This window comes from Flavobacterium sp. UGB4466, assembly GCF_903469665.1.
In the GTDB taxonomy this organism is placed as follows: Bacteria; Bacteroidota; Bacteroidia; order Flavobacteriales; family Flavobacteriaceae; genus Flavobacterium; species Flavobacterium lipolyticum.
On sequence record NZ_CAGKLC010000024.1, the window covers coordinates 1 to 57,671 of the forward strand.

Below are 57,671 nucleotides of genomic sequence, written 5' to 3' on the forward strand. Positions count from 1 at the left end.
AATTTATTTTATAATGATTTTTTTACAAAAACTTTAAATGATGGATTATTTTTAGCTTGTTTGTAAAAAAATACTTCTTTTTTTATGGTTTTTATATTTTTTCTAAATTCGTTCGTACTGTTATTTAATGTATTTGTTTCATTTTTGGATAAGTACGATGAGAATTTTACTTCTAAAATAGAGCTCAGTGTTTCAATTAGAGCGAATTAAAACTTAAATGTACCTTTTAGTATTTATAAAAATCTACGGTATTTTGCAGGAAAAATTACGGTTATTTGCATGAAAAATCTGATCACTTGCGTTAGGTGACCTCTAAAACTAACGAAGAAAATTGTTGTTGTTGGTATTGATTTGGGATGGAATGAAGTAAAGAAAGCTTTCTCTTTTGATTGAAAATAAAAAGATTAATCTCGCTGTAAAAAAGTTTTGAAGCTAAACTTTTAGGGGGTATTTTTAGGTTTTTTCTGTTTTATGAAATTGTGGTGAGAGCAAGATTAACCTTATGCTGTAATAAATGCAGAAATTTTAGAATAGTACAAAGCAGTGATTAAATTTCTTTAAGATTGTCTTTATAAGTACGGCCAATTGGCAACTCTCTGCCATCTTTGAGCTGTACCATGCGTGAATTGAATGATTTTACGTGGTTTTTTAAAACCAAATAAGACTTATGTATTCTGATAAAACCCAGGTGACGGTGCATTTCCTCAAACTTTGCCATGCGTTCTAATACCATATGGTTTTTGTAACGGGATACAATTCTAAGGTATTCGCCAAATCCTTCTATCCAAAAAATATCATCCAGCTTGACTTTGTTTATAATATAATCTGATTTAAACATAATATAGTCCTCAGCAATATCTTTAGACTTTATAAAATGGTGGTATTCTTTGGCTTTGGTAATGGCTTTTTCAAAACGTTCAAAGCTTATGGGTTTTATAAGATAATCTACCACATCAAGTTCAAATGCTTTGGCTGCATGTTGTTCTTCAGCGGTTATGAAAATGCAGAGTGGCTTGTTGGGTGTATTTTGCAGTAACTCTATGCCGTTGATGCCGGGCATATTAATGTCAAGGATAAGCAAGTCAACTTCATTTTGCTGTAAAAAAATGATGGCTTCCTGTGGATTGCTAAAGGTAGCGAGCAGGTTAACACCAGCAGTATTGGCACAGTAGTTTCTTATTAGCTCCAGCGCAAGGTATTCATCATCTACGCCTACAGCCTGCAATTGTTTCATAATTTAATTTTGAGAGTAGAAAAGTACGTCTTATTTAATAATTCGTCAAACAATTGATAATTTTCTGCATATTTCATGGTGAGGATTTTTTTCAGTGCAACGAGCCCCATTCCGTTATATCCATTATGGTTATTAAACTGAATCTTGTCCGGCACAGAATTTTCTATCCTGAATACGAAGGTATCCTCAACCTTATCAAAGTTCACCTTAATATAGGCTTCCTTATCTGCTCCAATACCGGAATGTTTAAGTGCATTTTCAAAAAGTGTAAAATAGATAGAAGGGGGAATCTCTACCTGTTCCTGTACTTCACTATCATTTAGTTCAAATAGTATGTTCAGGGTATTATTGTACTTGAGCTGGTACAAACCTGCGAGAGCCTTCATCATTTCGAACTCTTTGTGTATCGCAATCGTTTTTTTATCGGTTTCGTATATAACATATTGCAACAGCTGGCTTAGTTGTAGTATTGCTTCGGTGGTATTACCATGCTGGTTGTAACTGCCTGCGTAAATGTTGTTAAGGGTGTTGAGTAAAAAGTGGGGGTTTATTTTTGACTTCATGAGGTTGAGGTCGGTCTCATTTTTTTTCACCTCAAGGTCGAGATAGTCATATTCGATTAAGAACTTATGCCTTGATATTCCTAAAAAAGAAGCAACTAAAATTACGATGCTTTGTGAACTGTACACACTGATCAAAAACAATGGTTGGTCTTGTACTGCATCGCCCTCCTGAGAAAATTCAGGTTCAACAAGCAGTCTTAGCAGCGTTGTAGATATAAATAATATCAGTGCATATAACAGGTATTCAGGATACTTATTGGTTTGGTAATAGGCGGGAACTAAATAGGCATAACAAACAAAATATAATACCGTATTAATAGCCATAATAAAAAGTATTCTATACAATGCAAAAGGCATTTCGATAAAATAGAGCGTCGAAATTACCAGAAAGGTGGTGTATATCACAAAGAACAGGACGTGTTGAAATCGGATAAGGTTTGTCCATTGTTTTTTCATGAGACTGCCTATAATCTTTTGTTCAAACAGTAATCTGAAAGCCACAAGGAGGATAATGATGTTTATTAGTAAAACCATACTTTTTTGTGTTAAAAATTATTTACCCTTTAAAATTATATCATTAAAAATACAAATATCATTATTTTAAAACAGGCACTTTGCGTTGTTTGTTTATTAAATGAGTCGTTCGTTGAAAATTACTTTTTTGAAAAAATCAATCGTATACTTTTACCTCAGACAAATAAATTAACGATTTATCAAAATGTATAGAAAATATATATCAATCCTGTTTTTTTTAATGATTTTTTCTACGAAAGCAGTAGCGCAACAAGATAATTTTAACATGTGGCTGCAATATACAATGTCCGCAAAATTAAGCGAAAAGTACAGCTTTACGGCGCTTTCTCAATATCGGGCATACGATTTAGTAATGGATTCACGTCTTTTTTTAGTTTCGACCTACCTGGAAAGAAAGTTAGATCACGATCTTTATCCGGCTGTGGGGTATATGTTTTTGGTACTTCAGCCTTATACCAGCGATACGGATAAAAAGCTGCGTTATGAAAACAGGCCGTTTCAACAGTTAACGATCAAAAATAAAATTGGCCGCACCACATTATTACACCGTTATCGTGTCGAAGAACGTTTCTTAACCAACCCGGATGATTTTGTGGTGAGATTGCGTTATCTCCTATCGTTAAAAATTCCATTGGGTAAAGAAGAAGGGAAGAATCTATTATATGGTATTCTGAAAAATGAAATCAGGATGAATGTAGTAAAGAAGGACCAATTTGACAGTAACAGGATTACTGCCGGATTAGGGATTAACTTAGGCAAACAATCAGCCATAGAACTTTCATTTGTCAATCAGGTAAGTCCCGACGATACGAGTAATTATGTGTTGGCGGGTTTTAGAAACTCATTTGACTGGTCGGCCAAAACAGAAAATAATTAAACTTAAAATATACAGTTATGCTTACAATTTTAGGATTCTCAATGATCATTGTATTTATGTATCTGATCATGACCAAACGTTTGTTTCCGTTAACAGCGCTTATACTTATCCCTATACTTTTTGCCATTTTTGGTGGCTTTACAGCCGATCTTGGTTCTATAATCATGGAAGGTGTAAAAAATATTGCTCCCACCGGCATCATGCTCATTTTTGGTATACTGTTTTTCAGTATCATGATTGATGCAGGATTATTTGATCCGTTGGTAAACCTGATATTAAAGTTTGTAAAAGGCGATCCGGTTAAAATCGCTTTAGGAACTGCCTTTTTAACGGTATTGGTTTCGCTTGATGGCGATGGGGCCACTACCTATATGATCGTTGTAGCGGCAATGTTACCATTGTATAAAAAACTGGGTATGAATCCGCTTGTACTCTCGTGTATTATAATGCTTGGTGGCGGGGTAATGAACATACTGCCTTGGGGCGGACCTACGGCACGTGCGATGACTACCCTTAAAATGGATGCATCAGAACTGTTTATGCCTATGATACCGGTCATGGCAGGTGGTGTACTATGGGTAATATTTGCAGCATTCTGGCTTGGTCTCCGCGAAAAAAGAAGGATTGCCCGTGAAGGAGATATGAACAAGCATCTTATAAACGAGGAAGAAACTGTAATAGAGCGCGAGCTCAAAAGACCTGGTCTGATATGGTTTAATCTGCTGCTTACCATACTGCTGTTGGCTTCAATGATGTTTGATGTATTGCCGCTGGCCGTTTCCTTTATGATTGCATTTTGTATTGCACTGATCATCAATTATCCAAAAGTTGATGAACAGCAAAAAGTACTAAAATTACATGCAGGTAATGCCCTTTCAGTAGCATCGATGATATTTGCAGCAGGTATTTTTACCGGCATACTTTCCGGTACGGGAATGATGGATGCTATGGCAGCTTCGATGATTTCGGTGGTACCGGATACCTGGGGGAATGCTTTTCCTGTGCTAACAGCGGTAAGCAGTGCACCGTTGACCTTCTTTTTGAGTAACGATGCTTACTATTTTGGTATACTCCCTCTGATTACCGAAACGGGCTTACATTTGGGCGCTACAAAATTAGAAATAGGAGCGGCATCGCTCATAGGTCAAGGAGTTCATTTGTTAAGTCCGCTGGTACCTTCTACTTATCTTTTAGTAGGATTGGCCGGAGTTGAGTTTTCTGATCACGTAAAATTTACTATAAAATGGGCTTTGGGTTCATCACTCGCCATGCTCATAGCAGCATTGCTTATCGGGTTAATAACTTTTTAAAACTACCTTTGTAGAGCAACTTAATGAGTAAGGTTTAAAAAGATGAATACCACACCACAACATCCGGAGAGCAGCGGAATACCACAAAAGTATTTGAAAAATTTAGCAGCTTATGTTACTATAGCATTGCTGTTAGGAATTGCTGTAGGACACTATTATCCTGAAAAGGGTATTCAATTGGATTTTTTAGGCAGTGGATTTTTATATCTTATTGAACCGCTGATACAACCCATAATATTTTTAACCATTATTATAGGGGTAAGCAGTATTGGCAATCTTAAAAAAGTGGGTCGTGTAGGGCTTAAGGCGTTCGTTTATTTTGAAATAATAACGACTATTGCCATGATCATGGGGATAATGGCAGCGTTGTTTATAGAGCCCGGCAAGATCGAAAAAAGACTTATAGACGTAACTCTGCCCAAACATTTTACAGCTACCGAATCACTGGATAGCGGCTGGTTTAATTTTATTGTGCTTAACCGCCCCCTGGTATTGCTGCTGTTGGCTGTTGTAACAGGTGTTTTGCTTAGTCTTTCGCCAGGCAGAGCAAAGTATGTAGGGATCTTGCAGAAAATTATGACCTTTTTGTATAGGGTACTCCTGTATTTGTTTTTACTTATTCCGGTTGCAGCTTTTGGCGGAATGGCTTATGCAGTATCGCGATTTGGTATACATAGTCTTTTGCCTTTGGGAAAACTGCTGGCTACGACTTACATCACAATGGCATCTTTTGTATTTATAGTATTGGGGCTTTTGCTGCGTTATTACAACATCAGCCTTTGGAAGTTTCTGAACTATATTAAAGAAGAACTGCTTATTGTTTTTAGTACATCATCATCCAGAACAGTGTTTCCTTTGATTGTTGCAAAGCTGGAACAGGCGGGGTGTGGTAAAGCTGTCGTAGGTCTTTCAATACCACTTGGTTATTCTTTTAACCTTGCAGGTGCATCTATATTTTTGCCTATATGTACGTTGTTTGTTGCTCAGTTGTTTAACATTCCGCTTACGTTTCGCGATATCATCACTATAGGGTTGGTTATCATGGTGACCTCAAAAGTAGCATCGGGAATACCGGGATCTGGTTTTGTAGCACTAACCATAACGTTTACAACACTTAATAAATTTCCGTTAGAAGGCTTGGCACTGCTTTTCAGTATTGATAAGTTTATGAACGAAGCCCGAACGATAACTAATTTTATAGGCAATGGGGCGGCTGTTATACTCCTTTCGAAATATGAAAATGACTTTGAACCCAATCCAGAAATAGACCTTTCCATAACAAAATAAACAAGCCATTAAGGCACCATACTTTAAAACAATACCATATGACTGATTTGATTACTACTTTTAATAGCCTTTGGCAAGATATTATTGCGCATCCAGGTACATCACTGGCAATTATTGGAAACCTTATTCTCATTGAGAGTCTACTCTCTGTAGATAATGCAGCCGTACTGGCTACGATGGTAATGGATTTGCCGGAAAACCAACGTGAGCGTGCGCTTAAATACGGTATTTGGGGCGCTTATATTTTTAGGGGTATTGCAATGGTATTTGCTTCGGCACTTATTGCTATTTGGTGGCTTAAACCTATTGGCGGACTTTATTTGCTCTATCTCGTATATTCTTGGTACAAAGACAAGCAGAAAGAAGGCAGTGAAGATGAAAAAGTAAATAAGGAGGGGAACTGGTTGTATCGTCTTACAGTGAATACGATAGGTCATTTTTGGGCTACAGTTTGCCTTGTGGAGCTTATGGATATGGCTTTTTCAATAGATAATGTATTTGCAGCGGTAGCCTTTACACCAAATATCATATTGGTATGTATTGGAGTATTTATAGGGATACTGGCGATGCGTTTTATAGCACAGAGGTTTGTGAATCTTTTAGAAAAATATAAGTTTTTAGAAACTGCAGCTTTTGTAGTAATTGCCGTTTTAGGAATCAAGCTGGCCTTATCTTTATATGAACATTTTTATCCTGAAACAGCATTCAGTAAATTCTTAGGCAGCCATGCCGCAGATATTGGGATCTCGGCGCTTACCGTTGCCATATTTTTTGTGCCCATACTTACCAGTACTTTTTTTGATTTTCCAAAGAAAACTAAATCTGTTGTGAGATAAAAATTATTATTAATCTAAGAATTAAGATAATAAGTGCCATGAGGTAGTGTTGTATCATGCTTAGCCTCAACTAGACAAGATAGAGATCATGACTGCTAAACCCTACTCCTACAAAATGACCTTTCAATGGTCTGCTAGCCGGGAATAGCACAAACCTTGCCTTGAAATTTAAAAAGAGATCTATCAAGTGTATCATTACGCCGCAAAGGGTAACTTTGCGGCTTTGATAATGGCTAAAATTAAAGAGACTGCATAATCTTCTTCAATTGCAGACAAAGTTGGACCAATAGTACACCCTCAGGTCCATAATTAGGCAAAAACTATCTTTATTGAATTATCACCCAAAACCTAAGTATTCAACTAAAAGCAAAGTATTTTGATTTTATAATTTCATAAGTATTTCATTTCGAAATAATCAAATGCAGATTTGTATATAACCTTAAGTGAACAACCCAATATTGCGAATGTCACAATATTAACAAATTATTAAATGACAAAATTCAAAAATTAACAATTGAGGTTTATCATACATTTGTAAGGGTCTTCTTTAACAGTTGAAATTTTTATTATGAGTTCTAATTTAATTATAAGGTTACGTGCTGGTGATGATTCATGCTTTAAAGAAATATATGATTTATACCATTTTAAAGTATTTTGTTTTGTTAAAAAATACACCTCACAATTAGCAGATTCAGAAGATGTAACACAAAATGTTTTTATTCATCTTTGGAAATATCGTACCAAATTAGATCCCCAGGTAAGTCTTGAAGCTATTCTGTTTAAGAGCTCTAAGCAGGAAATCTCCAGATGGTATAAGAAACAAAACCGAATATTTTCTGTTGAAGATGATGCGCTGATTCGGGAATTGGATAGTAAAACACAGTCTGAAGAAGAAGTGAGTTTACAGATGGAAAGAATTGAATATCTATTGGATAAAATTCCTGCTAAAAGAAGAAAAATATTCAGCCTGCACAAGTTTGAAGACCGCAGTTACAAGGAGATAGCCGAAGAAATGGAGATGTCTCCGGGGGCTGTTGCCAACCAAATTTCTAAAACCTTACAATTTCTTAAGAAAAACTCGGTCCATAATCATGAACTCTACTGGTTTGCTTTATTCTTTGTATATCAGACAGAATTAGTATTGTAGATACATTCAAAATGTATAAAACCCGTTGAGTGTAATTGATAAAAAAAATACTTACCCTATAGTGCCGATGCATCGGGATACACCTATAAAAGAATATTAAAAAACATATTTCTTACACATAGTAACCTTTTGTGTATTTACAATAATTGAAATGCCTTTTCTGAAAGCGTTAAATCGATGCTTCTATGTGTCTAAAAATAATTTGCACCCAGTGGGTTATGAAAACCTTTTTAAGGTATTTGCGGATTGATTTTGTTCTAAACTCTTGTTGTTAAATCTTTATTCAGATTAAGAAAACGTTAATAGTAATACTGCTCCGTGATATTTGCCGAAGTGAGAATCTAATGTAGTTGAATTGATAGCTGTACGTAAATTTCAAATATTAAATGTTAACTCGAATGAAATCCAAAAGAATGAAAGAAGAATGGAATGTGATCCCCAACCGTGGTATACTTCCTGACAATATTGAGGCAAGAATGTGGAACAATATACGCAGGGTTACGATTGATAAATATAAAAAACTTTATAACTGGATGGCTGTGGCCTGTGCTGTATTTGTAATTTCAATTGGAAGCTATCAATTTTTGAACTTACCTAAAAAAGCGGATATTGAAATTACTTCAACAATTACATTTAAAAACGATATTCGACTTATAAGTTTGCCTGACGGAACAAGAGTATGGCTGAATGAAAACTCTCAACTGGAATACCCGGAACATTTTTCAGATAACGAAAGAAATGTGAGCTTAAAAGGAGAAGCTTTTTTTGAGGTAAAACGGGATCCTTCAAGACCATTTGTAATTACTTCAGGAGTTATAAAAACAACCGTTTTAGGAACTTCATTCAACATTAAAGCCTATAATGAAAAACAGCCTGAGGTAAATGTCAGAACCGGGAAAGTAAAAGTTGAAGGTGAAACGAATACCGTATTGTTGCTCAGAGGAGATAAAGCAGTTTATACTACGGTATCTTCTACCGTAAAAAAAGAAAAGACCGACATTCTGGAACCTGAATGGAAAAAAGCATTACTGTATGTTGACGGATTGACTCTGGAGCAGGTTTTAAGTAAATTAAAAGAAGAAAATGATTTTAAGGTAAATTATTTAGAAGAGGATTTAAAAAACCTCACCATTCAGGGTACGCTCGACAGCAGGCAGGGGATTTACGAAATGTTGCAGACTGTTGCATTTGCCTTAGAAATAAAAATCAGGTCTGCCGGTAATAATACCTACTTGATCAGCAGGTAAAAAAATATATACCATTTTAATGCGATTTTTTGCAGCCTATAACTTTTGAAAAATAAGGTTTATAAGCAGCCGGGGATTTTTATGCCCAAACTTAAAAGATTTAACACGTACATCATATTCAAAAACAAATTCTAATAAACTAATAATTATCAATTATGAACAATGATTTTTCCAGGCAGTTTTCTTTTGTCTTATGGATTTTATTTTTTGGAGTTTTTCTCGGAACAAATACTATTTATGCGCAAACCGGAACTGTATCAGTTGATTTTAAAAATTCTTCGCCTCAAAAAATTATCGAGAATTTAAAATCACGCACACCTTACCAATTTATCTATCAAAAGGATTTAGATCTTAGTCTGCCTCTTATAACACTAAAAAAAGACAACGTTTCTATTGATGAAATTTTAAGTGATTTACAAAAAATGACCAATTTAAATTTTAGAAGAAACGAAAATAATATAGCTGTAAATAGTAAGGATGCGGACAAAAAAAAAAAGAAAGGAAAAATTACAGGTAAAGTTGTAGATACCAATGGACTTTCACTTCCGGGAGTTAACATAAAAGTAGTGGAGTTAAATTACGGAGTACAGTCTGATATTGATGGTAATTATATTTTAGAATTAGAACCTGGAGAATATACGATTGAAATCAGCGCTATCTCCTTTCAAACACAGAAAATTACAGGTGTAAAAGTAACGGAAGGAGGAGAAACACCTTTGGTTGTTTCCTTAAAAGAAGCCGCTCAATCACTCAAAGAAGTTGTAATTGTGCAAAATTACAAACAGGCGACAGCTTCAATTCAGGGATTATTGTTACAGCAAAAAAAAGCAGCACAGTTCTCCGATGGTATCTCAGCAGAACAAATTGCAAGAACACCGGACAGAGATGTGGCAAGTTCACTAAAACGGATTACAGGAGTAACGACCATTGATAACAAATATGTTGTAGTTCGTTCTATGGGAGAACGATGGAATCAGGCCGTTATGGACGGAATTACACTTCCCAGCACCGATGCCTATCAGCAAAACTTTTCTTTTGATATTATTCCAACCTCAATGGTGGAAAGTATTGTAGTCAGCAAATCAGCAACTCCGGACATGTACGCCAACTTTGCGGGTGGTTATGTAGAAATTAAAACAAAAGATATTCCTAAAGAAAACTTTAATAGTTTCTCGATAAGTACTTCATACAACAGCAGAAGTACTTTTAAAGAAAGACTTACGAAGCAGGAAGGAGATTACGATTACTTAGGTTTTGATGATGGGAGAAGAGATTATCCAACGAATTTGACATCCTTACCAATACCAACAAACGAAGCTGATTCCGGGCTTTTTATAGAGCAGTCTAAGAGGTTTACAGCAGACAATTTTACGACTTATAAAACTTATGCTGCTCCGGGAACAACACTTCAATATGCAATGGGAAGAGCGTATAAATTAAAAGATAATAACAAGTGGGGTTTTGTAGGATCGCTATTTTTTAAAAATACTCAGGAGAAACTGGATATTGAGCATACGCAAAGAGCAAGTAATGCCGATAATTCACTTTTTGTTCCAGAGACGGATAAAGCATTGTATTCAACATTTACCAAATACGGATTTAGAAATTCAGGAGCCAATTATACATTTAATTCTACTTTGGCAGGAATGTTTAATGCGGGAATTCAGTTTGGCAATCATAAAATAACGGCACGTAATACAGTGATGCACATTTACAACAATCAGCTTACTCAGGTAACAGGATGGAGTGACAGTGATGCCTTATCTGAAATTATGAATGGATCGATACTTCCTTCGACTTCAGAAACAGATTATCCGGTTTATCAGACCTTGCTGCAAAGCAAAATAGAAGGGAGTCATAAGTTTGGCAAGCTGGATGTCAATTGGTTTGGAGCTTATAACACTGTTTCAAAAGATACTAAAGATGCTACTTTTTTGGATACGTACAGAAAAAAAGTGGGTGATGATACTTTGCTTTATCACTATGTATATAATTCAGAAACAAGATTTCCTTTCAGCAGAAGTAACTTTACAAATGATGAAACAGATTACAATTTCGCCATAAATTTTAAGTACTCTTTTGATTTTAGCGATACCTACACCAATGATATAAAAGCGGGTTATTTTGGGACCTATAAAAAAGCTACCAACCAGCAGGAATCGGCAAAGGTAGTCGTAATGGGTACAGGTGCAGATAAAGCGGAGATTTACGAACCTCTTTCAAAATTTTTAGACGGTTCCAGATACTATTATGGAGGTTTTGGATGGCAGGATTATGGAGTATACGGTAACAGATACGTAGGTGATGTAAAAGTACATTCCCCCTTTTTAATGCTCGATGATAAAATTGGACGTTACGTAAGATTAGTGTGGGGAGTAAGGGCAGAAAGCTATTTGTATACCGAAATTGAAAGCCAGTCTGAAGCTGCCGGAGATTTTGGAAAAGATCAAAAAGACGATAAGTTGTGGCAGTTTTTACCATCAGCAAGTTTGGTCGTAAGTCCTACCAATAAAATGAATATCAGATTGGGGTATAATAAATCAGTTTTACGTCCTCAATTTGCAGAACGTTTGAGTATTCCTTATTACGATCCTATTCAGTCTGCCAAAATTTATAATTATTCAGGCGGAATGATTTCCAGTGTTTCCAATAATTATGATTTGAAGTTAGAATGGTTTCCATCCGGAGGTGAAATTTTATCTTTTGGTGTATATCATAAAAATATAGATGATCCTATGGAAGCAGTGGGAAGTTTGAATCCATCAAGAATCAGAAACATTTACAACCTTAATTCAGCCAATGCTAAACTTTGGGGAGTAGAAGTAGAGTTGTATAAAAGTCTTTCTTTTTTAGGGGAAGGAGAAACCCTTAAAGATATTTTTATCTCCGGGAATGCTTCTATTAACAGAACTAAAGTAACCTCTTATGTCGCCATTGACGGGACTGGAGGACTGTATGAAGCAAACAGACCGCTTTATGGACAGTCGCCCTATACTTATAATTTAGGATTAGACTACGTGGGAGATCGTTTAGGATTTAGTGTGAGACATAATGCTATAGGAGATCAGTACATATTAGTAGGATTTGATTATCAGTCTGAAGAAATCAGGATGCCTTATTCTATCACGGATGCGCAGATTAGTTATAAGTTTTTTAAAGAAAAAAATCTCGAATTCAAATGCAGTATGAAAAACTTGTTTGATGCAGCAATTAAAACCTACGATAATTCAAACAGTTATTCACATATTGAAAATGTGCCGGTGGGGTCAAATCCACGAGACCGATACAGCTTAGGAGCAAACGCCACAAATAAATACGACGAAGATATTGACAAAGTATTATTTAAAGCTAAAAGCGGCAGAACGATAAGTGTTTCCTTAAGTTATTCCTTCTAAATACAAAATTCACTAAGAAGCTTTATTGGAAGGAGTAAAGGATTACTTCAGACGAAATAAACAGTGGGAGAGAGACTTTTATTGGTCTGAGAAAAAGAGCGGTTTAAGTCAGAAAGATCCTGGACATTAAGAAACCGTTAACAATAAAAAAAGTGGTGATATTTTGTTCTTGTGAAGTCTAATATAGTTGTAATAAGATTAATTTTTTTAATTCTTCATTAGTATTAATCAAGGTCTATTGTTTTTTTTTTGCAGTTCCTGTATGGTCTTTTAAAAACTTACAGCGTTATAAAAAGACCTGCAGTGATTGCATCAAAAGATCAGGAAGAATGGAAAGCAATCCTTTCATTGCGTTGGAAACCCTAAGAATGAAAGATGGAGTTTAGGTATAAACCTCCGATGGTAAAGCGGAAAAAGTTTATCAAAAAGATCTTTGCCAAAAACGAGAAAGACCTAAGGAAAGATATTTTGCTGCTCTCTCCAAAGGCCTAGTTTGAATAGCAGCAAATATAGCAATAATTAAATTATTATGAAAAATTTTTTTCTATTTGCAATGGTAGCTCTACTTTTGGGCTCTTGCCAAAATGATGATTCTACTGCAGATTCTTCTTTTTCAATGAAAGCTTCAGGTGCTGATTATGCTCATCCACCTACAGTACAAACAGTAAGCGGTGCTATTACCTCTAATACAACATGGACAAACGACAGAGTTTGGGAAATCGATGGTGTTATTACAGTAAAAAATGGCGCAAAATTAACTATTCAGGCAGGAACTTTTATTAAAGCAAAACCTTTGGCACCAGGAGTTGCTACAGGAGTTTTGGTAATTACTAAAACAGGACAAATTGATGCACAGGGAACTGCAGAATCTCCAATTGTTTTTACAAGTTATAACTTATTAGATGACAATGCTAATACTTCAGCTCTTCCGGGAGATTTTGGAGGAGTTGTTATTTTAGGAGATGCAGAGGTTAATACAGGTTCTGTAACGAACATTGTTGAAGGATTAGACGATCAGTCTAATTTTACTGAATTTTATTATGGAGGTTCAAACAACAATCACAATGCGGGAATCTTAAGCTATGTACGTATCGAATTTGCAGGACGTATTTTAGATACAGACGTTGAAATTAACGGTTTAACATTGGCTGGTGTTGGAAACGGAACTACTGTTAACCACATTCAGGTATCTTATGGTAAAGATGATTCATTTGAATTTTTTGGAGGTAAAGTAAACGCTACTCATTTAGTTTCTTTTGCTGCGGATGATGACAACTTCGATTTCGATTTTGGTTACACAGGAAGCATCACAAAAGCTATCGCACTTGCAGACAGTAATTCAACTCACAGTTTAAGCGGAGGAAATCCTGATTCTAACGGTATTGAATTAGATAACAACGCTACCGGAACACTTACTAGCATTATCACACGTCCGGTTATTTCTCAATTATCTATTATTGGTGTAAGCTCTTCTACAGTTGCTGATTTGTACGAAAATGCCATTCACGTACGCAGAGCTGGTAACATCAGCCTTACAGATGTAACTGTAACAGGGTACAACACAGGAATTAGATGGGATTCACCTTCACTTCCATCAGGATCTTCTTATTTAAGAGTTTCAATCCACGGATTTGATAATGTTGCTCTTCCGGCAGGAACAACTTTAACAGGTTTTGGTACAACTACTTCTACTGTTGACCCGGCTACAAAATGGAGCTTAAACCAGCCTTTCTTTAATAATGGCGCTCTTAATTTTACAGGAACAACAGGAGCCTTTAAAACAGAATCTAACTGGACGAATACCTGGACAAAGTTTTCTAATTTCTAATTAGAAAAAAAACAGCTTACTAATTAAATACTGTATGGGCAGAGAAATCTGCCCATATTTAAAATAAAAAACATGAAAAAAACACTACTTTTTTTTGCTTTTATAATGATTACAACGATATCATCTGCTCAATATACAATCTGGGAAGATGATTTTGATGATTCTAATGTTTCAGACTGGAATTTACTGGACAGAGATGGAAATGGAAGTAACTGGATGGCCAGAAAAAACATTCAGTTGGATGCAAGTACCGGAAGTGTAATTGACGGAACTATTGATGTTTTGGGAACCTACAATATTGATTTTAAAACAGGCGGACCTCTTGAAGGATTAGAAAACAATCTGGCCATCAGTCCGGTTTTGAATATTTCTTTTTACTCCGGAAAAATTAGTTTGACCATAAAAGCGCAGCCAAGTATTTACGACAGTAATCAGAATATTGCGATCTATGGTTCTACCTCTGCAGATCCCGCCTCTTTTAAACTTTTGCATACCATTACCCTGGAAAGAAATACGGTTGAAGAGGCAGAATTTAAAAATTATACGGTAGATATTTCGCAGTTTGCCGGCAAAGCCGAAGTATATCTGGCATTAGGAAATAATCTTTCAGGCCCGTTTATTGGTTACGAAATAGATAAAATTTCAGTAATGGCAGAAGCTTTATTAGGCACAGCTGATAATACATTAAAATCATCCTTATGTTATTTAAAACAAAATCCTGTTCAGGATTATTTGGAGTTAGAAATAGCAGAAGAGTATAAAAATGAAGAAACAGTTTTAAAAATTTACAATACGAGCGGCGTTTTAATTAAAGAGTCTTCTTATAAGCCTGAAGGTTTATCTGTTAGTGATTTAATGCAGGGCATTTATTTCCTTTCTGCAAACAATAATGGAGCTTCCAAAAAAATAAAATTTATAAAAAAGTAATCTGATTTTCAAATCAAATTATGCAAACAAAAAACAAACATGATGAATTTATTGCCAAAGTTATTCGTTTCTTTAATTTTAATTACTCTTGTAACATCTTGTTCTACTGATGAAAAGCTGCCTTTTTACAGCAATGAAACCAATCAGCCGGGAAGAGTAACCATTAACGGTTACAGTGCTTTAAATGATTCACTACAGGTAAGGGTTAACGATAAAATTATTGAAATTAGTAAAGACAAAAAAACGGCCTTTGTCAAAAAAATAGAAAAAGAGTATGACTTTGTATTTTACGGCAGTCAGGAAAAGACTATTTCTATACTAAACAAAACCACTAAGGCAGTATTACATACTTATCAGTTTAATGCACAAAAGGTTAAGGATACGATTTCCTTTTTTGCAAAAGATAACTTTTGGATTGATAATGTTTCGCGCATAAAACCGGGTGTTTTAAGTAAAACGGCTAACAGTGGTTATAAATTTATTTTCCCCAATCAAAACTTGTATTCTAAAAATAGTTACACAGGTAATCTTGACGGAATTATACGCAAAATCAACGGGCAGGTTTTAGGTACGGTTGAAAATATAAATAAAGAAAAGTTTAGTTCTTTTATTGAATTTCCATTTAGTTCGCCTCCAACCATTTTAATGGAACTGGTAAAACACGGTACAACAGAATCGTATATCCCGGGACAAAAAGTAACAGTTATTATGACCATGTCTGTTAATAAATCAAAACTAATTGTACTGGAAGAAAAACTAGATGCAAATGGTAATTTTTCCGGTGTAGAAGGGACCTTAAGCCTAACCGATTATTTCATTTTTAAATAATAATAAATCTTCATTTACGGGAATATAAAATCATTATTAACAATTACAATCAATAGATGAAATATTCAACTATTTCTGTTTTATCGTTATTTCTTTTTTTATCTGTTTTTCTATTCTCTTGTTCAGATAATGATGCTCCAGCTCCGGTTTACGAAGCAGGTACAAATGAGTATGTTAATGAGTGGATGTACCAGCAGATGAAGAAGTATTATCGCTGGAACACCACAATGCCGGAAAAAGGCCGTTTAGATCTTTCTCCCAAAGAGTACTTTGCAGGGTTATTGCAAAAAGACGATCGATATTCGTATGCTGTGCATCCTGAACAGCCGGAAACGGCACAGCAAAGTCTCAGACGCAAATTTGGATTCGAAGTTTCTTTTTTTGAATTTGAATCGAAATTTTATGGCGTAATTCTGTATGTATTAGAAGATTCTCCTGCCAAAAGAAATGGTTTAAAAAGAGGTCAGCTGATCACAAAAATAGAAGGAACAATGCTGAACCAAAATAATTATGGGGTATTATATGCTAAAATGACCGCATCAACACAGTTGAATTTGCAGACCATTTCTTATACAGTACAAGCAGGATTTTCTAATGTAAAGGAAATTTCGATACTGCAGGGCTATAGCTTTTCGCAGCCCATCAATTCTATTGTTATTGAAGGTAAAAGCAAAAAAATTGGTTACGTCGAAATTTCTCATTTTGATGCAGGACAGGCGCAGTCGTATCTTCAGACTTTTCAGGAACTTAAAAATAAATCAATTACAGAACTTGTTGTAGATCTGCGGTATAATGGAGGAGGGGATATCGCAGCTGCAACAGCTTTAAGTATAATTCTGGCTCCTAATATTCAATCCAATACTCTTTTTATAAAATTTGAAGGAAATACGAATGGCGGAAATGTAGACCAATCCTTTAAACAGGCTTTAGAAAGCAATGAATCAAAAATAAGTTTTGATGCTCTTCGCAATGTTCATCCGTCCATAAACAGAGTTTATATTTTATGTGGTCGGCACACTGCATCCGCCGCAGAGCTTATTATAAATAATCTAAAACCTTATATGGAAGTCATAACCATTGGAAACAAGACCTTTGGTAAAGATGTAGCCGGTTTTCCACTTATAGACGATAGAATATCAACTAAAAAAGGCTGGACTTTGTATCCGGCCATATATAAAATGTTTAATTCCAGGAATGAAGGTAATTATTCAAAAGGAATTGATCCGCTTATTTCTTTAGATGAAATTCAGCAACCGGAAGTTTTTCCTTTAGGAAACAGTTCTGAGGTTTTACTAGCCAAAGCTTTAAATTCTATTAACGGAAATACGGCTAAAAATATTTTGGCAACAGCGAAGACATCTCCTTTATCTGCAAATGAAGCAGACGCTGATTTCTTAATGACAATTCACTAATTCAAATACGATTTTACTTCATTATGCAGGGTATCGATAAAAGAGAACATCGGAGAATGGAAGAGGTTTTTAATAAATATAAAAACAGTTATAGCAATTCTGTAATGAAACTGGAAGAGGATAATATCAAGATCTGTCAAAATATGGAAGAACTGGATGTCTTGTATAGTAGTTTTATGATTCTGCTGACGGAATTGCAAAGATGTGCCAGAAATTATGAGCAGAAAAAAATAGTGACCCGGAGCATACTTCATAAAAACTTAAGAAAGTTGAATTCAGAAGCTTGCCGAAACAGATAAAGAAAAAAAGTAGTAATTCCAATAGAAAGTAAAAGCCATGAGACTTTACACAGCAGGAGTGTTTGTGTACATGACTCATGGTTTTATCTCAATAAAAAAATGATATTTCTGCTGGTTAGCATAGTAAAAAACGCTACTACGCTTCTAACAGCGATGAAATAGAATCAATTAGTTGTTTTCGTTGGCAGTTACTCTGTTTGCGGCATAATTGACCGGCGAATAATTAAATTTTATTATGTTGAATTCATAGTTAAACTTGTCTAAATCATTACACTCACAGTCTATTTTGTCAAATTGATCTTTGGTCGTTGTGGTGACGGTGACATAGGTAAATGTGGTTACGGTTGTTCCTGTTAGTTCAACATAGCCTACAACACAAGTTAAAATGCCAATCGTTTCTGCTGTCGCCCGTTTTGCATCTTCTTGTATAATTTTCATATATCGCAATAGATTTGATTCCAGGTATTTTAGTTTATCATTCGAAATCCCTAGTACATCTTCAAAGAATTGTAAATTCACGGCAGAGGGTGTACCGCTATACGATTTTGTGCTGGAGTATGCCGATGTTTCCCCCATTCCATTTATAGTTATCATAGCGTTCTGCATTTCGGTGCCGTCTACCAGATACAATCCTCCAACAAAAGGTGTTGTATGACATGTTTTTTTTAGGGCGGCTCTTATATCAACGAATAATGCGAGCGAATTCTTAAATGCTTCCAAAAGGATTGTTTCTGTTTTGTTATCGGTATCCTTTGGCAGCGATGCCAGCAATAAATTTTCATTACAGGTGTGCAGCCACGCTCCATCAGGGGTGGGCGTAATGCAATATGGTATAGATTTGTTCATGGGTCCGTGTTTTTTGTTGTGTATAAAAGGTCTTTATTGCAATTGAAGAACTTGTTCGAAAACTGTTTTTTCTATTGCAGAAAAAACAAATTTGGCCATTTTATGCACTCTTCTTTGTTGAATAGATTTAGTATTCCTTTCAAAGGAGTGCATAAACTGACACAAATTAAATTTCCTTTACGAAAAGTATGAATTTCGAAAAAGTTTTGTTGTTGACTAAGTAGGGTCTACATAAGAATAACCAACTTTTGTATAGTCTACATTATAAGAAAATTTGGTTGAATCACTAGAGCATTTATGCTTGATCAGTACAGCAGCAGAAGAAGCTTTTGAAACTGCATATACAACAGATGTTGTAGGTATATTCAGACCAGGTACTAAGGATAGAAGAGTGATAGTGGTACCAAAGTTCTCAGCTGTTGTGTCACCCGCAGCCGCAGCCTGAGTTGCCGCCATCGATCTATTAAGATAGTCGCGCATTGGGTTTACTGAACCACCCACGCCTGATAGGATATCGTTGAAGAGCTGTTCATTTGCGTCCTGTATAGTACCATTACCAATTAATGCTCTTTGTACTACATTAGTTTGTGACATTCCTCTTATAGAATTCAAAGCTCTTACCATGGCATCTTGATTTAGTGTATAAAGACCATCCACCACTGTTTGCCCTGAAGTTGCTTTTACAGCATCTTTTATTTTGTTTGGAACTTGCAAGGCTCTTAAGAAGGCATTTCCCATTATTCGGTTTTGCTCCTCAGTCCATATGTCTAGTTTATAATAAAAGATGTAATCAGTTCCTTCTGTGTGTATCCATGTACCGTCATTAGTAACACCACGTGTTTCACGTATAACATAATCATGTTGCTCGAATTGGTTATTATCAATAATAGTGCTCATTGTTTTTTTGTTTTTGGGGTTGTAATCATTGCTACAAGAATTTATCACTACCTGTAACAACTAACCTCAGACCACCAGACTTTCTGGCATTTCTAAGGTATTTGTCTTACTCATAAGGCTTTTCAGTTTCCGCCCCTGTAATAAAAACCTCTACAGGAAGGTTTGTTTAAGTGGGTAATGCAGCATTGTTTTTTTTCTACTAGTAAACGAATTAAGAAAGACCATAAATCCGTGTTTTTTATTTTATTTTTTAGAATATCGTATTCTAATTACGCTTGGTATTGTAAAAATTAGCTTACTGATAGTTTTTTGTTTTGTAATATTACTCTTCAAAATTACTTTTTTATAAAATTATGAGATAGCGTATAAATACTTGATTTTAAATAAATTAGTATTTTTTTGTTTGTAAGGCCAATCAACAGTTTATACTAGAAATAGGTTTAAACAAAAAAGTCCTGATTTTCATCGGGACTTTTCCTTTTGCGGCAAAAATGATATCTCTTTCAATGCACTGTTGTAATGTATACAGAACTTCTTAAAATCAAAAAAACTTACTAGAGTGCTTTCATTAAAATGAAGCAGAGTGAATTATGGTTGGTTTGTCTCTTATGAAGGAAAGTCCGTAACTTTTATATGAAAAATCCGTAATTTTTAGGTAAATGTTATTGCTATTTTGGTGAAAAATCTGTCATGTTTTGATTTGAACATCATGGATGGTAAATAATAAGGATTTAAAAAGGATAACATAGAAGTATTTAGTCTTGTAAAGTCCTTAGTGCTTGTTAAATAAGCATTACAAAGGAATACTGATTCTGATTAAAACACACGAATGTGAAATTTATGGATAGAAACATGGAGTCAAATAATATTTATTTAGTTTCAAAATATTGGAAGAAAAAAATAGTGAACCGAGAAAAAGTTCTTGGGTTGCAACAGCAACAAAATAGTCTTCCTTGTATTACTATTGAGGCCAAAGAACTCAATTATTTTAATAGACTTACCAATAAAAACGTAATAGCCCAATATACAGTTATAAGCGCGATCTATACTTTTTTGTTAAAGAAACTGATGCATGAATTTGATGGTTATCTGGTGTCAAACTATAATGATCAGCATCATTCTTTGCTTCTGTCATTTCCTGTAGATTTAAAAATTTCATTTAAAGAATACCTTCAAAAAATAAAGCTTGAAATTTTAGAGACATTAAAACATTCGGATTCTAATGATGCTCCTATAGCTGAAAAAACAATCGTTAATGATTTAAGTCTTTTATCTCATTATGGTATAAATTTCAATTCAGACGCTAAGTTAGAGTGTAACGGTATTTTGTTTCATGTAAAAATAGAGGATACTATAGAAATTCACGCTTCTTATTTAGAAGGTTTTGTAAAGCAAACCATAGTGGAATATCTGGTTCAGCATTTGAATTATTTTATTGTTAATTTAGAGCAGAATGTAGCGTTTAATTTATCCGAATATCCACTACTATCCCCAAAAGAAAAGCACCAATTAGTAGTAGATTTTAATGATACTAATGTAGCTTATCCAAAAGATAAAACGATCGTAGATTTATTTGAAGAGCAAGTAGCAAAAACACCAAATAATGTTGCTGTTGTATTTGGAGCAACAGAATTAACTTATAGCGCATTAAGCGAAAAGGCAAATCAGCTGGCCCATTATATTTCTTCAAAACATATTGTAAATAACGGAGATATAATTGGAGTGTTTCTGCCTAAATCAGATACAGGAATCATTTCGTTATTGGCCATAGTAAAGCTAGGCGCAGTTTATCTGCCAATAGACACCAATTATCCTCAGGAAAGAATAGATTATTTAATAAAAGACAGTGGTTTAAAATTGTTAATTGCTAATGATGCCACTTTAAATATTGATAATTGTGATACAGTAGTTATCGAATCCATCGATTTTGATGCCAGTAGCAGCGACACTATCAATAAAGCGATTTCATCCGAAGATTTAGCTTATGTAATTTATACTTCAGGTTCTACAGGGCACCCAAAGGGGGTAATGGTAGAGCATCGGAGTGTCATAAATATGGCATTAGATCAAATCAGATCTTTTGAAATTTCCGAAAGCGATACAATAGCATGGTTTGCTTCGGTTTCTTTTGATGCGTCTGTATCGGAGATTCTGATGAGTTTGTATAGCGGTGCGACGCTATCTATTCCGACAGAAGAAATAATTAAAGACCAGAATCAGTTTATAAGCTTTTTAAAAGATACAAAAGTATCAGTTGTAACTTTTCCTCCAAGCTATTTAGGATTATTGACAGAGAATGATATTTCTGGACTAAGATGTATCATTACAGCCGGTGAATCTGCTAATCCGGGTAAAGCAAAAGCAATTGTAAAATCAGGAATTGATTATTATAACGCATACGGGCCCACAGAATGTGCGGTGTGCGTATCGATATATGAAGTAAAAAATGATTTTGACAAGTCGATTATTCCAATTGGCAAACCGATCTCCAATACTCAGGTGTACATCTTAGACGAAGCCTTACAACTGCTGCCAATAGGAGTTACAGGAAAGCTGTACGTATCAGGAGCGGGTGTTACCAGAGGGTATTTGAATAAACCTGAACTTACAGCAGAAAAATTTATATCGAACCCTTTTATCGAAGGATCCCGAATGTATGATACGGGAGATTTTGGCTGTTGGCTGCCTGACGGTACTATTGAATTTTTAGGAAGAAAAGACCATCAGGTCAAAATTCGCGGCTACAGAATCGAATTGGGGGAGATAGAGAATACCATTTTAGAATCTTCAGAAAATCTTCAACAAGTCGTTGTAGAAGTAAAAGAACACCAGCAGGAGAAAGTGTTAGTGGCTTATCTGGTAGCAAAATCCCATATTGATAAATCGGAACTGCGAGCTTTTCTGCAAGAGCGTCTTCCGGATTATATGATTCCCGGTTTCTATGTAGCACTGGATGCTTTACCCTTAACTCCAAATGGCAAAATAGACCGTAAATCACTGCCGGCTGTTGAGGGAGAAGACTTCATACGAAAAACATATGTCGCCCCCAAAAACGACATTGAAAACAAACTAGCCGTTATATGGCAGGAGGTACTGGGAATTGACACCATCGGAACAACCGACAACTTTTTTGAACTGGGTGGACATAGTCTGATCATTTCTCAGGTAATCAATAGAATCCATAAACAATTAGGCAAAACCGTATCCTTTAAAATATTTTTTGTAAACCCAACCATTGAGGGGCTAAGCAAACAATTGCAAATAAATGAATACCGAGCCATCACCAAAGCAGCGGAAGCAGCATCCTATCCATTGACCGCCTCCCAGAGCAGATTATGGACCTTGAGCCAGTTAGAAGGCGGCTCCTTAGCCTATAATATGCCCGGTGTAGTCAGGTTGACAGGACTGGTTAATGTCAATACATTCGAAGAATCGTTTCGATTCTTAATTCATCGTCATGAAATTTTAAGAACTTACTTTAAAACAAACGATGAAGGAGAAGTCCGTCAACATATACTAGCTGCAACGCAAGTAAACTTTAGCATCACAGAGAAAGATTATAGTTTAGTTGAAAATCAGGAAGCAGAAATTGCGGACTATTTGCAAAATAAAAACAACGAACCTTTCGATTTAGAGCAGGCATCACTTGTAAGAGCCTCCTTAATCAAATTAAAAGAGAATCAGTATGTATTTTTTCTATCCCTGCATCATATAATTGGGGACGGATGGTCAATAGAAATACTACTATCAGAAGTCATAAAAACCTATAACGCACTCACCCAAGGAAAAGCAATCGACTTGCCGGAACTCAGCCTACACTATAAAGACTATACCCTGTGGCTTAATGAAGAACTGCATCAGGAGAGACAGCAGGCATCAGAGCAATATTGGCTGCAACAGTTTCAGGGAGAACTACCCGTTTTGGATATGCCAGCTTTTAAAACACGTCCATTAGTGAAGACCTATAACGGACATAATCTCACGCAGCACTATTCAAAAGCATTTTTAGAGAAGTTAAAAACATTCTCAAAACAACAGGATGTCACCTTATTCATGACCCTAATGGCAGGGATCAATGCCCTGTTGCATAAATACACCGCTCAGAATGACATCATCATTGGAACCCCAATAGCAGGAAGAGAACATCCAGACTTAGAGAACCAATTGGGATTGTATCTGAACACCCTTGCGATACGCACTAAATTAAAAGAAAAAAGCAGCTTCTTAGATTTAGTAGCCCTGCAAAAAGAAACCTTGTTAGGTGCTTACGATCATCAAAATTATCCTTTTGATGCACTGGTAGGGAAATTGAATCTAAAGAGAGACACCAGCCGTTCGGCTTTATTTGATGTTCTGGTCGTATTACAAAACCAGGGACAGTTAAACAATCTCAATAACGAAGAACTGATAAACTTCGAAATAAGCGATTACGATTTTAAAAGTAAAACAGCTCAGCTTGACATGAGCTTCACCTTCGTGGAAACAGAAGGATTAAACCTTAGAATTGACTACAACACCGATATTTATGAAGAAAGTCTCATTGAAAGAATCTTTCTTCATTTTGAAAACCTGCTTACCGGATCAATAGAACAACCCCAAAAAAATATCCGGGAAATACATTATTTAAGTGAAAAAGAAAAGCACCAACTACTAGCTGATTTTAACAACACCGCAGTAGCGTATCCAAAAGATAAAACGATAGTAGATTTATTGGAAGAACAAGCAGCCAGAACCCCAAATACTATTGCAGCTGTATTTGAAGAAACCGAATTGACCTATCAGGAACTTAATGAGAGCGCCAATCAATTAGCCAATTATTTAAGAGAAAACTATTCGGTTGAACCCAACGATTTAGTTGGACTCAAATTGGAAAGAAACGAGAAAATGATTGTCGCTATGTTAGGCATATTGAAATCCGGAGCAGCCTATGTTCCGATAGACGTCCATTATCCTGAAGATCGAATAGCGTATATCGAAAAAGACAGTAACAGTAAGGTCATTATCGACGGAGCAGCATTGGAAAGATTCAGTGCAGTTCAGGAGCAATATGGAAAAGAGAATCTGGAAAAAATCCATACAACTCAAGACTTAGCCTACGTCATTTATACCTCAGGAACCACAGGTAATCCTAAGGGAGTGATGGTAGAACACAGCAATGCCTTTGAATTAATTAACTGGTCTGACCTGGAGTTTGATGCGTCAAAATTTGAAGTGATGTACGCCGTAACTTCTTATTGTTTTGATTTATCGATTTATGAAATTTTCTATCCCTTATCGATCGGGAAAAAAATAAGAGTTCTAAAAAATGCCTTAGACATCAAAAACTATATCACTAAAGAGAACAAAATCTTATTAAACACAGTTCCTTCCGTCGTTAGAAAATTAATAGAGGAGAACATCGATTTAAATAACGTATCCTTTATCAATATGGCAGGAGAAATAGTGCCAGTTGATATTGTTTCCAAACTTCAGGCAGAAAAAGCAGAAGTTAGAAACTTATACGGTCCGTCAGAAGACACCACTTACAGTACCAATTACGTCATACAAAATCAGGAATACAGATCAATTCCAATTGGCAAACCAATCTCCAATACTCAGGCATACATCTTAGACGAAGCCTTACAGCTGCTGCCAATAGGAGTTACAGGAAAGCTGTACGTATCAGGAGCGGGTGTTACCAGAGGGTATTTGAACAAGCCTGAACTTACAGCAGAAAAATTTATATCAAACCCTTTTATCGAAGGATCCCGAATGTATGATACGGGAGATTTTGGCTGTTGGCTGCCTGACGGTACTATTGAATTTTTAGGAAGAAAAGACCATCAGGTCAAAATTCGCGGCTACAGGATCGAACTGGGCGAGATAGAGAATGCCATTTTAGACTATTCTGAAAATCTTCAACAAGTAGTTGTGGAAGTAAAAGAGCACCAGCAGGAGAAAGTATTAGTGGCTTATCTGGTTGCAAAATCCCATATTGATAAATCGGAACTGCGAGCTTTTCTGCAAGAGCGTCTGCCAGATTATATGATTCCGGGTTTCTATGTGGCACTGGATGCTTTACCCTTAACCCCAAATGGCAAAATAGACCGTAAATCGCTGCCGGCTGTTGAGGGAGACGACTTCATACGAAAAACATATGTCGCCCCCAAAAATGACATTGAAAACAAACTAGCCGTTATCTGGCAGGAAGTACTGGGAATTGATACCATCGGAACAACCGACAACTTCTTTGAACTGGGTGGACATAGTCTGATCATTTCTCAGGTAGTCAACAGAATCCATAAACAATTAGGTAAAACCGTATCCTTTAAAATATTTTTTGCCAACCCAACCATCGAAGGACTAAGCAAACAATTGCAAATAAATGAATACAGTGCCATCACCAAAGCAGCGGAAGCAGCATCCTATCCATTGACCGCCTCCCAAAGCAGATTATGGACCTTGAGCCAGTTAGAAGGCGGCTCCTTAGCCTATAATATGCCCGGTGTAGTCAGGTTAACAGGGCTGGTTAATGTCAATACATTTGAAGAATCGTTTAGACGATTAATTCATCGCCATGAAATTTTAAGAACTTACTTTAAAACAAACGATGAAGGAGAAGTCCGTCAACATATACTAGCTGCAACGCAAGTAAACTTTACCATTACAGAGAAAGATTATAGTTTAGTTGAAAATCAGGAAGCAGTAATTGCGGACTATTTGCAAAACAAAAACAACGAACCTTTCGATTTAGAACAGGCACCACTTGTAAGAGCCTCCTTAATCAAATTAAAAGAGAATCAGTATGTATTTTTTCTATCCCTGCATCATATAATTGGAGACGGATGGTCAATAGAGATACTATTATCAGAAGTCATAAAAACCTATAACGCACTCACCCAAGGAAAAGCAATCGACTTGCCGGAACTCAGGCTACACTATAAAGACTATACGCTGTGGCTTAATGAAGAACTGCATCAGGAGAGACAGCAGGCATCAGAGCAATATTGGCTGCAACAGTTTCAGGGAGAATTACCCGTTTTGGATTTGCCAAGCTTTAAAACACGCCCATTAGTTAAGACCTATAACGGACATAATCTCACGCAGCACTATTCAAAAGCATTTTTAGAGAAGTTAAAAACATTCTCAAAACAACAGGATGTCACCTTATTCATGACCCTAATGGCAGGGATCAATACCCTGTTGCATAAATACACCACTCAGGATGACATCATCATTGGAACCCCAATAGCAGGAAGAGAACATCCGGACTTAGAGAACCAATTGGGATTGTATCTGAACACCCTTGCCATACGCACTAAATTAAAAGAAAAAAACAGCTTCTTAGATTTAGTAGCCCTGCAAAAAGAAACCTTGTTAGGCGCTTACGATCATCAAAATTACCCTTTTGATGCGCTGGTAGGGAAATTGAACCTAAAGAGAGACACCAGCCGTTCTGCTTTATTTGATGTCCTGGTCGTATTACAAAACCAGACACAGTTAAACAATCTCAATAACGAAGAACTGATAAACTTCGAAATAAGCGATTACGATTTTAAGAGTAAAACAGCTCAGCTTGACATGAGCTTCACCTTCGTGGAAGCAGAAGGATTAAACCTTAGAATTGATTACAACACCGATATTTATGAAGAGAGTCTCATCGAAAGAATCTTTCTTCATTTTGAAAACCTGCTTACCGCATCAATAGAGCAGCCAGAAAAAAATATCCGGGAAATACATTATTTAAGCGAAAAAGAAAAGCACCAGCTACTAACTGATTTTAACAACACCGCAGTAGCGTATCCGAAAGATAAAACCATAGTGGATTTATTGGAAGAACAAGCAGCAAGAACCCCAAATACCATTGCTGTGGTATTTGAAGAAACTGAATTGACCTATCAGGAACTTAATGAGAGCGCCAATCAATTAGCCAATTATTTAAGACAAAACTATTCGATAAAACCGAACGATTTAGTTGGACTCAAATTGGAAAGAAACGAGAAAATGATAGTCGCGATGTTAGGCATATTGAAATCCGGAGCGGCCTATGTACCCATAGACACCCATTATCCTGAAGATCGAATAGCCTATATCGAAAAAGACAGTAACAGTAAAGTCATTATCGACGAAGCCGCATTGGAAAGATTCAGTGAAATTCAGGAGCAATATGCAAAAGAGAATCTGGAAAAAAACCATACAACTCAAGACTTAGCCTACGTCATTTATACCTCAGGAACCACAGGTAATCCTAAGGGAGTGATGGTAGAACACAGCAATGCCTTTGAATTGATTAACTGGTCTGACCTGGAGTTTGATGCGTCAAAATTTGAAGTGATGTACGCCGTAACGTCCTATTGTTTTGATTTGTCTATTTATGAAATTTTCTATCCCTTATCGATCGGAAAAAAAATAAGAGTTCTAAAAAACGCCTTAGACATCAAAAACTATATCACTAAAGAGAACAAAATCTTATTAAACACAGTTCCTTCCGTCGTTAGAAAATTAATAGAAGAGAACACAGATTTAAACAACGTCTCTTTTATCAATATGGCAGGAGAAATAGTGCCAGTTGATATTGTTTCCAAACTTCAAACCGAAAAAGCAGAAGTTAGAAACTTATACGGTCCGTCAGAAGACACCACCTACAGTACCAATTACGTCATACAAAATCAGGAATACAGATCAATTCCAATTGGCAAACCAATCTCCAATACTCAGGCATACATCTTAGACGAAGCCTTACAGCTGCTGCCAATAGGAGTTACAGGGAGGTTGTATGTATCAGGAGCGGGTGTTACCAGAGGGTATTTGAATAAACCAGATCTTACAGCAGAAAAATTTATATCGAATCCTTTTATCGAAGGATACCGAATGTATGATACGGGAGATTTTGGCTGTTGGCTGCCTGACGGTACCATTGAATTTTTAGGAAGAAAAGACCATCAGGTCAAAATTCGGGGCTACAGGATCGAACTGGGTGAGATAGAGAATGCCATTTTAGAGTATTCTGAAAATCTTCAACAAGTCGTTGTCGAAGTAAAAGAGCACCAGCAGGAGAAAGTATTAGTGGCTTATCTGGTGGCAAAATCCCATATTGATAAATCGGAACTGCGAGCTTTTCTGCAAGAGCGTTTGCCGGATTATATGATTCCGGGTTTCTATGTAGCGCTGGAGGCTTTACCCTTAACCCCAAATGGCAAAATAGATCGTAAATCGCTGCCGGCTGTGGAGGGAGACGATTTCATGCGAAAAACATATGTCGCCCCCAAAAATGACATTGAAAACAAACTAGCCGTTATATGGCAGGAGGTACTGGGAATTGACACCATCGGAACAACCGACAATTTCTTTGAATTGGGCGGACATAGTCTGAAAGCCATAAAAGTCATTAATAGGATAAAAACAGAAATAGGTTCCGGAATAGAAATTTCGGACATCTTTAAATACCCTACAATCTCCTCACAGGGGGGGTGTCTCGATTTAGCCTTCAAAAAGGTGTATTCACCAATCGTTTCGATTCCTAAACAAGATTTTTATGAGATGTCTGATATGCAAAAGAGACTTTGGATTATCTCAAGCCTGGAAGAAGAGGCCATTTATAACATTCCTTTCGCCTGCATCTTATCAGGATCTCTAAATGTAGAGAGGTTTAAGGAGTCTGTAAAAAGATTAATCCAAAGGCATGAAAGCTTAAGGACCAGGTTTGTTTTTTTTGAAGGAGAGCCTAAACAGCAGATCATAGCGCCGGAAAACTTAGAGGAGAATCTGATCCATTTTATTGACCTGTCGGAAGAATTCAACAAGGAAGAGATTGCAGAGACTCTTACCCGCCAGGAATTAACGCTCTCTTTTGATCTGAAAAAGGACCTTCCTTTAAGAATAAACATAATCAAACTAAGCGATAAGGAACACATTCTAAACATCACATTGAACCATATGGCCGCAGACGGCTGGTCTTTAAAAATACTTTTTGAGGAACTCATCAGGTATTATGACAGTCTGGTAAAAGGGGAGGATATTTCTTTACCACCCTTGCGAATTCATTATAAAGACTATGTATCATGGAAAAAAAATGATGAGGAACAACTGGTCAAAGACCAGAAGAGCAAAGAATTTTGGCTGCAGCAGTTGCAGGGAGAACTGCCCGTATCTAATCTTCCGGCAGACTATCCGCGCAAGAGTACGGTTAAGAATTATGCAGGCGGAAATGTTTATGTAGAACTCTCTCAGGAACTGACCGCAAGTATAGAAAAACTGGTAATCACGAAAAACTCAACACTTTTCTCTTTCTTACTATCGGTATTAAACATAGCCATTTTTCGATATACAAGGAATCAGGACATCATTGTAGGCACCGTTGTTTCAGGAAGAGACATGCTCGAATTGGAAGAACAAATTGGGCTTTATATCAACACTATAGCCATCCGGAATATATTCGATCAGGATATTGATTTTACGGCACTGTACGAACAGGTACACCTTAATAATCTTCAAGTTTTTGAACATCAGAACTATTCTCTCGATTTACTGATAGACGAATTGTCCTTCAAAAACGACGACTTAAAAACAGCTTCAATGTTTAATATAATGTTAGCGGTACAGAACTTTGACATGGTCAAAAATAGAGAAATAGAGGGATTAGAAATTATTTCTTATGAAGGGAAGTATTCGGAAGGAATAAGTAAATACGATCTGACTCTCGATGCGATGGTACAGGACAACCATACCATGCTGATAAACTTCGAATTTAATTCAGGTTTATTCAAACCCGCTACCATTAAAGCATTTTCTAATTCATTTATACAAATTATGGAACAGGTGCTGCATAGCCCCGATATAAAAATCTCAGAAATAAATTTATCCAATACAATCAAGTCAGAACCTGAAAAAGTTAGTAAAAAAATAAGTTTTAATTTTTAAAGTAAAAAGTATGTCGCAAACAAAACCTATTGTAAGTTCTTACAATGAATGGGACCCGTTAGAAGAAGTAATCGTTGGAACAATGGAAGGTGCATCAGTACCGCCCTGGCATGTTACCCTGAAAGCAACAATGCCTGAAAACCACTGGGATTTTTATAAAAAAAATGGAGGAAAATTATTCCCTGCCGAACAGATAAAAGCTGCGCAGCTGGAACTGGACAACCTGGCTCATATATTGGAACAGGAGGGAGTTATCGTTAGAAGACCGGATCCGGTAGATTTTAACAGACCTTACAGCACTCCCGATTGGAAAAGCGAAGGTGGGTTATATAGCGCAATGCCACGCGATGTTTTATTGGTGATAGGTGAGAACATCATTGAAGCTCCGATGCCTTGGAGATCAAGACATCATGAAGTGAATTCTTTCAGACCACTGATAAAAGAATATTTTAATAAGGGAGCAAAATGGTCGGCAGCTCCTAAGCCGCAATTGCTGGATGAACTTTATGATTATAATTATCAGGAAGGAAGCGGCAATGATCCTATTAATTATGTTATAAATGATTTTGAGCCGGTATTTGACGCCGCTGATTTTACCAAATGCGGTAAAGACATCTTTGTGCTTAAAAGCCATGTAACCAATGATGCAGGTATTAAGTGGCTCCAGCAGCACATTGGGGATGACTATACCATTCATAAAATAGATTGTAATGACAGGCACCCGATGCACATTGACACCACTTTTGTACCATTGGCACCCGGAAAACTGCTAATCCATCCCGACAGGATGAACAAAATTCCTGAGATGTTCAAAAGTTGGGACATTATGAAAGCCCCAGCACCGGTGATGCCGGACAGTCAGGTTTTGTATATGAGCAGCAAATGGCTTACCATGAACACCTTTATGATTGACAGTGAAAGAATTCTGGTGGAGAAAAACGAAAAACCAACCATCGAAGCACTGAAAAAATTTGGGATGAAACCAATACCGTGCAGTTTTTACAATTTCAACACTTTTGGCGGAGGTTTTCACTGTGCAACATTGGATATACGAAGAACGGGCGAACTTAAATCCTACTTTTAATGCAAAATGAGCAAATAATTAGTACCGAAAAGGAGAAATCTTTTGTCCAATCCTATCGGCATCGGGAATGGAATGATATTCCTGATGAGAAGTGGAACGATTGGAAATGGCAGTTAAGCAACAGGCTGAATAGCTTTGAAGAAATATCGGAAATTATCAATCTTACGCCTACCGAAGCTAACGCTTTAAATCAGAACTCGTTGTTTAGAGTTGACATTACCCCTTATTTTTTGAGTCTGGTAGACAAAGACGATTTCAACTGCCCGATAAGGAGGCAGGTTTTGCCGACCGAGAAGGAAATGTATGATTTTAGCGGGATGAACGAAGATTCTTTAAGCGAAGACGAGTATTCCCCCGTGAATGGTATCGTACACCGGTATCCGGATCGCGTTTTAATGCTGATCACGACCCAGTGTGCATCTTATTGCAGGTATTGTACAAGAAGCAGGTTGGTAGGAGACAGTTCAAAAAATTACAACTCCATTGATTTTGACAATCAGATTGAATACATAAGCAACAATCCACAAATCCGGGACGTGCTGCTGTCGGGGGGGGATCCTTTACTGCTGCCCATTAAAAGACTGGAATCGATCTTAATGCGATTAAGAGAAATTCCTCATGTCGAAATTATTAGACTTGGTACCAGGACACCAGTATTCAACCCCAATATTATAACTCAGGAGTTTTGCGATATGGTAGAAAAATACCATCCTTTTTGGCTGAACATCCACGTGAATCATCCGAAAGAAATTACTCCGGAATTACAACAGGCCTGTGACAAGCTGTTGAAAGCCGGCATTCCTTTAGGCAACCAGACCGTATTATTAAAAGGGATAAATGACACTGTCGAAATACAACGTAAGCTTTGTACCGAATTAGTGAAGATGCGGGTAAGACCTTATTATCTGTATCAATGTGATTTAGTAAAAGGAGCAGGCCATTTTCGAACTCCTATATCCAAAGGCATCGAGATTATGGAGGGACTTAGGGGGCATATTTCCGGATATGCCATTCCAACTTTTGTAATCGATGCACCTTACGGAGGCGGTAAAATTCCGCTGGCTCCAAACTATGTTTTAAGTCAGTCCCCAAATAAAGTTGTTTTAAGAAATTATGAAGGTTTTATTACCGTGTACACAGATGCGGATCATGAACCGGATCATAAAATTACTTCGGGCAACAGGAAAGGCAAAGACATATCCATTATGGATTTGATTCAGGGCAATGAAAAATTTATAATGCCGCAAAATTTTAGAAACTCAAAAAGAGAAGATTAATGGAGAATACCAATACAACTTTAGACACCGTTTTAACTCTTACATCTGCAAAGTTCCTTAAACAAGAAAAATATTGGTCTGAAAGAATCGCTCAAATAGCAGAGAAAACACACTTAGTATTTACTAATAATACCACAGTTTCTGATGATTTTGAGAAAGAGGAATACGTTTTCAGTATGGATGAGCCAATCAGCGAAAAGATTTTTTCCCTGGCGAAAGGAAATGATCTGTCTGTTTATGTCATATTGGATGCTGTTCTGAAAATCATGCTTTATAACTATCTGGATCAGGATACAATCACTACAATTTCATCGGTTTTAGAAGAAAATGCCGATGAAGAAACACTCAACGATTCGGTTTATATATCCGGAGAAATTGATGCTGCAAATTCTTTTAAAGAGTTTGTAATGCAATTGAGTGAGACCGTTGAGCTGTCTTATGAGAATCAGGATTATCCCCGGAATGTTTTAGCCGAAAAAATCAGTGGGAACAGCAACGACCTGTCCAACGTGTGGCATGTATTTGAGCCAATCCATGGAAGAGCTGAATCGACCGGCGATGATGTCGTTTTTACATTTGAAAAAAACGGCAATGTGCTTCAGGGTAAAATAGAAGCCAACCCGGCTGCTGTACCCGGCATCTATCTTAAGCAGATGGGGATTCATTTCCTGAATGTAGCGAGGGTGGTAATAAGCAACCCCGAAATTCTTCTTCAGGATATCAGCCTATTTTCTGATAGTGAAATAAAATATTACGAAGACGGATGGAATCCACCTGTGAGTTTAGCTGCCCTTTCGGCTGATACGATCCATGCTGTTTTTGAAAGTCAGGCGGATAGTAACCCCGATAATTTATTTGCAATCGATTCCCAAAGCCAGCTTACTTATAGACAGGTAAACGAAAGGAGCAATCGGTTGGCACATTATCTATTGGAAAAAAACGACCTTAAAAATGCGGTAATTGGAATCTATTTAGAGAGATCGAATGACCTTATTATCTCCATATTGGCCATACTAAAGGCAGGGGGTACATTCTTCATGATAGATCCTACACTTCCTGCCGACAGGATTGAGGTGATGCTTGCAGAAGTGAAAGTTCCGATCATCATTTCAAAAGCTCCCTACAGTAATGCTGTAGCTCATGAAAGCAGGACAATAGTAGATCTGGATCATTTGTCCTTAGAGCATTATCCGGTTACAAATAGTAAAGCTACAGCCGGTCCAAAAGATCCGGCATATCTTATGTTCACTTCCGGTTCAACAGGTAACCCGAAAGCAGTACTTATTTTGCATGAATCTTTTGTTTCCAGAATGAGCTGGTTAACCAATCAGTACAACCTCACAGATCGCGATGTGACCATTCAGAAAACACCTTTGTCTTTTGATCCTTCTATTTGTGAAATGTTTCGTGGTGTAGCTTCAGGAGCAAAAATTTATTTTTTACCCAATGGCGAAGAAAAAAATCCAGAAGCTATTCTTGAGGCGGTAAGTACCTATAAAGTAACCACTATGGATTTTGTTCCATCCATGCTTGCTGTTTTTTTGGATTATATCAATACGTTTGAAAATCATATTGAAAAACTGGCCACTTTAAGATGGATATTTACGGGTGCTGAAGCTCTGTCGTCCAGAGTTGTCAATTCTTTTAACGATACCTTGTTTGCTACAAATGGCACAAGATTAATAAACACGTGGGGCGCAACAGAAGTAACGGTTGATGTGACTTATTATGATTGTTCTGTTTTTCCGTATGAGCTTAAAAAAGTTTCAGTAGGAAAACCAATTGAAAATGCCCGGTTATACTTACTCAATAAGCATAAAAAGTTTACACCAATGGGAATGATTGGCGAACTTTATGTAGCCGGTATTTATGTGTCAAATGGCTATTATAATGCTGAAGAACTGAATGCGGAAAAATTTGTTACCATTGAAAATTTTGGTACTACCCGATTTTACAAAACGGGCGATTTCGCAAGATGGCAACCGGACGGAAATTTAGATTTTATAGGAAGAAAAGACAATCAGTTAAAAGTTAGAGGTATACGAATAGAAAGTGCCGATATTGAGTACCAAATTCTAAAATTGAATGCCGTAAGTCAGGCTTTTGTAACGGTTATTCAGGATCCAAAAACAGAAAATGATTATCTGGCTTGTTACATCGTTCCCAAAAACAATAGCGAACCCATTAAGGCCGCAACGATCAAAGAAGAGCTGAAGACAAAACTGCCGGAGTATTACATGCCGGACTATTTTTTCTTTTTGGACAGCTTTCCTTTAACCGCAAATGAAAAAATCGATACCGCAAAACTTCCAAAGATTATCAATGCAAAAGACAGTCTGACTTCGGAATATGAAGCTCCCGGTACTGACTTAGAACGAAGCATTACCTTGATTTGGCAGGAACTCCTCAATTTAGAAAAGGTTGGGGTTAATGATTTGTTTTTTGACATTGGCGGACATTCTTTAAATGCGGTTTCGCTGATCTCGCTTTTGCATAAAAAATTGAGTATTAAAATTGAGATAAAAGATATTTTTAAATACTCTACCATCAGATCGCTTGCCTCGTTTATTGAGGAAAATAAACTGGATTCTGCCTATTATGAAATTCCAAAGATTTCGAAAAAAAAATATTATAAAACAACCAGTTCTCAAAAGCGTCTTTGGTCTTTAAGTAAATTTGATGAGGCTTCAGTAGCCTATAATGTCCCGGTAGCCGCGGAACTTAAAGGGGAACTAAATATTGATTACTTAAAAAAAGCTTGTGCCGCTTTAATAGAAAGGCATGAAATACTGAGAACAGCTTTCGTTCTTTTGGATGACGAAATCGTGCAGAACGTGTTGCCGTTCAGCCCGGAATTTTCAGCGTTGGAATATCTGGATTACAGCAAAGCAAACAATGGGGAGGCAAAAATCAATAGCTATATTGAAGATTTCATTCAGCATAAATTTGATTTAGAAAAGGGACCGCTGATACAGCTAAGTCTCTTGAAAAAAGCGGATGAAGATTATTTACTGCTCATCTGCATGCACCATATTATATCCGATTCCTGGTCTCTCAAAATAATAATGAAAGATATCTTATCGTATTATAATGCTTTTTCTGCCCAGATTCCGGTAAATCTTGCTCCCCTGGAAATTCAGAACAAGGATTATGCAGAATGGGAGAATAGTAATATCGATTTAAAAGAAAGAGCATACTGGAGTCAGAAACTCGAGGGAGATCTTTTGAAGATTGACCTGCCTTCGTTCAGCGAGCGTCCAAAAACGCAGACTTATAATGGAACGTATGTGGTTTACACGCTTCCGTCAAACAGTACAAAAAACCTGCAGGCACTAGGTAAAGAGTACAATGCGACGCTTTTCATGACCGCAATGTCTCTTTTTAATTATATATTTTATAAGTATACCGGAAACACTGACATTATACTGGGTACTGTTATTGCCAACAGAGAAAAATTATCGTTACAAGATCAAATCGGATTCTATATTAATACCTTAGTGATAAGGACACAATTTGATCGGGATGGTAAGTTTTCGGACCTTATCAGTCTGACAAAAAATAATATAATTGAAGCCTTTGAGCATAAAGATTATCCTTTTGATGAGCTGGTCAATGATATAAATATTAAGAGGGATTTAGGCCGCTCTCCGGTTTTTGATGTTTTGATTGAAACTCAAAATTATGCCAATACCATTTCTTCGGATGATAATCTGAGTGCAGAATCGGTTGAAGTGAATGTGATAAAAGCAGATAATAAAACAGCGATTTGTGATTTGAACATCATGCTGGTGGAACAAGCGAACGGAGAAATTATTTTCAATGCCAGATACAATACTGACGTTTATGAGTCTGAGCATATCGAGCGTTTGTTCACTCATTTTAATTATTTGTTAGATCAGGTTGGAATTGATTCGGACAAAAACCTTAGCGATTATGATTTGCTGATTGAAGAAGACAAAAAACGCATCAGCCAATTCAACAAGACGGATAAATTTGTTCCTCAAAAAACAATTCCGAACTATATAAAAGAGCATTCGCAAACCAACCCTGATTTATGCGCGATTTTGTACAATGGCGTGCAAACCAGCTATGGTGAACTTCATAAGGAAAGTAGTCAGATTGCAAATTTCCTGTCATTAAATACCGACAATAAACTTATAGGTGTTTTAATGAAACGCTCCCCTGAAATCGTAAAAACCATTACAGGAGTATGGAAAGCGGGTATGACCTACCTGCCTTTTGACCCAACGTATCCTTACCAGCGTATCAAAAAGTTAATCAACGACGCCGGTCTGGAAATGCTTGTGATCGATACAAACTTTGTAAAAGAAGCATTGTTATTGCAGTGGGATTGTCCGGGTCTTAAAAGTATCTTTTGTGTCAACAGTGAAAATATCTTTCTGGAAGCCGAATCAAAAAATGCTTCTATGAACAGAGATCTTTGGGAGTATGTAGCCGAACGTTCTACTGATGATATCACGGCTGGTGGCTGGCTCAACAGTTATACCGGTAAACCTTTCAGCCGGGAAGAGATGAACGAGTATCGTGAAAATGCCCGATTCAAGATAAGCCAGGAAATAAACACAAAATCGAAAGTACTGGAAATAGGTTGTAGCTCAGGAATTACCATGTTTGCCATCGCTCCTTTGGTTAGGGAATATCACGGGGTAGATTTATCGGCAAACGTTTTAAAAAACAACGAAGCAACGATTAAGGAATTAGAGCTTGAAAATATTCAGCAACACAACCTTTTTGCCCATGAAATTGACCAAATTCAGACGGGTGATTTCGACCTGATTGTTATCAATAGTGTTATACAGAATTTTCATGGCTATAATTATCTCCTGGATGTATTGGAAAAATGTTTTGCCTTATTGGGCAATCATGGGAAAATTTTCATTGGAGATATCATGGACAACGATAAGAAAGAAAGTCTGATAACTTCCCTGCAAGATTATAAAGAGGCCAATAACAATGAAAGAGTTAAACTGGAGTGGGACGAAGAATTTTTTGTGGAAAGATATTTCTTTGATGATTTAAAGTTTAAATACAATTTCATCAGCGAGGTACTGCATACCGATAAAATTGGAAGTATTGAAAATGAATTGTATTCTTTTCGCTATGATACCCTAATTTCTTTAGATAAATCTCAAACAAACACCGCGGGAGGTGTTCAAAAAAGGTATCAGTACGACAAGCGTTCCCTTAAAAAAGAGAACGATACCTATTCTGATTTGTCCAATTTAGACGAGGCTGCTTATATCATTTACACTTCCGGTTCAACGGGCGAACCCAAAGGTGCAATTTTACATCATTTGGGGATGATGAACCATATCTATGCCAAAATTGACGACCTCGAAATAACAGCTGATAGTGTAGTGGCACAAAATGCTTCACAAGGATTTGATATTTCAATATGGCAGTTTTTTGCCGCTCTGGTTCAGGGAGGGTCAATTGTCATTTATGATGATGATACGATAACGAATCCCGAAAACCTGTTGTATCATTTAACTTCAGATCAGGTAAGCATACTTGAAGTCGTGCCTTCTTATCTCTCACTGTTATACAATTCGGCAGAAAACAATGGTTTTAAGGAACTGGAGCATTTAAAATATCTGTTAGTTACGGGTGAGACAGTACATCATGCCCTGATCAGCAAATGGTTTGATGCCTTTCCGAATATCCCGATTGTCAATGCATACGGGCCAACAGAAACCTCTGATGATATTACACATTATATCATGAAAGAATGTCCTCAGGGGCCAAACATATTGATTGGAAAAACTTTACAGAATTTCAGGATCTACATCATCGACGATTCGTTTCAACAGGTTCCGATAGGAGTAAGGGGAGAAATTGTAGTTTCGGGTATAGGAGTCGGATATGGATATCTGAACAATCCTCAAAAAACGAGTGAGGTATTTTTGGATGATCCTTTTCAGTCTTCCAAAGTTCCGATGTACCGAACAGGAGATATCGGAAGATACAGACCGGACGGAAATATTGAATTTTTCGGACGAAGAGATTTTCAGGTCAAAATCAATGGCAGGAGAATAGAATTGGGTGAAATAGAGAATAAAATATTGCAGATCGCGGAGGTCAAAGAAGCGGTAGTCATTTTAAATAAAAACAACGACCAAAACTATCTTGTAGCCTTTCTAATCATAAACAATACTGTAACAAATGAAGATATAGAGGTGGAAACTGAAAAAATCAGGAGACGCCTTGCACAAAGCGTGCCTGAGTATATGGTTCCTTCAAAGCTGTTTATTGTGCAGAGTTTTCCGGTGACTTCTAACGGGAAAATTGACCGCAACCAGCTTTTAGCAAAGAGCGATTCCAAAAGTAATTCTGAAAAAGCAATAGTCCTTCCTTCAACCCCCTATGAAGAAAAGATTCTGGAATTTTGGATGGATACATTGGGAAGAGATAGCTTAGGAATCAATGATAATTTCTTTGAGAATGGTGGACATTCTATTTCCGCTATACAGATCATTACAAAAGTCAAGAAAGAATTTCAGGTTGATATCCCGTTAAAGGATCTTTTTGAATATCCAATTCTCGAAGATTTTGCAAAAAGGATTGACTTTCATAAAAAAGAAAGGCTAAATGTGGTATTGCCAAATCCAGCGAAAAAAAGCAGAAAGAGCAGGTATAAAATATCACCAGTTCAGTTTGCCGAATGGTACCTGCAAAAATTTAATCCGAACAGTACCTTTTACAACATCGGATTTATACTTGAATTCAATGGTGATCTGAATATTGATGCATTGTACCAAACAATAGTACATCTTTATGACAGGCATGATATCTTCAGAATAGCATTAGTTGAAGACGATGGCAGACCGTATCAGCTTCTCAGGGAACATACGGAACTTAATTTTGCTGACTTTCTGATCGATATCAGACAAGAGTCAGAGCAGGAAAATAAGGTGCAGGAAATCATAAAAAAATACAGCAACACCGTTTTCGATTTATCCAAACCACCAATCTGTACCGTTAAATTGATCAGGCTGGCGGATGAGAAATACATTTTTACGTTAGAGACGCACCATATTGTCTGGGATCAGATATCAACGTTTATTTTCCATAAGGAATTGACTCAGGGCTATAACAATTTAATTGCCACAGGTGATTTTGGTCTTCCGGAATTAAAGGTAAACTATGTCGATTACACCGAATGGATTAACGCTTTGATCGATTCGGGACAATTAGAGTCTCAAAGGCAATACTGGTTAGAAAAATACAAAACAATACCGGAACCACTTGAACTGCCTACAGATTTTCCGAGGCCACTGGTACATTCCTTTAATGGAGACTTTATTTTCAAATCGGTTGATTTAGATTTCAAACAGGAAATAACCGATTTCTGTAATCAAAATGGGGTCACCTATCAAATCTTTCTAATTTCGGTATTGAACTTATTATTATACAGATTAACCAACCAGGATGATTTTGTAGTGGGAACACCTATATGGAACAGAGACAAGGAAAATCTGGAAGATATTATCGGCCTATTTGCATCGGGAATACCGATACGCTGTACGGTAGAGGAAAACTGGTCTTTCAGGAAATTAATGGAGCATTCAAAGAAAAGTTCGCTGGATGCTTATGAAAACCATTTGTATCCCTTCAACAAGATTATCGAAGAATTAAATCCGACTACAGATTTTTCAAGACAAAAAGTAATGTCCGTATTTTTTGGCGTGCAAAATGATGACACCGAATTGACCGAAAGAAATTTTGATGGCATCACCATCAATGACATCACAGGTCAGTATGATTTAAAAATAAACCATACCTCTGTTTTTGATTTCACGCTTCAGATTGATCACTCACAACATTATATGTGGTATTCATTACGATACAATACAGATTTGTTTAAAGCATCAACAGCGCAAAATTTCCTTTCGCGATACGAGCAGTTGATCCGCCAGTGTATAGCAGATCCCGAGCAGAATATTGGAGATTATGACATATTGCTGAACGAAGAAAAAACGATCATTAGCAATTTTACTGAGAATACAGATGTTTTTGCTATTGAAGATTACGGTATTCATAACCTGATTGAAGAAACGGCGGTAAAATATCCTGAGAATGTTGCAGTAGTTGACAACGAACAGCAGCTTACTTATGCCCAAATCAATGCTTTTGCCAATAAAATTTCTCATTATCTGATCGAAAAAGGCATTAGGAAAAAAGACAGGGTTGGAGTGCTGATGCAGCGATCTACAGAGTTTATAGCCACAGTATTAGGAATACTTAAAGCAGGTGCAATTTATGTGCCGCTGGGTAAAGACTATCCTGTACAGCGTATCGAAGAAATTATCAATCAGGCAGAAATTGAAGCAATAGTTACCACTACAGAATGTTTGTCTCAGACCTTTATGGAGGCCTCTTTTTCGAAACTGTTCATCGATCTGAACACCACAGATCTTTCCGGATTTTCTGAAGATGCTCCAAAAATAAAGGTAGAAAACCAGGACCTGGCTTATACTATATTTACTTCAGGATCAACAGGAAAGCCAAAGGGTATTAATATCAAACATGTAGGGATAATCAATATTATTAAATCTACTACAGAGGCTTTTAATTTCGATGAAAACGAAGCTGTTTTATTTCACACACCTGTAGTCTTCGATGCATCGATTATGGACTTTTTATGGCCATTAGCCACAGGCGCAAAAATAGTCGTGATGAAAGATGATGATGAAAAAAGTATAAAAGCCTATGAAACCTATATCGAGAAGCATAAGATTACGCATGTGCAGTCGGTACCTTTGTTATTAGAATCTATTGTGGATGGTCTTGAAAGAAACGAAATTTTAAATCTTCAAAGTCTAAAAAGAATAGCGGTAGGGGGGGCTTTATTGCAGACCTCATTAAGAAACCGATTTTTTAATGTGCTGGAGTGTAAATTGTATAACTGTTATGGACCAACTGAAACCACTGTAGATTCTACCCGATTTGACTGTTCTGAAAGCACTGTTGGTACAGATCAGTTTGTTCCCGTAGGCAAGCCCGTAGCCAATACCAAAATATATGTTTTGGATAAAAAGATGAAAATTTGTCCGCTTGGTGTTCCGGGGGAATTGTATATATCATCAATAGGTGCAGCTGCCGATTACCTGAACAATCCCGAACAAACTGAAAATGCGTTTGTTGATAATCCATTTCAGGATGGATTTAGCAGAAGGCTTTACAAAACAGGAGATAAGGGGATTTATGACGAAGCCGGTAATTTAATCGTATACGGACGACTCGACAATCAGGTAAAATTGAATGGCAACAGGATTGAGATTGATGAAATAGAATCGGTTCTTTTAAATCATAATGCTATTTTTAATGTTGCCGTACTTGTAAACAAACAAGCAGCTTACGAACAATTAATTGCTTTTATTGAACCCGAAAAAGGAATCAACAGTTTTGTGACTAAGGATGGCAGAGTGTACACATGGATTACCCTGCACCAAAACGAAATGATTAGGGAAGACTTCCAGGGCCTTTCCAAAACAGTACCTTTTGAGCCATTATTTTTAGAATCTTTTAAAGATTTTGACCAGATACTTTACGACTATCCGGATCTGCAAATAAGGATTAATGACGAAAGCGGTAAAACAATCTGTTGTGTAACAGCGGTTCCTGTTGTTCTGTCAGACGCGACTGCTGTTTCCAATGATAGTAGCATTTTACTGCGTAGGGTAGAGGAAACAGAATACAACGCCATAGCCATTCTGAATATTTCGACTCTTTCGACATTCAACACTCTGGAAGAGGATGAGATTTTAAAGTGTTATGCAGAGGTATGCCGTCATTTTGGATATTCTAATCTGATCAGCCTCAAAGCTTCTGCTGAAAGTAAAGATGTTTTTTTACAAACGGATTATTCCTATTTGCTGAACGAACAATCGGCCGGTAATTATTTGAATGATAATGCAATCAGAATGCATTTGTCTGTGTATTTGCCGCAATACATGATTCCGCGAAAAATTATTGTTTTAGATAAAATACCACTAAATGATAATGGAAAAGTTGACAAGAATAAATTAAACAAATTGAAGCTCAATAGCGATTTCCTGTCGCCCGAAACCAAATTGACGGTAACAGAGCAAATCATAAAAAGCTTCTTTACAGAAATTTTAGAAAAAGAAATCCAAATTCATTCCAGCTTTTTTGAATATGGAGGACATTCTATAAACATGATTCAACTGATTTCTAAAATCGAAAAAGAGTTCGGTATAAAATTCCCAATAGTAGAAGTATTCAATCGCCAATCTATTTACAGCATAGCGGCCTATGTAGACAAAAATGCAAAGAATAAAGAAGCCGGGATCTACCTGCACAAACTCAGCAGTGGAAGAACAAAGAATATGGTTTGCATACCTTCTATTAGTACCACGGCATTAGATTTCTTAGAGTTGTCAAAACACCTCGATCATTATAACGTTTATGCGCTTGATTTTTCTTTTTTAGATTCCTATAAAGAAATGCATAACAGTTTAAATGACATCGTAGACAGCGCTATAGCAATGATAATGAACAGCGGAATTGAAGGCGAACTTGACCTGCTGGGGTATTCAGCCGGAGGCTTATTTGCTTATGAACTGCTAAAAAAACTGGAAGATTATAAAGTGGTCAGTAAGTTTATCGTATTGGATATAGTACCACCGCCTCAGACCGTCAGAATAAACAAAAAAGCAACTGCTTATGAAGACGCTGACGTTGACGCATTCTTAGAATTGGATCAGCTGAATAAATTTACTCCCGATGAAAGGAAAGTAATTGTAGACCGAATATGGAAATATGCGGAAGTCACTTCGTTTATATCAGGAAACAAAATGATCAATATTCCAACCTATGTCTTTCTGAGTGAAAATTCCAGTATCGACAAACACAGCATTTGGCAAGCCTTAATCAAAAGTAAAATCAATCTGATCAGGCTTGAAGGGGGGCATTATGAAATACTCCAAAAAGATAAAATACAAAAAAACACCCAAATTATAACAAATCAAATAGAGAAATAAAAAGATACAAAATTATGAGAAATATTATTTTAGGAATAAATTGTGTATACCATGAATCAGCGGCATGCTTGATAATTGATAACAAAGTAGTGGCGGCTATTGAAGAAGAAAGACTCTCAAGAGTCAAACATGCAAAAGAATCAAAAATTGACAATCCGGATGAACTGCCAATTCTTGCGATAAACAAATGTCTCGAGATGGGGGGGATAAGTTTAGAAGATGTTTCTTTAATAGGGTTTTCATTTAAACCTGAAAGAAGATTAGAAAACATCCCTTCAGAAGATCGTTTCGTACCAAACAACTGGGGTTGTGAGGATGGCGAAAAGTTATTCTATGATAAATTAACACAAATTCCTCAAAAACTTCAGGAAATGGGGTTCAAAGGACAGTTTAGCTTTATCGAACATGCGATAGCGCATTGTGCATCAGCATACTATCCCTCTCCGTTTAGTGATGCGGCCATACTTTCTATTGATGGAATCGGCGAATTTGAATCGACCACCCTTGCCTACGGACATGGTAAAAATATTGATGTAGTACAACAAATTGCCTATCCTAATTCAATTGGGTTTTTATGGGAGAAAATTTCTAAATTTTTAGGCTTTTCAGAATACGATGCGTGTAAAGTAATGAGCGTAGCGTCGTTCGGAAATCCTTTAACATTCGAAGAGGAATTCAGTAAGATAATTTCCATCAATGATCAAACTATTTTTGAACTGGACAATGAGGTACTGTGCTTCAGAGTTGAAGATTATTCTAAGTTAGAAAAGTTATTCAACATTAAAAAAAGAGAAACATTAGATGAATTAGAAGAGGTACACAAGGATATTGCTGCTGCTCTGCAAAAGTGGACAACCGATATTATTGTAAAAGTTACCGACAGGCTTTTTGAAGAAACAAAATCTGAAAATCTTTGTGTTGCGGGTGGTGTAGCTTTAAACTGTGTTGCCAACACCATAGCTTTTGAAAATAGTAAATTCAAAAACATTTTTATACAGCCGGCAGCAAATGATGCGGGAACGGCATTGGGAGCGGCTTTAAAACTAAATATAGAATCAGAAGGTAATTTAGAAGGATTGGTTTTGGACAATACGTTCTTAGGGCCTTCATTTACAACCGAAGAAATACACAATGAAATGTCCAAGAGAAATCTGGTGTATTCACATGTGGAAGACATAGAAGTGAAAGCTGCAGAACTTATTAAAGCAGGTAATATTATTGGATGGTTTCAGGGAGCAATGGAATTTGGACCCCGGGCGCTTGGAAACAGAAGCCTTTTGGCAGATCCGAGAAATTTCCATATGATTAAAAAACTCAATTCAATAGTAAAACACCGGGAAGATCACAGACCATTTTGCCCAAGTGTTTTGTCGGAAGAAACAGAAAACTGGTTTGACATTAAAAAAAGCACACCTGTATCCGAGTACATGCTTATGGCTTATCCGGCTTTAACCAATAAAAAAGAACTTATACCGGCAGTAGTGCATGTTGACGGGACTTCGAGAATACAGGCGGTTAATCAGAAAACCAATCCAAAATATCATGGGTTAATATCAGAATTCTATAAACTAACTGGTATCCCAATGGTTTTAAACACTTCTTTTAACGATAGGGAACCAATTGTTTGTACTCCTGAGGATGCGATAAAAACTTTTTTGAAATCCAATATTGATTATTTGGTTATGGGGAATTTTATTTTAAACAAACAGGATAATCTGGAAAAAGTGTAATCTTTTTGATGCTGAGAATAAAAATTTTGAAAAAGATTCCACAACTATTGAATGTATCTTTGTAGGGCTATGCGTCTATTGCAGAAGTAGTTAATCGTGTTGGTGGAACTCGGGTACTGCTTTAAAAGAAGCGATGAGATAAGTGAAAGCAGTACAGCGATACTACTATTGATAACGAATTAATAGTCAATAGTGGAAATCCGTATTCAGAAAAAAAATCACAGAAGAAGTACTGGCGTTAAACCATTATTTTTCGCCAGTGCTTTTAAAGGAATGTTTAAAAAAGAACTCCTAATAATCAAAAAATTATACACAAGATGGATTATAAAAAATATACCGAAGCAAACAGGATTGCATGGAATGAGGTGAACCCGATACATCAGGATTTTAAAAAGAGATATAAAAGCAAATTCACTTTAGAGGACTTTAGTACTTTGGATGAGAACCTTCTGGAAGTATTAAATAAAATAACATTCCAAAACAAATCGATACTTCAGCTGTGTTGTAACGACGGTGAAGAACTGATCTCATTAAAAAAAATGAATGCCGGCAAATGTGTCGGTATCGATATCTCTGACGAAGCGATCGATTCGGCACGTTTTCTAAACGACCAACTGGGTCTTGACTGTACATTCCATGTTTATGATGTTTATGAAATGGACGAGATTATAGAAAGCGAAAAATTTGATATCGTATTAATGACAGTAGGTGCCCTGGTCTGGCTGCCCGATTTGAATCAGATCATCAAAAAAATCTCAAAAGTATTATCTCCTGAAGGATTTCTGGTGATTCAGGAACAACATCCTTTTAGCTGGCTTATCGATGAGGATATGAAACTTTCGGAAGAAGAAAATTATTTTAGAAAAGAACCATTAAAAGAGGAAGGTGGCCTGGATTATTTAGGAAAAACAGAATATACAGGAAGCGCAAACTATAGTTTTAATTATACGTTCTCCGACCTATTCAATGCCATTGCTGATAATGGGCTGTCACTTTACAAATTATTTGAATATGCTAATGATATATCAAATTTAAAAGAAGACCTGGAACAAAAAGAACTTTCCTATCCGTTGTCTTATATCTGCATTGCAAAAAAACACAAAACCTAATCGATGAATACATTATTAGACAAACTGTACAAACTAAAAAAACTTATTGGAAATACTCCTTTGTATAATATATGCGCGGAGAAGAATATTTTTATAAAAGTAGAATACTATCAACTTGGTGGTAGTATAAAAATGCGATCCGCATTTAAAGTAATAGAAGAAGCAATTCTTGATGGTTCAATCAATGAAGACACAGTTGTAATCGAATCTACTTCGGGAAATTTTGGGATAGCGCTCGCTTTGATCTGCAGAAAACTGGACCTGAAGTTTATACCGGTTATAGATCCGTGCATCTCTTTATACAAAAAGAAAAAGCTGGAACTACTATGCAGTCACATTGTTCAGATCACACAAAAAGACGAGACCGGTAATTATTTACTGAACAGAATAAAATTTATCAAAAACTATCTTGAAGAAAATAAAAACTCTTTCCAGCCCAACCAATATAAAAACAAGAATTGTTACCTGGCTTATAATGCCATGATGGAGGAGATAAAAGATCAAATTGATCAAATAGATTATATTTTTATCTCTGTGAGTTCAGGAGCTACAGTCACCGGATTATCACAGCATATCAAGAAGTATTTTCCAGGAATAAAGATTATAGCGGTAGATATTGAAGGCTCGCTGATTTTTTCTACCATAACCAAAGAACGCAAACTACCGGGCATTGGTGCCAGCAAAACATCTGATTTTATTGCCCTGGCAGACATACACGATCATGTTATTTTAAGTGAAGAGGAAATCATAAGCGGCTGCCAAAAGCTTTTCCATGAGTACGGCATCCTGGCTGGTGCTTCCGGAGGAGCAGCTTTTTATGCCGCCTTACAAAATATTGAAAATTCTGAAAACAAACAGAATTGCCTGGTCATTATACCCGATTCCGGCGATGATTACCTGGAATTAATAGATTATAAATGCTTTCAACAAACTTCTTATGAAATACATTAATGAACAAAACATATTGGAAATAGGGAATGACTGGAATGAAATTATTCAGGTTATTGAAGATACTGTTCTCCTGTTAGAAAAAAAGGATTACGCACAACCTATAAAACCATACCTTAGATATAAAGATTTAAAAAACAGAATAATCGCTATGCCGGCTTATGTAGGGGGCGACTATAATATTTCGGGCATAAAATGGATCGCCAGCTTTCCTGACAATATAAAAAATAATCTGCCGAGGGCCAATTCAGTTATTATCCTGAATAATGCCGATACCGGTGTGCCCATATCGGTGATAAATACGCCCATGGTCTCGGCCATACGTACATCGGCAGTTACTGGTGCGATCATAAAAAGCTACAGGGAAGCAGTAGAAATTAAGGAGAAAATAAATTTTGGTATTATTGGTTTAGGACCAATCGGGAGAATGCATCTCGAGATGATTTTTACTTTGCATGAAGATATCATTGACAAAGTTTATGTCTACGATATCAATCCAATTGACGCAGAGTCGCTGCCTGAAAAATGGAAACACAAGATCGTAGTCGTAAACGATTGGGAACAAGCCTATTTAAACTCAAAAATTTTTATTACCTGTACGGCTTCGTCAAAACGATACATCAATCTTCCACCTCCAAAGGGTTCATTGCAACTCAATGTTTCATTAAGAGATTATGAGGCCGATGTTTATGATTTTATTGACTGCGTGATTGTTGATAATTGGGACGAAGTGTGCCGCGAAAACACCGATATTGAAATGATGCACCAGACAAAAGGACTGCTTGAAGAAGATGTCCTTATAATCACGGATGTCTTATCCGGAAAATTAAGAAAAACTATAAAAGCAAACGACACCATAATGTTCTGTCCTATGGGGATGGCGATTTTTGATATCGGGATAGCCAAATATTTCTATGAATTATCACAAGATAAGCGTATCGGACAAACGTTGTAATTTTTAGGAAAACGTATTGCCAAAACCGAAAGAAGAAGCAAAACGATTATCGCAGTTATCCATGCTGATGCCTTTTTAAATAGGCCGATAGAATCCTAAAAACTGGATTACAGCCATGCAATTATGGATGAAAAAGTGACTGATAATGTTATGGAACTACTATAAAAAGAATATTCATGAAACTGACATTGCCCCAACAAGATATTTACTTCGAACAATTATTATTTCCTAATGAGCCTGTTTACAATATTGGGGCTAAAATCGAAATTAAAGGTCAAGTAAACATAGAAATATTCAAAAGAGCCTATGTTGCATTGATTGATCAGCACGATGCCTATAGAAGTGTTATTGTAAAAAAGGAAGAAAATGTTGGTATTCAAATACTAGCAGACCATCAATCGGAGTTGGGGTTTATTGATTTTTCAGACTTTGAAAATCCAACTGAGGAAGCAAATCTCTATATGCAAAAGGAATTTATGAAACCTTTTGATTTAGTAAAAGGAAGCCTTTTGCATATTTTTACTTTAGTGAAAGTTCAGGACGATTTTTACTATTTATTCTCGGTGTACCATCATATTATAACCGATGGCTGGGGAACTTCATTAATGTTTCAAAGATTGGTTCAGAACTACAATGAGATTTCTGAATTTGGCGCAATTATTTCCGATTATCCATTTAGTTACAAAGACTTTGAAGAAGATGATTTCGAATATCAAAATTCAGAATCATTGAAGCAAGATTTAAAATACTGGTCTCAAAAATTCAAACCATTACCGGAGAATTTATTCGATAAGTTAGATGACCGTTTGCAAATAAACAAAAGCAGCCGTAAAGAACTGGTTATTACAAGAGCGGTTTACAACCAATTAAATGAACTAGCCACAAGCTCTAAATGTTCTACTTTTGCTTTAATTTTAGGAATTTTATATACCTATTTTGGCAGAAAACACGAAAACAACGATTTTGCTATTGGCTTACCCGTTTTAAACAGAAGTAAAGCTGCCTATAAAAAAACGGTCGGGCTTTTTATGGGAATTTCTCCTCTGAGAATGTCATTGGATTTTGAAGCGACTTTTCAGGATTTAATAATTGATATCAAAAATCAGTTAAAACATGATTATCGCCATCAGCGATTCCCGTTAGGAAAGTTAATTCAGGAATTGCAGTTGTACAGCCAAAAAGAGCGATTGTTTAATATCACACTTTCTTACGAAAAACAAAATTATTCCGCTCATTTTAAAAACACACAAACCAAAGTAATTCCATTAAGTCATCAATCAGAAAGAGTAGCTCTGGCTTTATACATAAGAGAATTTGACGAATCAGAAGATGTGAAAATTGATTTTGACTATAATTTGAATTATTTTGATGAGGTAAGCATCACACAAGTGGTCAATCATTTTGAAAAGTTGGTTCATGCTGTTTTATATAATTCAGATAAAAAGCTAAAAGAGTTAACCTATTTAACCAAAGAAGAAAAGCAACAAGTAATATTTGATTTTAACCGTACAAAAGTTGGGTATCCAAAAGATAAAACGATACTGGATTTATTTCAGGAACAAGTTAAAAGAGTACCTGAAAAAATTGCGGTAAAAGGGGAGACAAAATCATATTCTTATAGCGAACTGGATAAACTATCCAGCCAGATAGCAGCGTACATTATTTCAAAATTTTGTCCGGAAGATAAAGCGCCAATTGCTGTTTTGTTAGGGCGCTCTGCTAATATGATTGCTGTTTTGTTAGGTATTTTAAAAACGGGCAGATCTTATATTCCATTAGATCCTGCTTTTCCAAAAGACCGTTTAAACTATATTGTGGCCCATAGTCAAACCAGCATCATTATTAACGAAAATAATGATGAAATTGAGGGGATAGAACAGGTAAAGACCATAGCATTAGAACATATTCTTGATGAAATTGGGGAACTGCAAGCAACAGCCTTTCAAAACGTATCCCCACAAGATGCAGCCTACATTATCTACACCTCAGGTTCAACAGGGAATCCAAAAGGAGTTGAAATTGGGCATCGGTCATTGCTTAATTTCTTAACCAGTATGCAGCAGCTACCCGGAATAAATGAAAATGACATTTTATTTTCGGTAACAACGTATTCTTTTGATATTTCTATATTAGAATTTTTCGCACCCTTAATTTCAGGAGCGACTTTATGTATTGCTGACCAGAATTTGTTATCTGATTCTAATTTAATCATTAGAAAATTAGAAGAACTCAAACCCACAATCATCCAGGCCACACCAAGTTTTTTTCAAATGTTATTCAATGCTAACTGGCAGGGCGATAAACAATTAAAAGTATTATGTGGCGGCGATTTGTTAAGCGAATCATTAGCCCAAAAACTAATCAGCCATAGTTCCGCAGTATGGAATATGTACGGACCAACCGAAACGACTATTTGGTCTAGTGTAAAAAAAATAGAGCGCCCCTCGCAAGCCTCCACTATTGGTAAACCCATCAACAATACGCAATTCTATATTTTGGATGCATTTTTAGATCCAAAACCGATAGGAATTCCGGGAGCCCTTTATATTGCTGGCGATGGATTGGCACTGGGATATTATAAAAACAAGGAATTAACCAAAGAAAAATTCATCCAAAATCCTTTTGATGCGAATACTTTGTGCTACGAAACGGGAGATGTTGGAAAATGGAATTACAATGGAGAAATAGAATTTTTAGGGCGAAATGACAATCAGGTAAAAATTAGAGGTTATCGAATAGAATTGGGCGATATCGAGTCGCAATTAAATCAAATAGCTGCAATTAAAGATACTGTTGTCATTGCTAAAAAAGGAGCACAACAAGAAGCTTTTTTAATAGCTTATGTTTTGAAAAATCAAGAGTTCATCGATACAATTGAAATTACGAATCAATTGAAAAAGACACTTCCGTATTATATGATTCCGAATGCAATTATTCCACTGGAAGAATTTCCGCTTACGCCCAATCAAAAAGTAGATAGAAAATCGTTGTCACAAAGAGAGATTCAGTATAATACAAACGAAGATCATTTTAAAGAACCTGTTTCCGATTTAGAAATAAAACTATCACACTATTGGGCAACAGTATTAAATACAAAAGAAGCCATAAGTGTAACGGATAACTTTTTTGCACTTGGAGGTCATTCTTTGAATGCGGTAAAATTGATTGGATTAATTTCCCGAAACCTTTATGTAGAGATTACTTTAAAAACGATTTTTGATTTTCCTACCATAAAAGCACTGGCTGTTTATTTACAAGAATTAAAGCCAACCCAATCGAATGCCATACCTTTAGCTGAAATCAAAGATTTATATCATTTGACTCCTGCTCAATATACCATTTGGCTGGCTTCTCAACAAACAAAGAATTCGATTGCTTATAATATGTCTGCCGGCTATACTATTGAGGGAATTATAGATACAGCTAAAGTGAACCGGTCCATCAATCAAATCATTGAAAAGTATGAAATTCTAAGAACCAACTTTATCGAAATTGATGGAATTCCGTATCAAAAAATCAATGCTCCGGAAAAAAACAGGTTTGAAATTGTTGTACATCAATTAAAAAATGATTCCATCGAAGAAGTGATCGATCGATTATGTAATACTGAATTTGATTTAGAAAAAGACATGTTGATAAGAGCTCAATTGCTACCCTTAGAAACGAATCAACATTTACTCCTTTTTTCGACACATCACATTATGATGGATGGTTTGTCACTGGAAATTTTTATCAAAGAATTTATCCAAAACTATAATCAAAGTACTCAAAATCGAACACAAGAGAACAGTCTACAACTTCAATTTAAAGATTATTCGGAGTGGTTTAATAAAACAATAAAAGAAAATCAATCTAAAAATGAGTTGTTTTGGAAAAATTATCTTCAAAACTATACACCTAAAAATTCATTTGACAGGGATTTTAGTATTCAGAATAATAAACAAAATGGACGTAAATTATCATTTGAGCTTACAGAAGAAGTTACGCTTCTTTTAAAACAATTTGCTGCCGAAAAGCAAATGACTTTCTATACCCTTTTAGTGGCTTCACTCAATGTTTTAATTTATAAACTATCCAGGCATTCGGATATATGTATTGGTACCGTAAATTCAGGAAGAAATAGCTATGAGTTAAACAATCAAATCGGAATGTTTGTGAAAACTCTGGTGTTAAGAACTCAAATAAAAGCAGAACAAACTTTTACAGATGTATGGGAGAAGGTTAATCATAACCTATTGGAAATAAACAATTATCAGGATCTGCCATTTGACAAAATAGCGTCGGATATTTTTGATCTGATGTTAGTCTATCAAAACCCCGAATTTAATTTTGAAAACAGCATTGAATTAGATGAGTTGAAATTAACATCTTATGCAATCGAAAGCAAATTCAGTAGAATTCCTATCGTGTTTAACTTGTTTGAAAGTAAACATCAGTTAAAAGGAACTATCGATTACAATTCTGATTTGTTTGAGGAAGATACCATACAAATGATTGTATCAGAATTTGGTAAAATGCTAAATGATATTGTTGTTAATCCTTTAATTAAGATGGTAGAAATAGACAACAAATTAGAGCAGGAAATCAATACGACATTAGATTTTGATTTTAATTTTTAATGATTTTATTTGTTTTTTATCATAGAATGCGCAGCGCCTGTGAGGTAGACTTTGTAGAGTGTAACAAAATTGAAGGCAACTCCAGTCTTATCTAGTATTTGTGAATAGGATAATTTTAATTGGTTATATTCTACAGATGTAATCGAACCATTTCTTATGTTTGTAGCTCAATCTCTAAGTTTTAAGTATGAGTAAGAGTATTAAAATTATTTCATCAGAAGAATTTCCAAAGCAATTTATGTCTGATGCTTCTCTCGACTTTGATTTCTTAAAATCTCCCTTACAGATATATGATTTAAATACTACAACCGAGTATATCCAGATTCCGACCCCGCTTTTTAGACCTGATTATAATTTTATGGTTCATGTTACCAGAGGTTATGCCAAACAGCAAGTCGACAAGGAAGTGATATCCATAAATGAAAATGATGTTTTGTTTGTAAAACAGGGACATATTACCGCAATGAAAGAAATTGATCAGATGATAACGGGACATTTTATTTTGTTTGAGGAGCGTGTCCTGAATCATATTTTATCGAAACAGGAGCTAATACAGATTTTTGCCGCCAATTCGGTTCTTAAATTGCCTAAAGAGACCAGTATATGGCTTAATTCTTTGTTTGGTTTATTAAGCCAGGAATTTCGCAATGAAAATTCCAATATTGAAATTTGTTATTCGCTCATGCAGGCGGCTTTCCAGAAAATTCTTTTTTCAAATAAAGAACGGAATAAAACAATACATCGCAACAATGAGATCACTTTTTCTTTTAAAGAGCTGGTCTATAAACACCATACAGAGAATAAGTCAGTAACCTTTTATGCCGATAAATTAAAAATTTCTGTAAATTATCTCAATAGATGCATCAAGCAAACCACCGGAATAGCTCCGAAAGAGTGGATAAACAATGTTAGTATTCTACAAAGCCAGATACTTTTGCAAGATTTGACTAAAGATATTTCAGAAATTGCTTTTGCCTTGAATTACGAAGATCCTTCTTATTTTGGACGCCTTTTCAAAAAAATAACAGGTACGACTCCTTCTCAGTACCGAAATTCATTAAAGCAAGATTTGTCCGAGTAACGGCAAACTAAATCCTAGTAACAATTATTGTTTTAACTGCAACTTTGCCCTAAGAAAATCTTAGAGGGCTGATACAGCTTGTGTGTTTAAATTTAATAAATGTTATTTTGAAAAAAGTACTGTCATTCGTTTTAGTAACCTTGTTTTTTTGTTTTCCAAATAAGTTTTATGCTCAATTAATTACAGATGGTGCCGGGATGAGCATTACTGTACACGGGAGAACTAACTTTAAGAATTTGTCAACTGTAGATCTGTACTATGGGAATAAATTCAAATACAATACTTACGATTTTTGGTTGCCAATACCACCTTTTAAAATTGGAAAAACACGTATTCTTGGAACGGTCAACTACCGTGTTTTAGACTTCACATTTGACCGGGATATTGAAATTAGTCCGAATTACATCACGAAGATAAACGAAATTAAACCCACCATTGTTGTGCGGCATCCTATAGGAAAAAGATGGGCCGCTTTTGGAGTCTTGATACCTACAATTGCTTCTGACTTTAAAAATTCGTTTTCGATGAATGATATGGTTTTCGATGGCATTTTTGGAGTTTCGAGAAAGTTTGGAGAAAAGTCCAATCTGGAAATCGGAATTGGCCCTCATGTTATGTATGCTTTTGGCAAGTTTTTAATAACACCTGCCGTATCTCTGGATTATAAGAGCAATAATGGTAAGTGGCTTGCTCAAATATACTGGCCAAGGGTAAATGTTTTTAGAAATCTCGGCAGTAGTACCCAAGTTGGTCTGGCCGGCTCGATTGACTGGACACTTCACAATTTACAAAACTACAAGAATGATCAGGGAGAAGAGATCGATTATGCTCAGTTTTCGGCCATCCATGGCGGTTTGCAAATTAATCAACGTCTTTTTGATGGCTTTTGGTTACAACTCCAGGGAGGTTTAGGATTTGCCAACAAATACACACTTTTTAATTCTAATAATGACACCATTAGCAATTACAAAGCAAAAGAAACGCCTTATGTAAAAATGATGCTCAGTTATCGTTTTGGGAAGTAGGTACACAAACAGAATCATATTAAAAATTATAAAATTAAAGACAAAATGAAAAAATCTATTTTAAGCATTCTTCTATTGGGAGTATCTTATTTTACTAATGCACAGCAGGTAAAAACGAATGTTGATGTACACAATGTTCAAAAAGGTAAAGGAGCTGTTGTACTAAATGTATATGATAAAAAAGAAAATTTTCTCAAGCGAGCCTGCTTTACCAAAGTTCAAAAAGTGAATCAGGAAACGATGAAGTTTCAAATTGATTTGCCAAGAGGGACTTACGCAATTACGGTTTATCAGGATTTGGATAATAATGGAAAACTAAACAGTAACTGGCTGGGGATGCCTAAAGAGCCTGTAGGGAACAGTACGAATTTTATACCGGATGGCGGGGCACCAACATTTCAGGATTGTTCTGTTTATATCTTAAATAATGACGCTACTATTAAAATAAATCTTTACTAAGGATTTTTGAAATTTTAGTTTAAAAGAGTCTGTCTTTTATCAAATGACTGGCATTACCAGGCAAACTTAAATCATGACATAAAATTATGGAAGAGATAAATTCTGAAAAAAAAGTTATTGCAGAGTTAAAGGGGGCTTGCAAGGAGTATCAAACCGGTGATACATTGATTACGGCTCTGGAAGCAACAACTATTCAGTTTAGAACCCGGGAGCTCACCTTAATAATTGGTCCTTCGGGTTCAGGGAAAACTACACTATTATCGCTGTTAGGCTGTGTTATTTATCCAACAAAAGGAGATGTTTTTATTGATGGTCAACACGTAAATGCGCTTTCGGCTAAGGAATTATCGGCTTTGAGATTGAATAAAATAGGTTTCGTATTTCAAAGTTTTAATCTTTTAGCACCACTTAATTCTTTAGAAAATGTAATGATGCCGTTGCAGCTTATGAAGGTAAGTGAACCCGTGGCAAAGAAAAAAGCAGAAAAAGCTCTTGAATTAGTGGGGATGAAAGACAGAATGAAAAATTTACCCAAAATGCTAAGTGGGGGCCAGCAACAAAGAGTTTCGATTGCACGGGCATTGGTAACCAATCCGCCAATTGTGCTTTGTGATGAACCAACGGCTGCATTAGATGTAAAAAGTGTTGGTTTAGTAATGGAGGAACTAAAAGAACTTGCTCAAAATGGAAAAAGTGTAATTGTGGTTACACATGATATGCGGCTTAAGAAGTTTGCAGACAGAATTATTTATGTAGATAGTGGAATTGCGACTGAAAATGAGAATACCACATTTATAAAGAATCAATTAATCAAATTATAAAGAATGAAATATATTTTAATTTCTATAACGGCTCTTCTTTTTTTTAGCTGTGATAAAAAAGAAGAAGTAAAACAGGGACAGACCGGTTTTACTAAAGAAGCTCTTTCATCGGATATTGTAGGAATCGGACGCGTTGAACCGGAGGAGAAATTGTCTTTATTGGCAACAGAAGTGGGTGGTGTTGTTCTGGCTATCCATAAAAAGGAAAATGATACAATTGGGAAAAATGATTTAATTATCGAATTGGATCATTCCGTTCAGGATGCTAAAATCGCCCGGATAAAAAGTCGAATTCAAACACAAAGAGTTGAGGTTAACATAGCACAATTGAATTTAAAAGAGCAGAAAATAAATGTTGCAAACAAACAAATTGAATTAGAACGACTGAGAAACTTACAAGAAAAAGGCGCGGAAACAAAACAGAATGTGGATAATCTTGAAACAGAAACTAAAATTTTTCAAACAAATCTGGAACAATTGAAAAGCAAGGTTTTGGTTGAAAACTCCAGACTTCAGGAAATTAAACAAGAGCTGGAAGTGTCAAACAGGGAGATGCAACAATATTTGATAAAAGCACCGGGCGATGGACAAATTATGACAATGTACGCAACGAAAGGAGCGGCATTGTCACCCAATCAGTCTTTTGCAGATTTTATTCCGAAAAGTAATTTGGTTGCTACCTGTGAAATTGATGAGCTGTTTGCAGACAAAGTTAAAAAAGGTCAGAAAGCCATTATTCGTCAAATAGGTTCCAATACAACTATTGGATCTGGTAGGGTTATTTTCGCGTCTTTGGCACTTAAACGCAAATCTATTTTTTCTGAAAAAGCAGAAGATCAGGAAGACAGAAGAGTACGGGAAATAAAAATCCTGTTGAACAACCCAACGAAATATTTAATTAATTCCCGGATTGAATGTGTTATTCAAGTATCGAAATAAGTAAGCATCAAAAACAAGCCTGATAGGGAATAAGTTCATAGAGAATGGAAATGCCAATATAGAGGAATGAATCCCATCTATAAAGGAAAACAAATAATAACTAAGTATGAAATTTGGTATTAAAACAGCGTGGAAGTTTATTCGTTTCGATAAAACAAAAAGCATTGGAGTAGTGGTTGGAATAGTAATAAGTACTTTTCTCATTGGACAACAAATTGGGACATTTAATTTTTT

At 36.1% G+C, this 57,671-nt stretch carries 31 protein-coding genes (1 of these 31 running past the window's edge); 27 read left to right on the top strand and 4 right to left on the bottom strand.

Translation table 11 applies throughout. The annotated features are described in order from the left end of the window. Positions 1 to 547: 547 nt before the first annotated feature. Both JO950_RS08665 and JO950_RS08670 read right to left on the bottom strand, forming a co-directional pair. Entirely contained in the window at positions 548 to 1,234 is a 687-nt protein-coding gene (locus JO950_RS08665) for a LytTR family DNA-binding domain-containing protein (RefSeq protein ID WP_202702279.1), read from the bottom strand. Then, a complete protein-coding gene (locus tag JO950_RS08670; protein WP_202702280.1) occupies positions 1,231 to 2,331 on the bottom strand; it encodes a sensor histidine kinase in 1,101 nt (366 codons plus the stop codon). Before JO950_RS08670 ends, JO950_RS08665 begins: the two co-directional genes overlap by 4 nt. 220 nt (positions 2,332 to 2,551) lie before the next feature. On the opposite strand from JO950_RS08670, the gene JO950_RS08675 reads away from it, so the two are divergent. The 12 genes from JO950_RS08675 to JO950_RS08730 all read left to right on the top strand — a co-directional run bounded on the left by JO950_RS08675 (position 2,552) and on the right by JO950_RS08730 (position 17,724). Continuing rightward, a complete protein-coding gene (locus tag JO950_RS08675; RefSeq protein WP_202702281.1) occupies positions 2,552 to 3,208 on the top strand; it encodes a DUF2490 domain-containing protein in 657 nt (218 codons plus the stop codon). 17 nt (positions 3,209 to 3,225) lie between these two features. Next, entirely contained in the window at positions 3,226 to 4,518 is a 1,293-nt protein-coding gene (locus JO950_RS08680; RefSeq protein WP_089077040.1) for a CitMHS family transporter, read from the top strand. A gap of 42 nt (positions 4,519 to 4,560) precedes the next feature. After that, positions 4,561 to 5,805 carry a cation:dicarboxylate symporter family transporter gene (locus JO950_RS08685; RefSeq protein WP_202702282.1) on the top strand — a complete coding sequence of 415 codons (1,245 nt, stop codon included), beginning with the start codon at positions 4,561 to 4,563 and terminating at the stop codon, positions 5,803 to 5,805. Positions 5,806 to 5,843: 38 nt separating this feature from the next. Beyond that, a complete protein-coding gene (locus tag JO950_RS08690; protein WP_202702283.1) occupies positions 5,844 to 6,641 on the top strand; it encodes a TerC family protein in 798 nt (265 codons plus the stop codon). Between the two features lie 568 nt (positions 6,642 to 7,209). Next, positions 7,210 to 7,788 carry an RNA polymerase sigma factor gene (locus JO950_RS08695; protein WP_202702284.1) on the top strand — a complete coding sequence of 193 codons (579 nt, stop codon included), beginning with the start codon at positions 7,210 to 7,212 and terminating at the stop codon, positions 7,786 to 7,788. Positions 7,789 to 8,186: 398 nt separating this feature from the next. Beyond that, on the top strand, positions 8,187 to 9,035 hold the full coding sequence (locus JO950_RS08700) for a FecR family protein (RefSeq protein WP_202702285.1): 849 nt from the start codon (positions 8,187 to 8,189) through the stop codon (positions 9,033 to 9,035). 155 nt (positions 9,036 to 9,190) lie between these two features. Beyond that, the gene (locus JO950_RS08705) at positions 9,191 to 12,430 is read left to right on the top strand and encodes a TonB-dependent receptor (protein ID WP_202702286.1); all 3,240 of its coding nucleotides are present in this window, start codon (positions 9,191 to 9,193) and stop codon (positions 12,428 to 12,430) included. A 529-nt stretch (positions 12,431 to 12,959) separates the two neighbouring features. Further along, on the top strand, positions 12,960 to 14,258 hold the full coding sequence (locus tag JO950_RS08710; RefSeq protein WP_202702287.1) for a hypothetical protein: 1,299 nt from the start codon (positions 12,960 to 12,962) through the stop codon (positions 14,256 to 14,258). 72 nt (positions 14,259 to 14,330) lie between these two features. Next, positions 14,331 to 15,185 (top strand): T9SS type A sorting domain-containing protein, encoded by an 855-nt coding sequence (locus JO950_RS08715; RefSeq protein WP_202702288.1) that lies wholly within the window; start codon positions 14,331 to 14,333, stop codon positions 15,183 to 15,185. 39 nt (positions 15,186 to 15,224) lie between these two features. Further along, positions 15,225 to 16,013 (top strand): hypothetical protein, encoded by a 789-nt coding sequence (locus tag JO950_RS08720; RefSeq protein WP_237732322.1) that lies wholly within the window; start codon positions 15,225 to 15,227, stop codon positions 16,011 to 16,013. A 56-nt stretch (positions 16,014 to 16,069) separates the two neighbouring features. Next, the gene (locus tag JO950_RS08725; protein WP_202702289.1) at positions 16,070 to 17,425 is read left to right on the top strand and encodes a S41 family peptidase; all 1,356 of its coding nucleotides are present in this window, start codon (positions 16,070 to 16,072) and stop codon (positions 17,423 to 17,425) included. Between the two features lie 56 nt (positions 17,426 to 17,481). Further along, the gene (locus JO950_RS08730) at positions 17,482 to 17,724 is read left to right on the top strand and encodes a hypothetical protein (RefSeq protein ID WP_230001492.1); all 243 of its coding nucleotides are present in this window, start codon (positions 17,482 to 17,484) and stop codon (positions 17,722 to 17,724) included. Between the two features lie 168 nt (positions 17,725 to 17,892). On the opposite strand, the gene JO950_RS08735 is transcribed toward JO950_RS08730, so the two are convergent. Then, a complete protein-coding gene (locus JO950_RS08735; RefSeq protein ID WP_202702291.1) occupies positions 17,893 to 18,570 on the bottom strand; it encodes a hypothetical protein in 678 nt (225 codons plus the stop codon). A gap of 216 nt (positions 18,571 to 18,786) precedes the next feature. Next, positions 18,787 to 19,308, bottom strand: a complete 522-nt coding sequence (locus JO950_RS08740; protein WP_202702292.1) for a hypothetical protein — start codon at positions 19,306 to 19,308, stop codon at positions 18,787 to 18,789. A 1,062-nt stretch (positions 19,309 to 20,370) separates the two neighbouring features. On the opposite strand from JO950_RS08740, the gene JO950_RS08745 reads away from it, so the two are divergent. From JO950_RS08745 to JO950_RS08815, 15 genes are all read left to right on the top strand, one after another. Then, the gene (locus JO950_RS08745; RefSeq protein WP_202702293.1) at positions 20,371 to 30,366 is read left to right on the top strand and encodes a non-ribosomal peptide synthetase; all 9,996 of its coding nucleotides are present in this window, start codon (positions 20,371 to 20,373) and stop codon (positions 30,364 to 30,366) included. Positions 30,367 to 30,376: 10 nt separating this feature from the next. Then, positions 30,377 to 31,450: an amidinotransferase gene (locus tag JO950_RS08750; protein ID WP_089077047.1), complete on the top strand. Its 1,074-nt coding sequence runs from the start codon at positions 30,377 to 30,379 to the stop codon at positions 31,448 to 31,450. Then, entirely contained in the window at positions 31,450 to 32,727 is a 1,278-nt protein-coding gene (locus JO950_RS08755; RefSeq protein ID WP_202702294.1) for a KamA family radical SAM protein, read from the top strand. The genes JO950_RS08750 and JO950_RS08755 overlap by 1 nt, the downstream gene beginning before the upstream one ends. Further along, complete coding sequence (locus JO950_RS08760; protein ID WP_202702295.1) at positions 32,727 to 43,751, top strand: non-ribosomal peptide synthetase; 11,025 nt, start codon at positions 32,727 to 32,729, stop codon at positions 43,749 to 43,751. Before JO950_RS08755 ends, JO950_RS08760 begins: the two co-directional genes overlap by 1 nt. 14 nt (positions 43,752 to 43,765) lie before the next feature. Then, a complete protein-coding gene (locus tag JO950_RS08765) occupies positions 43,766 to 45,481 on the top strand; it encodes a carbamoyltransferase C-terminal domain-containing protein (RefSeq protein ID WP_202702296.1) in 1,716 nt (571 codons plus the stop codon). 317 nt (positions 45,482 to 45,798) lie between these two features. Then, entirely contained in the window at positions 45,799 to 46,590 is a 792-nt protein-coding gene (locus JO950_RS08770) for a bifunctional 2-polyprenyl-6-hydroxyphenol methylase/3-demethylubiquinol 3-O-methyltransferase UbiG (protein WP_202702297.1), read from the top strand. Between the two features lie 3 nt (positions 46,591 to 46,593). Further along, positions 46,594 to 47,541 carry a cysteine synthase family protein gene (locus tag JO950_RS08775; RefSeq protein WP_202702298.1) on the top strand — a complete coding sequence of 316 codons (948 nt, stop codon included), beginning with the start codon at positions 46,594 to 46,596 and terminating at the stop codon, positions 47,539 to 47,541. Next, positions 47,528 to 48,493, top strand: coding sequence for a 2,3-diaminopropionate biosynthesis protein SbnB (locus JO950_RS08780; RefSeq protein WP_202702299.1), 966 nt, complete (start codon positions 47,528 to 47,530; stop codon positions 48,491 to 48,493). The genes JO950_RS08775 and JO950_RS08780 overlap by 14 nt, the downstream gene beginning before the upstream one ends. A 176-nt stretch (positions 48,494 to 48,669) precedes the next feature. Next, positions 48,670 to 53,112 (top strand): non-ribosomal peptide synthetase, encoded by a 4,443-nt coding sequence (locus JO950_RS08785; RefSeq protein WP_202702300.1) that lies wholly within the window; start codon positions 48,670 to 48,672, stop codon positions 53,110 to 53,112. A 187-nt stretch (positions 53,113 to 53,299) separates the two neighbouring features. Beyond that, the gene (locus tag JO950_RS08790; protein ID WP_202702301.1) at positions 53,300 to 54,193 is read left to right on the top strand and encodes an AraC family transcriptional regulator; all 894 of its coding nucleotides are present in this window, start codon (positions 53,300 to 53,302) and stop codon (positions 54,191 to 54,193) included. A gap of 107 nt (positions 54,194 to 54,300) precedes the next feature. Further along, positions 54,301 to 55,218: a DUF6268 family outer membrane beta-barrel protein gene (locus JO950_RS08795; RefSeq protein WP_230001502.1), complete on the top strand. Its 918-nt coding sequence runs from the start codon at positions 54,301 to 54,303 to the stop codon at positions 55,216 to 55,218. Positions 55,219 to 55,263: 45 nt separating this feature from the next. Next, positions 55,264 to 55,677, top strand: a complete 414-nt coding sequence (locus JO950_RS08800) for a DUF2141 domain-containing protein (protein WP_202702303.1) — start codon at positions 55,264 to 55,266, stop codon at positions 55,675 to 55,677. Between the two features lie 86 nt (positions 55,678 to 55,763). Further along, positions 55,764 to 56,498 (top strand): ABC transporter ATP-binding protein, encoded by a 735-nt coding sequence (locus JO950_RS08805; protein ID WP_202702304.1) that lies wholly within the window; start codon positions 55,764 to 55,766, stop codon positions 56,496 to 56,498. Positions 56,499 to 56,501: 3 nt separating this feature from the next. Next, complete coding sequence (locus JO950_RS08810) at positions 56,502 to 57,437, top strand: HlyD family secretion protein (RefSeq protein WP_202702305.1); 936 nt, start codon at positions 56,502 to 56,504, stop codon at positions 57,435 to 57,437. Positions 57,438 to 57,543: 106 nt separating this feature from the next. Further along, positions 57,544 to 57,671 carry the 5' end (the start) of an FtsX-like permease family protein gene (locus JO950_RS08815; RefSeq protein ID WP_202702306.1) on the top strand. The gene runs 1,012 nt beyond the window's last position, so only the first 128 of its 1,140 coding nucleotides appear in the window; the start codon lies at positions 57,544 to 57,546; its stop codon lies off the right edge, out of view.

What these genes read in the sequence shown, in the direction of transcription:
- JO950_RS08665 (WP_202702279.1), bottom strand. Translation starts at nt 1,234, where the DNA reads ATGAAACAATTGCAGGCTGTAGGCGTAGATGATGAATACCTTGCGCTG.
- JO950_RS08670 (WP_202702280.1), bottom strand. Translation starts at nt 2,331, where the DNA reads ATGGTTTTACTAATAAACATCATTATCCTCCTTGTGGCTTTCAGATTA.
- JO950_RS08675 (WP_202702281.1), top strand. Translation starts at nt 2,552, where the DNA reads ATGATTTTTTCTACGAAAGCAGTAGCGCAACAAGATAATTTTAACATG.
- JO950_RS08680 (WP_089077040.1), top strand. Translation starts at nt 3,226, where the DNA reads ATGCTTACAATTTTAGGATTCTCAATGATCATTGTATTTATGTATCTG.
- JO950_RS08685 (WP_202702282.1), top strand. Translation starts at nt 4,561, where the DNA reads ATGAATACCACACCACAACATCCGGAGAGCAGCGGAATACCACAAAAG.
- JO950_RS08690 (WP_202702283.1), top strand. Translation starts at nt 5,844, where the DNA reads ATGACTGATTTGATTACTACTTTTAATAGCCTTTGGCAAGATATTATT.
- JO950_RS08695 (WP_202702284.1), top strand. Translation starts at nt 7,210, where the DNA reads ATGAGTTCTAATTTAATTATAAGGTTACGTGCTGGTGATGATTCATGC.
- JO950_RS08700 (WP_202702285.1), top strand. Translation starts at nt 8,187, where the DNA reads ATGAAATCCAAAAGAATGAAAGAAGAATGGAATGTGATCCCCAACCGT.
- JO950_RS08705 (WP_202702286.1), top strand. Translation starts at nt 9,191, where the DNA reads ATGAACAATGATTTTTCCAGGCAGTTTTCTTTTGTCTTATGGATTTTA.
- JO950_RS08710 (WP_202702287.1), top strand. Translation starts at nt 12,960, where the DNA reads ATGAAAAATTTTTTTCTATTTGCAATGGTAGCTCTACTTTTGGGCTCT.
- JO950_RS08715 (WP_202702288.1), top strand. Translation starts at nt 14,331, where the DNA reads ATGAAAAAAACACTACTTTTTTTTGCTTTTATAATGATTACAACGATA.
- JO950_RS08720 (WP_237732322.1), top strand. Translation starts at nt 15,225, where the DNA reads ATGATGAATTTATTGCCAAAGTTATTCGTTTCTTTAATTTTAATTACT.
- JO950_RS08725 (WP_202702289.1), top strand. Translation starts at nt 16,070, where the DNA reads ATGAAATATTCAACTATTTCTGTTTTATCGTTATTTCTTTTTTTATCT.
- JO950_RS08730 (WP_230001492.1), top strand. Translation starts at nt 17,482, where the DNA reads ATGGAAGAGGTTTTTAATAAATATAAAAACAGTTATAGCAATTCTGTA.
- JO950_RS08735 (WP_202702291.1), bottom strand. Translation starts at nt 18,570, where the DNA reads ATGAACAAATCTATACCATATTGCATTACGCCCACCCCTGATGGAGCG.
- JO950_RS08740 (WP_202702292.1), bottom strand. Translation starts at nt 19,308, where the DNA reads ATGGGAAATGCCTTCTTAAGAGCCTTGCAAGTTCCAAACAAAATAAAA.
- JO950_RS08750 (WP_089077047.1), top strand. Translation starts at nt 30,377, where the DNA reads ATGTCGCAAACAAAACCTATTGTAAGTTCTTACAATGAATGGGACCCG.
- JO950_RS08755 (WP_202702294.1), top strand. Translation starts at nt 31,450, where the DNA reads ATGCAAAATGAGCAAATAATTAGTACCGAAAAGGAGAAATCTTTTGTC.
- JO950_RS08760 (WP_202702295.1), top strand. Translation starts at nt 32,727, where the DNA reads ATGGAGAATACCAATACAACTTTAGACACCGTTTTAACTCTTACATCT.
- JO950_RS08765 (WP_202702296.1), top strand. Translation starts at nt 43,766, where the DNA reads ATGAGAAATATTATTTTAGGAATAAATTGTGTATACCATGAATCAGCG.
- JO950_RS08770 (WP_202702297.1), top strand. Translation starts at nt 45,799, where the DNA reads ATGGATTATAAAAAATATACCGAAGCAAACAGGATTGCATGGAATGAG.
- JO950_RS08775 (WP_202702298.1), top strand. Translation starts at nt 46,594, where the DNA reads ATGAATACATTATTAGACAAACTGTACAAACTAAAAAAACTTATTGGA.
- JO950_RS08780 (WP_202702299.1), top strand. Translation starts at nt 47,528, where the DNA reads ATGAAATACATTAATGAACAAAACATATTGGAAATAGGGAATGACTGG.
- JO950_RS08785 (WP_202702300.1), top strand. Translation starts at nt 48,670, where the DNA reads ATGAAACTGACATTGCCCCAACAAGATATTTACTTCGAACAATTATTA.
- JO950_RS08790 (WP_202702301.1), top strand. Translation starts at nt 53,300, where the DNA reads ATGAGTAAGAGTATTAAAATTATTTCATCAGAAGAATTTCCAAAGCAA.
- JO950_RS08800 (WP_202702303.1), top strand. Translation starts at nt 55,264, where the DNA reads ATGAAAAAATCTATTTTAAGCATTCTTCTATTGGGAGTATCTTATTTT.
- JO950_RS08805 (WP_202702304.1), top strand. Translation starts at nt 55,764, where the DNA reads ATGGAAGAGATAAATTCTGAAAAAAAAGTTATTGCAGAGTTAAAGGGG.
- JO950_RS08810 (WP_202702305.1), top strand. Translation starts at nt 56,502, where the DNA reads ATGAAATATATTTTAATTTCTATAACGGCTCTTCTTTTTTTTAGCTGT.